This is a genomic window from Kitasatospora sp. NPDC001547, assembly GCF_042894165.1.
Lineage (GTDB): Bacteria > Actinomycetota > Actinomycetes > Streptomycetales > Streptomycetaceae > Kitasatospora.
The window spans coordinates 1-56,616 of the sequence record NZ_JBIAVL010000029.1; the positions used below are offsets into that span (position 1 = coordinate 1).

The following is a 56,616-nucleotide window of genomic DNA, read 5'->3' on the forward strand; positions in this document are numbered from 1 at the left end:
CCAACCTCGCCCCGGACTTGGTCCGGCGCGACTTCACCGCCGCCGCGCCGAACCGGCTGTGGGTCGCCGACATCTCGCTGATCCCCACCGGCGAGAGACCGTGGTGGCTGGCCACGATCCGCGACGCCTTCTCCCGCCGGATCGTGGGCTGGCACACCTCCGAGCGGGCAGACGCCGACCTCGTGCTCACCGCGCTGGAGTACGCCCTGCACGGCCGACCCGTCGAGCCCGGGAAACTGATCCATCACAGCGACCACGGGTGTCAATACACGTCCATCAAGCTCACAACTCGCCTGCTGAAGGCGGGAATCGAGCCGAGCATGGGAAGCGTGGGCGACTCGTTCGACAACGCCCTCGCGGAGAACTTCTGGAGCGTCCTGAAGACCGAGTGTGTCCGCCGCACGACCTTCGCGACCCGCACAGACGCCGACCTCGCACTGTTCGCCTATATCGACGGCTGGTACAACACCCGCCGCATCCAGAAGCGACTCGGCTGGCTCAGCCCCCACGAATACGAGGCCAAGTACTACGCCGACCAGGCGACGGCCGAACCAGTGGCCGTCGAACTACCCACACCCGCCCTGACCAGGTAATCAACACCTCCCGCGCAGCGGGGGAAGCTCAGTGGGCCATGAGCCATTGGTCCTGCTCGAGGTACTTGCCGCGGCGTTTCTGGCAGGGTGACCACTTGGCCGCAGGTCTGTGCGCCCAGGCCCTGGTAGCCGGCGTCGGCGAGGATCTCCGGGTGGACGGTGCCGGCGAGCAGGTCGACCAGGCCGGCATCGCGGGCCCGGGTGATGTCGGCGACCCTGCCCGTACCTCGCCGCGGAACAGGACGCGGCCGCGGTCGTCGGTGACCACCAGGGCCTTCATGACGTTCATCCGGGTCTTTCCCGGGACGTACCGGCTCCGGCCGGGCTGGTTGGCGGCCGGACGCCGCACCCGGATCTCGGTCGCGTCGATGATCCCGGTCTGCCCGGTCGCGCCCAGGTGTGCGATCACGTCGGCGGAGGCCCGTAGCCGAAGGCCGGGAGTGATGCGGCAGCCGCGCTCGGCGAGCAGGGCCGAATCTCACCGATGGCGCGAGTGATGGTGGAGCGGTCCACGCCGTGGCGCAGGTGGACGAGCGTGGCCAGGAGCCGGTCGACGAAGACGAGTTTGTACTTCGCTCCGGCGCGTCGACCGCCCGCCGCCGCGGCCGGTCGAGCGGCTCTGCGTCACGCCGGGCCGACCAGACCGGCCCCAACTGGGCCACCCGGTCAGCGATCACTGCCTGCGACAGGGCCGTGATCCCACGCTCCGAGACGATCAGTGTGCGTGTCGCGATCCCCACCACGGACGGCCCAACGAGCCGACCGCTCGCAGGCCACGGCCAACCATGCACGGGGGCGTTACTGCACCGGAGGAGCCGGGGCGTGGCGGTTGGGTGCACCGGGCGCTGGCGGGGCCCGGGGCGTCGGGGGCGTGCGTAGCCTTGCTGGACGACCGGCACCACGCGGGGCGGCGGGGCGGCGCAGGTGAGTGCGGCTCATGTGACGGCGCCGGCGGTGGGCCGCTGGGGGTTAGGCCACGAGGTGCACGGGGCGGTGTCGGGGGCTCGGGGGGCGCCGGGGCGTGCGTAGCGTTGCCGGATGACCGAGACCATGCGGGGCGGCGGGGCGGCGCAGGTGAGTGCGGCTCATGTGATGGCGCCGGCGGTGGTGTTCGCCGTTCCGGTGCTGAAGCTGGCGTGGACGCTCGGGGGCGGGGACGCGGCTCGGGACGCGTTGCTGGCGATGGGGCCGGCGAACTGGGTGGACGTCGTCATCGGGATGTTCTTCGCCGAGCCGGTGCTGGCGGTCGTACTGGCCGCGGTGCTCTCCTACATCGGCTACGCCTACCGGGCCGCCCACGGCGGGGCCGCCCGGCACCAGGGGCGGGCCCTGGCGGAGACGGCGGCGCGGGCGGCGATCGTGCCGGGGGCGCTGGGGGTGGTGGTCGGGGCGTTCAACGGGTTGTGGTGGGGTGTGGCGGCCGGGGTGCTGGGCTATCTGCTGCGGCTCGGCGTGGTGGCCGAGTACCGGACCGGCGCGCGTTCGACCGCCACCGGCCGCCGCACCGGGAAGCCGGCCGTGGCCTTGGGGGCCCGGGCCGTCGAGGCGGTCCGGGTCGCGGCGCTGCTGCTCTCCCTGGTGGTGCTTCCGGCGCTCTCGGTCGTCGCCGCCCTTGACGGCCGGTCGTGGACGAGCGTGCTGGTGTGCGACGTCGACACCGGCGGCGGACCGCAGCGGGCCCGGCTGGTCGAGCTGGACCGGCAGGCCGCGGGCGTCGTCGGCTGGGACGTGCCCGCCCGCGAGGTGGTCAGCGGCACCAACTGCGCCGTCGACCCGGACGACGTGCTGCGCGACCCCTGGTGGCGCCGTTAGGACCGCCCTGGCGGACGGAGAACGCCGCGGCGGCCACCAGAACCGTACGTCCGGCAGCCCGCACGAGCTGGAGTAACCGGCGCGGCACCGGTGGACTCAGTAGATCAGGTAATCCGGGCGTCGCCCTTCGTCGTCGATCTCCCCGGTGGCCTGGGTCCGCAGCTTGGCGGACAGCTCCTCCAGGGCCCGGGAGGCCGCGACCTCCTCGCCGATCCTGGCGAGCGGACGGTCGTCCGCGCTCTTCACGGACTCGCCGTGGGCGCTCAGGCCGGGCGCCCTGGCGCCGGTCAGCCTGGCCTCACACGTCGTGTGCACGCCGTCTTCCTCGAAGCTCAGCTCCACGTCCCACTGGTTGTGCATGCCACACCTCCTGGCGCAGGCCCCCGTCACGCCGGTCCGGACCGGCACGGACGGTGACCCGTGGCGGCCGCTCACACCAGCGTGCGCCTGTCCCGCCGGTGGCGGCAAGCGCTGCCGGACGGGGCGGTGCCGACCACGCCGCGCGCGTGTCGTGCGATCGGCCCGGGCACCGGCCCGGCGGTAGGCTGACGGGAGCGGCCGCGACGCCCGACCCACCTCTCGGACCCGTCGGCGCGGCGCGGGCAGCGACAACCGGGTGGTCCCTCCGTGGCGGTCTTCCTCCTCGCTCTCAGTGCGGCCTGCTGTCTGGGGCTCGGCTTCGTCCTCCAGCAGCACGCGGCACAGCAAGCCCCGCGCTCCGATCTGCTGCGCTGGCGGCTGCTGCTGGACCTGGTACGGATGCCGCAGTGGCTGCTCGGCACCGGGTTCATGGTCAGCGGGCTGATCCTCTCCGCGCTCGCGCTCAACCAGGGCGAGGTGTCGCTGGTCGAGCCGCTGCTGGCCACCAATCTGATCTTCGCCATGGCCCTGGCCCGGGTGTTGACCCGTCAGACCCTGGGCCGCTCCGGCTGGGCCGGGGTCCTGCTGCTGGCCCTCGGGGTGACGGCCTTCATCGTGGCCGGGCAGCCGACCGGCGGCGGGCCGCCCGCCGGGGAGCTTCGGCACTGGCTGGTGGTCGGCACCGTGATGGGGCTGGTCGTGCTGCTCGTCTCGCTGGCCCGGCGGCTGCCGCTGTTCGAGGAGGCGACCCTGCTGGCGCTCGCCGCCGGACTGCTCTACGGCCTCCAGGACGCGCTGACCCGGACCACCACCCAGCGGCTCGACCACGACGGTCTGGCGGCGGTGCTGCGCAGTTGGCAGCCGTACGCGGTGGTGGTGGCGGGTGTGGTCGGACTGCTGCTGGTGCAGAGCGCCTTCGAGGCCGCGCCGCTGCGGATGTCCCTGCCGGCGCTGACCGCCGCCCAGCCGCTGTCCGGGATCGCCTGCGCGGTGGGCTTCCTCGGCGACCGGTTGCGGGTGACCCCGGGGGCGTTGGTCTGGCAGTCCGTCGGGCTGGTGGCGATCGTGACCGGGGTGATCGTGATCGGACGCCATCCGGCGATGCCGGGGACCATCGGCGACACCCTGGAGAGCATCGGGGCGTCCCCGGAGGACGGGGCGGAGGAGAAGTCCGAGGACGGGGCGGAGGAGAAGCCGCCGGGCGGGTCCGCGGAGGACGACCGCCCCGGGAGCACCGGTTAGGCCGCGATGTGCTGGAGCGCGCAGGCGGACGCCGTGGCCGGTGGGCTGGTCGCGGGCGTCGGGGTGGCGTGCCTGGTCCGTGCGCGTCGGGCCGGCCGGCCCGAGCGCCTGCCGCTCGCCGCGCTCCCCGTGGTGCTGGGCACGCACCAGCTGATCGAGGCGCTGGTCTGGCTCGGTACGGACGGCGGGCTGCCGGACGGCCTCGCCGGAGCGGCCCGCACCGCCTGGGCGCTGGTCGCCCTGCCGCTGCTGCCCGTTCTGGTTCCGGCCGCCGTGTGGTGCGCGACCAGCGGGCCACGACGACGGGCGCTCGCCGCGCTCACCATGCTCGGGGCGGTGGTCGCCGTTCCGCTGGCCGTGGCCGTCGGCTCCCACCCGGTGACGGCCGCCGTGCGCGGCCACACCCTCCGCTACGCCCTCGGCATCCCGTACCCGGCGCTCCTGCTGGCCGGCTACCTCCTCGCCACTGTCGGCTCCCTCCTGGTGAGCGGCGACCACCTGCTCCGCCGTCTCGGTCTCCTCGTCGGCGCCGGCGCCGTCGCCTGCGCCCTGCTCTGGGGCCTGGCCTTCGTCTCCACCTGGTGCGCCCTCGCCGCCCTGGCCAGCCTGCTGCTGCTCCACTGGACGGGCCACCGGCCGGTGGACGTGCCCGCCCGCGCCGCCGGTCGGGCCCGCTGACCGCCCCGAGGGCCTGCCCTACCCGCCATGCTCCGGGTCCGGATCGACGGGCGTGCCGCCCGTGCCGCCCGCGCGCCCCCGGAGGCGGTCCATCTCGCGCCACTCGGGGCGCAGCCCGGCCAGGGTCGTGGTGGCGAAGTACAGGGCTCCGGCCGCGATCAGGCCGGGTATCAGCCCCACCATGGCGACCGCCGCGCCGGCGACCAGCCCGCCGAGCGGGATGCCGGCCCAGGCGAGGGAGTCGCTCAGGGCGTGGACGCGGCCCAGCAACTGGCGGGGCACCCGTTCGAAGAGCACCGCGCCGAGGATCGGGTTGAGGAAGCCGGAGCCGAAACCGCCGATCGCGAAGACCGTGAGCACCAGCCACATCGGCGCGCCCAGGGCGAGCACCAGGAAGCGCGGCGCGCCGCACAGCAGGAAGCCGGTGAAGAAGACCGTCCGCCGGGGCAGCCGGGATGCGACGGCCGCCGCTATCAGGCTGCCGACGACGGCGGTGGTGCCCATGACGGCGGCGGTCAGCCCGATGGCGGCCGGGCCGTTGCCGGACTCCCGTGCCCAGACCGGGACGAGGACGGTGACGAACCCGGCGTCGATCAGGTTGGTGATCCCGATCATCACGATCACGGTGAGCAGAAGCGGCTCCGAGCGCAGGAAGGTGAAGCCCTCCCGGAACATCCCCCAGTAGCCCGCGGGCCGCTCCCCCTCGGACGGACCGGCGGGAGCGGCGGGCACCGCCGAGCGCCCCATGCCGCGTGGGAGCGCGACCGCGATGATCAGCGACCCGAGCGCGAAGGTGCCCGCGTTGACCGCGAGGCCGGCCAGCGGGCCCGTCGCGGCGACCAGCCCGCCACCGACCGCCGGGCCGACCGTGGAGGCCAGCCGCTCGGTGACGCCGGACAGCCCGGTGGCGCGCTCCATCGGCACCCGCGCGTGGTCGGCCGCCTCCGGGACCATGACGGACTTGGCCAAGTCCCCCGGGCCGCGCATCGCCCCGATCACCGCGACCATCACCAGCAGCACCCAGAACGGGAGCAGCCCCCGTGCGTGCAGCAGCGGGACCAGCCCGGCCGTGACGGCGCTGACCGCGTCCGTCGTCCAGGACACCGCCCGCGGCCCGAGCCGGTCCACCACCGGCCCGGTCAGCGCCTTGACCGCCACGTACGGCGCCATCTCGGCGAAGGCGACCAGGCCCGTCATGGTGGCGCTGCCGGTGGTGGCCAGGACGAACCAGGGCAGGGCGACGGCCGAAACGCGGGTGCCGGTCACCGAGACGGCCGTGGCGGTCAGCACGCCGGCCAGCGGCCGGTAGCTTCATCCGGATTCGTCGACGGCGGTACCCGCGGCGGATCTCGTGGTGGTGGTCGTGCTTCCGGTCATGTGGCTCCCCCCTCGTCGGTGTCGTCGCGCAGGTCCGGCAGGACGTGGACGACGACGGACACCTGCTCCGACCCCTCCGGGACCGGCCCCTCGGCGCCCACCCAGCGGTAGCGCCGGATCACCTCGCTCAGCTCCTCGGACAGCCGCTCGGCCTCGCCGGGCGTCAGCTGGAGCACCAGGTCGCTCAGGTTCACGGCCTTGCGCCAGTCCCGCGGCATCGCCTCGAAGGCGTCCAGCGAGCGCTGGGCCGCCAGGGTGTGCGAGGCGAGGACGGACCGGAGGTAGCCGGCCGCCTCGCCCAGCTGGTCGTCCGCCATGTCGTCCACCGTCCAGACCGTGACCCGGTGGGCCGAACGCCACCAGCGCTCGCGGGCGTTGCCGCGCGCCTCGTCCTCCTCGACGAAGCCCGCGGCGGCGAGCTGGCGCAGGTGGTAGCTGGTCGCGCCGGAGTTGATCCCCAGCTCCGCGGCGAGCCGCGTCGCCGTGGAGGGGCCGTACTTGCGCAGCAGCCCCACCACCCGCAGGCGCACCGGGTGGGCCATCGCCCGCATGCTCTCGGCGGTGAGGGCGATGGCGCGCCGGTCGTCACTGTGCTTCCAGCCGTGCTCTTCGGTCATGGCACGAGGCTAGACCGCAAAGGCTTCTTTGCAAAGGGGTTTTTGCGAAGGAATCTTTGCGGTTCGTCGATCGGTACTACACCGCGGCTCCCCGGCCCCGCCGCTCGGCGGGTGCCCGACCGGCCGCTCGGCGGGGGCCCCGGAACGGACCGCGGCCCGGAGCGGGATTGTCACCCGGGCGGCCGAGGCGCAGGCTGTCAGGGAGGGCCCGCAAGTCGGCCCGTCCCGGTCGGCCGCGGATTCGGTGACGGCCGCCGGGGAGCACGAGGGGCAGGCGATGGCACACCGGAGGCTCTGGGGCTACGTCGCGTCGGGGGCCCGGGCGCTCGGCGCGTTCGGCGGCACCGTCGGCTCGGGCCTGGGCGCGGGCGCCGCCGGGCGCCGGGGCGGGTCCGGACGGGCGGGCGCGTCGGCGACCGCCGAGGCCGAGGACGGTCTCGGCCCCCTCCCGTCCGGCACGATGGCCGCGCCGCGGGCGCTCACCCGCACCGAGTTGGAGCGCCTGCGGTGGACCGGCCGGCAGGCCGGCTGCGAACCGACGGCCCGGCACGTCCAGGTGGCCGACGTGGTCCGCCGGGTGGTGCGCGGCGGCGGCCGGGCGGCGGCCGTCACCGTCCGGGTGGCGCCCGGGCTCCCGGTGGTGGCCGGGGACGCCCGACGGCTGGAGGCCGCCCTCGCCGGGCTGGTCGACCACGCGATCCGGCGCAGCCCGCTGGGCGGCCGAGTGCTGGTCCGGGCCGACGTGGCGGGCGGCGCGTCCGCACCGCGGGCGTCCGGCCGGGCACCCGGGCGGGCGGCGGCGACCCGCGGCCGGGTGGAGATCCGGGTCTCCGACCGGGGCGCCCACGAGCTGCCCGAGGCACGCGAGTGGCTGATCGCGGGCGCGCCGGCGGACGGCCCGGCGGGGCCCGCCCTGCAGAGCCTGGTGGTGGCCGCGGGCGGTCGGCTCGCGGTGGAGACCACCCCCGGCGGCGGGCTGACCGTGGTCCTGCTGCTGACCGTCGCGTACGACTGAACGCGTACGACGAAACACGTACGCCTGAACACACACGGGCTGACCACATACACCTGAACGCGTACGCCCGACCGCGCACGTCAACGCGCACGGCCGTACGCGTACGACCGCGGGAGTACCCCGGCACCGGGCGCAAACCCGGCGCCCCCGCCCCGCCGACCCTAGACTTGCCCCATGCCCCGGCTCAACGACCAGGTGAGGGAACTGCTCCAGGAGTACGCCGACCTGATCAACATCACCGGCGGGGACGCCTTCCGGGCCCGCGCCTACGAGAAGGCCGCCCGCGCGGTCGGCGGCCACCCCGAGGACCTGGCCGGCCTGGACGTCAAGGGTCTGCAGCAGATCCCCGGCGTCGGCAGGTCCACCGCCGAGAAGATCGCCGAGTACCTCGCCACCGGGACCGTTCCGGCCCTGGAGGCACTGCGCGCCCGGATCCCGTCCGGCGTACGGGAGATGATGGCCGTCCCCAGCGTCGGGCCCAAGCGCGCCCTGGCCCTCTACCGCGACCTCGGGATCTCCTCGGTGGACGAACTCGCCGCGGCCGCCCGCGCCGAGAAGCTCACCGACCTGCCCGGCTTCGGCGAGCGCAGCGGCGAGAAGATCCTGCACGGGATCGAGCTGATGCGGCAGTCCGGCGGCCGCACCCTGCTGGACACCGCCACCGAGCTGGCCGAGCAGCTGGTCGCCGTGCTCTCCGCCGTCCCCGGCTGCACCCGCTGCGCGTACGCGGGCTCGCTGCGCCGGATGCGCGAGACGGTGGGCGACATCGACGTGCTCGCGACCGCCGAGGACTCCGCCCCGCTGATGGCCGCGCTCACCGAACTCCCCTATGTTTCCGAGGTGATCGGCAGCGGGAGCACCAAGACCTCGGTCCGTACCACCCAGGGCGTACAGGTGGATCTGCGGGTCGTGCCGGAGGAGGACTGGGGAGCGGCGCTGGTCTACTTCACCGGTTCGAAGGCGCACAACATCAAGCTGCGCACGATGGCCGTCCGGGCCGGGCTGAAGCTCTCCGAGTACGGGCTGTTCGAGGTCGACGGCGGCGCCAAGGTGGTCTCGGAGACCGAGGAGGAGGTGTACGCGGCGCTCGGCCTGCCGTGGATCCCGCCGCCGCTGCGCGAGGACCGGGGCGAGATCGAGGCCGCGCTGGACGGCGGGCTCCCGGACCTGGTGCAGGAGTCCGACCTGCGCGGCGACCTGCACACCCACACCGACCTGACCGACGGGCTGGCCACCCTGGAGGAGATGATCGACACCGCCGCCGCCCGCGGCTACTCCTACTTCGCCGTCACCGACCACGCCCCGGACCTGGTGATGCAGCGGATGACGAACGAGAAGATGCTCGCCCAGCGCGAGCGGCTACGACAACTCGCCGACCGGCACAAGCGGTTGCGCCTGCTGCACGGCACCGAGCTGAACATCGGCCCGGACGGCGGGGTGGACTGGCCGCCCGAGTTCCTGGCCGGCTTCGACGTCTGCGTGGCCTCCGTGCACTCGCACTTCGCCCTGGACCGGGCCGCCCAGACCCGTCGGCTGATCCGCGCCTGCGAGAACCCGTACGTGCACGTCATCGGCCACCTCACCACCCGCCGGATCGGCCGGCGCGGGCCGATCGACGTCGACCTGGACGCGGTGTTCGAGGCCGCCGCGCGCACCGGCACCGCGATCGAGATCAACAGCTCCCCGCAGCGGCTCGACCTGCGCGACGAGGACGTCCTGCGGGCCAGGCGGCACGGCGTGCGCTTCACGATCGACAGCGACGCGCACGCCACCGGCCACCTCGCCTACCCGCGCTACGGCATCGGCACGGCGCAGCGCGGCTGGCTCACCGCCGAGGACGTGGTCAACGCCTGGACCTGGCAGAAGCTGAAGCGCTTCCTCCGCAAGGACGCGGTGCCGAAGTAGCCCTGCTCGCCCGGCCCGCCGGAGCCGCCCGCCCGCAGGAGCCGCCGCGCACCTCGAAACGTCACTCGGCGTCGCAGGACGCCCCGGGCGAGGCCAGCACCCGGGCCGCGCTGCGGTGCCCGAGCCCGGCCGCGTGCCGGAGGTCCCCGGTGTCCAGGAACCCGGCCAGGAACCCCGCCGCGAAGGCGTCCCCGGCCCCGGTGAGGTCGCGCACCTCGGCCACCGGCGGCACCGGCACCATGACCAGCGGCTCGCCGGGCACGTCGACGGCGGTCGCCTCGGCCCCCGCCTTGGTGACCACCGTGGTGGCCGCCAGCCGGGCCCGCTCCGGCCCGGGCAGGCCGGCCACCAGCAGCCCGAGGAACTCCGACTCGGAGCGGTTGGCGAACACGAAGGTCGGCGCCAATCCGGCCAGCAGGGCGAGGAAGCGCTCCCGGCCGAACCGCTCCAGCATGCCGGTCGAGGAGGCGTCCACCGAGGTGGTGCAGCCCGCCCGCCGCACCCTGGCGAGCGCGTCCACCGCCGTGCTGCCGACCGGCTCGCCGTCGAAGGAGTAGGCGGGGACGTGCAGATGGGTCAGTCCGGTCAGCCACGCGTCCGGGACCCGCTCCAGCAGCGTGGCGGCGCCCCGGTCGGGCAGCATGGTCCGCTCGCCGTCCTGGTCGATCAGCACCACCACGCTGCCGGTGCGGCCGCGCCGGGAGACCCGTACGTCGACGCCGTGGCCGGTCAGTTCGGCGACCACGCCGTCCCCCGCCGCGTCCTCGCCGACGCAGCCGAGGAAGCGGGCCGGGTGCTGCCCGGCGGCGAAGCAGGCGACGTTGGCCGCGCTGCCGCCGCGCCGCCGGAAGACCCGGGCGCCGGAGTCGGTGCCGTGCCGCAGCGGGCCGTCGGCCCAGACCACGATGTCCTCGACCAGGTCGCCGAGCACCCCCAGCACGACTCAGGCCCCGGTCTCGGCGGCGACGGCCGGGGCCGCGCCGGAGGCGTCCGACGGGGCGCCCGACGGGCCACCCGGCGCGGCCCCCGCGGCCCCCGACGACCTCACGGCCAGCGCGGTCGCGATCTCCCCGCCCAGCCGGACGTTCCCCCGGTACACCTCGACGTTGACCTCCAGGCTGCGCCCGCCGGTGTCCCGCTGGATGAAGTCGAGCAGGAACGGCGTGGAGGCGTTGCCGGTGACGCCCTGGCGCTCGGCCTCGGCCCAGGCGCGGGCCAGGATGCCGTCCAGCTCCTCCGGCGGCAACTGCTTGGCCGGGTCGACCGGGTTGGCGATCAGTACGGCCTGCGGCAGGGCGAGCCGGTCACGGGACTCGATGACCCTGGCGGCCTGCTCGGGCGACTCCACGCTGAAGTTGATCTCGTGGCCGGAGTCGGTGACGTAGAAGCCGGGGTACTTGCGGGTGCGGTAGCCGATGACCGGGACGTTGTACGTCTCGAAGCGCTCCAGGGTGGCCCGGATGTCGAGGATGGACTTCACGCCCGCGCTGATCACGGTGACCGGGGTGGCGGCCAGGGTGGTCATGTCGGCCGACTCGTCGAAGCTCTCCGAGGCGCCGAAGTGCACCCCGCCGAGGCCGCCGGTGGAGAAGACCCGGATGCCCGCGCGGTGGGCGAGGAAGGCGGTGGCGGCGACGGTGGTGCCGCCGTGCCGGCCGAACGCGGCGACCACCGGGAGGTCGCGCAGGCTCACCTTGTCCAGGCCGTCGGCGGCGGACAGTTCGGTGATCTGCCCGGTGCTGAGCCCGACCGTGGGCACCCCGGCGTGCACCCCGATCGTGGCCGGGACGACGCCCGCCGCCCGCAACCGCTGTTCCGCCTCCAGCGCGACCGCCAGGTTGCGGGGCCGCGGCAGCCCGTGGGTGAAGATGGTCGACTCCAGGGCGACCACCGGCCGGCCGTCGGCGACGGCCCGGGCGACCTCCTCGGAGACCTGGACGGCGGGAGCGGTGCTGGGCGGAAGTCCGGTCATGATGCGAACTCTCTGTGAGGGTGCCGCTGCGGAGGGGCAACGGGCTCAGCGTATGGACGGTTCACACCGGAATCCAGAGGCCGACGAGCTGGACCCGAAATCCTTGACGCCGACATGCCACCCCCGGAAGGATTCCCGGATCATCCGACCGACCCGCGGCACCCCCGCGGGCCGCCCGACCCCGGGAACCCGCCTTGGCCCTGCGCCCGTTGCTCCGCCGCGCCGCCGGTCTGATCGGCGCCGCCGTCCTCACCCTGGCCGGCACCCTCACCGCCGCCGGCCCGGCCCGTGCCGACTACGGCACCGACTACCACGACCCGGTCACCGCCACCAAGCCGCTCACCCGCCCCGACACCCGCTCCTGCACCGTCGAGGTGATGCACGAGCGCGCGTTCCGCAACGGGTACGGCAACCCGCCGGACACCCCGTACAACGCCGCCCTCACCCCGCCCGCCGACTGCGCCGGGCCGTGGTCGGCGGTGGTCCTGGACCTCCACGGACAGGTCGCCGGGCGGCAGTTCGACCGGATCTTCAGCGTCCGCGTCGGCGGCGTCCAGGTGCTGCTCTCCTCCACCCCGGAGCCGTCCAAGGACGGCATCGCCTGGAGCGTCGAGCGCGACGTGACCCGCTACGCCCCGCTGTTCGCGGACGGCCCGCAGGAGTTCTCCTTCGACCTCGCCAACGTCACCGACGCCACCTACACCGGTGTCTTCACGATCAGCGCGAGCCTGACCTTCTACACCGCGGACGACCGCCGGCCGGCCGCCCGCACCGCTGACCGGCTGCTCACCACCGGACCGTTCGGGCTCACCCAGGCCGCCCCCGCCGCCGGGCGCGACCTCACCTTCCCGCAGAACCTCGAACGCCTCACCGCCGAGGTCTACACCCGGGGCGGCGGCGCCTGCGAGGAGTTCGCGTACGCCTCCGCGCCGGACGCCTTCGCCGCCGCCAACCCGGGCACCGGCATCTGCGGCAAGGGCCCGTTCCGCGAGCTGCGGCTGACCGTGGACGGCCGGGTGGCCGGCGCGGTCTGGCCGTACCCGGTGATCTACACCGGCGGCTGGGACCCGCTGCTCTGGCGGCCCGTGCCCGGGGTCTTCGCCTTCGACCTGCCCGCCTACCGGCTCGACCTCACCCCGTACGTCGGGCTGCTGCTGGACGGCCGTCCGCACACCGTGGGCGTCGTGGTGAACACCGCCGAGGCGCAGAGCAACGACGTCTGGACCGGCCAGGTCAACCTGTTCGCCGAGACCGACCACGGCGCCGCCCGCACCACCGGACAGCTCACCGAGCACCGGGTCGCCCCGGAGGCCGCCGTCGCCACCGATCTCGCCGACCACGGCGGCGGCAGCGGCGACTGGACGGTCACCGCCGCCCGGAACGACCTCGCCCGGGGCTGGGTGCAGACCTCGCACGGCCGGATCACCACCGAGGTCCGCGACGAGCTCGCCTTCCGCTCCGCCCAGCGGCTGCGCGACGGCGGCAACGACATCACCCTGCACAACGGCACCGACCTCACCCGCACCACCGCCACCTGGGGCGGCGGCCCGCACCGCACCACCACCGTGCACGAGGGCGAACCGCTGGACGTCAGCTACCGGGTGAGCCGCGACGCGGCCGGCAACACCGACCAGACCACGGCCATGGTCCTCGGCTACCACCGCGACGCCACCGCGGCGACCGGCGGCCACGTCACCGGGAGCTCCACCGTCGACCACACCCTGCGCCCCACCGCGCGGCGGCACGACGGGGACCGCACCGTCCGGACCGGCAGCAGCACCGAGGAGTACCGCAGCACCGGTCCCGAGGGGCCGTACCAGCGGACGCTGAGCTTCGTGGACGGCTGGCCGAGCCCCTGACGGCGAGCACCACGGCCGGAGTTGCGAAAATTGTTCCGATTCGCGCCGTTCACCCCTGGTGCACAGCCCGTGGGAGGCGCATCATGGGAGATGGACCTGCGAGGTAGCTGAAGGAAGTTCGACCGCAGGAGGCAGTGGCGACGGATCGAGACGGATCAGGGTCTGCCGCTGGAACTACCTCGGTCGACGATCGAACTACCGGCCGGAGGACGTCACGTCCGGAGGCCACCCCCGCCTCGCAGGTTCCGCGCGTCCACGGAGCATCCCCTCGGCCCCGTGGACGCGCGCCCGTCCGCGCGCCCTGCGGTGCGCGCCCTTTTCCCGACCGGACGCCCCCTCCCGGCTCTCCCGTGCCGGCGTGCACGCCGCTCGGCTAGCGCGCGCCCGCCCAGCCCATCTCCCAGGCGTGCACCGCGATCCCGACCCGGTTCGCCACCCCGAGCTTGCGCTGGATGCTGGCGACGTGGGTCTTCACCGTCCCCGGTGAGATGAACAGCTCGGCGGCGATGTCCGCGTTGGTGCGGCCCGCCGCGACGTGCCCGGCGATCTCCACCTCCCGCTCGGTCAGCGGCACCACCGGCGCCGGCTGCCGGCGCTCCGGGCGGCGCGGCGCCGTCACGTGCCGCAGCAGCCGGACGGTGACCGACGGGCTGATCAGGCTCTCCCCGTCCGCCGCCGCCCGCACCGCCTCGGCCAGCAGGGACGGGCCGGAACGCTTCAGCAGAAAGCCGGACGCCCCGTGCCGCAGGGCCGGGTACACGTACTCGTCCAGGTCGAAGGTGGTCAGCACCACCACCCGCACCGGCTCCGTCGCCCCCGGCCCGGCCAGCCGCCGGGTCAGCTCCAGCCCGTCCATCCGCGGCATCCGGATGTCCACCAGGGCGACGTCCGGCCGCAGTCGGGCCGCCAGCTCCAGCGCGGCCAGCCCGTCCGCGGCCTCCCCCACCACCTCGATGTCCGGCTGGGCCGTCAGGATCCGCCGCACACCGCGCCGGACGGCCTCCTGGTCGTCCGCGATCAGGGTGCGGATCACCCGCGGGACCTCGCCGTTCGTACTCGTCACGTCCAGCAGTGTGGCGCACGGCCGCCGGACGGGAAAGTTCACGCGACGGAACCGGCGCGGTTCACCTTCGTCCGGTGGGCTGGCCGCCATGAACGATTCCAGTGGACGTCCCTCCGTCAGCCGGCGAGGCCTCCTGGCCGGTGCGACCGGCGTCGGCCTCGGCGGCGCCGTGTCCCTCTCCGGCATCCCGGCCACCCCCGCCGCCGCCTCCCCGGTGCTCTGGCAGCGGCCGGGCCGCTCCGGCGCGCCGCGGGTGGCCGGCCTGCACCTCCAGTTCGGCTCGGACGCCTCGCGCGAGGTGGTGGTCTCCTGGCACACCACCACGTCCGTCGGCAACCCGCGCGTGATGTACGGGACTTCGAACAGCGGCTTCGGCCGGACGGTCCGGGCCGCGACCCGCACCTACCGGGACGCCGCCTCCGGCACCGAGGTCCAGGTGCACCACGCCCGGCTGGCCGGACTGCACGCCGACACGGACTACGTCTACGCCGCCGTCCACGACGGCGCCACCCCCGAACTCGGCACCGTCCGCACCGCCCCGCGCGGCCGGTCCGCCTTCACCTTCACCAGCTTCGGCGACCAGGGCACCCCGACCCTCGGCCGGAAGACCGCCAACGGCTACGTCAACGACAACCTCGGCAGCCCCGCCGCCGGCGACACCACCGCCGGGGTCGAGCGGATCGCCCCGCTGTTCCACCTGCTCAACGGCGACCTCTGCTACGCGAACATCGCCACCGACCGGGTCCGCACCTGGTCCGACTGGTTCGAGAACAACAGCCGCTCGGCCCGCCACCGCCCCTGGATGCCCGCGGCCGGCAACCACGAGAACGAGAAGGGCAACGGCCCGATCGGCTTCGGCGCCTACCAGGCCTACTTCGAGCTGCCGGACGCCCGCTCGGACGCCGAGACGCGCGGCCTGTGGTACTCGTTCACGGCCGGCTCGGTGCGGGTGATCAGCCTCAACAACGACGACGTGGCCTACCAGGACGGCGGCAACAGCTACGTCCACGGCTACTCCGGCGGTGCCCAGCAGCGGTGGCTGGAACGGGAGTTGATCGCGGCCGACGCGGACCCGGGGATCGACTGGATCGTGGTCTGCATGCACCAGGTGGTGGTCTCCACCGCCGACAGGTTCAACGGCGCCGACCTCGGGATCCGCGAGACCTGGGTGCCGCTGTTCGACAAGTACGGCGTGGACCTGGTGGTCTGCGGCCACGAGCACCACTACGAGCGCTCCCACCCGATCCGCGGCCAGCAGCCGACCGACACCCGCACGCCGATCCCGGTCTCCACCGGCACCGAGACCATCGACACCACCAAGGGCACCGTCCACATGGTCATCGGCGGCGGCGGCACCTCGGCCCCGTCCAACCAGCTCTTCTTCAGCCCCGCCAAGGCCCGGGTGATCACCGGCGTCGGCGCCGCCGACCCGGCCACCGGCAAGCGCCCGCCGGTGTACGTGATCGAGGACGCCCCCTGGTCCGCCTTCCGGGACGCCGACAACCCCTACGGCTTCGCGTCCTTCGACGTCGACCCGGGCGGCCGCGACGGGCAGACCACCATCGGCGTCACCTACTACTCCGTCAGCGGACCGTACGGGGACCTCGTCCCGGTCGACCGCTTCACCCTGACCCGTCCGCGCGGCATCCGCGGCGGCGGCCGGGGGCACTGACGTCCCGACGTGCCCGGAAGCGGCGGCGGCCGGGCTCGGAGCGACGCCTCAGCGGCCCGGCGGTCCCGACGGTCCCGGCAGGGAGCAGTCGACCCGCCAGCCCGCGGGGGTGCCCGGGCCGGCGGTCAGCGAGCCCCCGTGGGCGGCGACGCGGGCGGCGAGTCCGGCCAGGCCGGTGCCGCCGGCGCCCGGGCGGCGCAGCAGCGGCCTGTGGGCGGGGCCGCCGCCGTCGGTGACGGTCAGCTCCACGGCGCCGTCCTCGCCGGGGGCCACCCGGACGGTGACCTCGGTGGCCCGCGGGGCGTGCCGGCGGATGTTGGTGAGGGCTTCCAGGACGACGGCGTAGGCGGTCGCCTCGGCCTCGGCGGAGAGCCGGCCGGCGGTGCCGGGCGCCAGCTCGGCCGTGGCACGCAGGGCGCCGGAGCCGCCGGTGGCGCCGAACCGGGCGACCAGCTCGGGGAGGTCGGCCAGGCCCAGGCGGCGCGTCGTCGCACCGTCGGCGCGCCCGGTCGGCCCGCCGTCCCGTCCGCCCTCGCCGCCCTGGCCTTCATCGCCGGCCTGTCCGCCCTCGCCTCCCTGGCCGCTCGGCTCGCGGAGGGCGCCGACCATCTCGTCCATCGAGTCCAGGGCCCGCAGCCCGGCCTCCTCCAGCCGGCGCAGCAGTGCGGCGGTCTCCTCCGCTTCCTGGCCCGGGAGTTGGCCGGCCTGGGCCTCCAGCACGATGCCGGTGATCTCGTGCGCGACGAAGTCGTGCAGCCCCCGGGCCACCTCCAGCCGCTGCTCGCACCGGGCCCGGGCGACCGCCCGCTCCCGCCGGGCGTCCAGGACGCGCAGGTAGAGGGCCGTGCCCGCGACGCCGAGCAGCGGCAGCAGCGAGATCAGCACCCCGCCCACCGGCCCGGCGGCGCCACCGTGCGGCACCCTCAGGGCGAACCGCAGCGGCAGCAGCAGGGCCGCGAGAGCGACCAACCCGCCGACCACCGCCACCGAGCGGTCGGGCAGCCGGCGGACGGCCCGGAAGAGCAGTCCGAGCAGGGCGAGCCACTCGAAGGGCAGCCAGAACGCGGGCAGCCGGTACGGCCCCGGGTAGACCAGGTCGACCAGCAGCGAGACCCCGGCCACCGCCCCGGCTGCCGCACCGAGCGCGATCCGCCCGGCGGGCCACGGCAGCAGCGCCACCACCGCGGCGAACACCGTCGTCAGCGCGAGCAGCACGGCCGCCCCCCGGGCGTCCGGCTGCGCCAGCACGACGGGCACCAGCAGCGCGAGCGCGGCCCCGGCGGCGAGGCGCCGACGGAGCCGGGCCGACCGCGGCCGCTGCCGCGGTCGGGCGGAGTCGGGGCTGACGAGGGGGAAGTCGGTACGCACCCGGTCGAGCCTACGGGGCGGCTCCCCCCGGCCGGGCCCCCGGCCGGGCCGACGGGCAGCTCTCCAGGGGGAGACGATCTCCTCCTCGGGAAGGAACGGCCCGCCCCTCAACTCCCCTCCGCAGCGGGAGGCCCGCGCGGCCGGGCCGGAGCATGCTCGGTGACGTCGGAACAACCGCGCCGAAGGAGACACGAACCACCATGAACCGCCGCCTTGCCACCGCCGCAGTCTCGCTCCTCCTGCTGGCCGCGACGGCCGCCACCACCGCACCGGCCGCCGTCGCCGAACCGGCGGGCACCGCACCGACGTCTGCCGCCGAACAGGCGTCCACGGCCGGCGACTTCGGACCGGTGAGCGTGCGCGGCACCGGCAACACCGTCCTCACCGCGGCCTTCCAGGGCTTCGACGGCGACCCGGTGAGGATCTCGGTGGACGCCCGCGCCACCACCAACACCGATCCGGCCAGCACGGCGGGCCACTTCCACGTCCGCCACGTGCACACCGACGGCCGGCTGGTCGCCGACTTCGAGGGCGACATCAGCTGCCTGGCCGTCGGCGGCCGGGAGGCGATCGCCACCGGGGTGATCACCAAGGGCGAGGCGCCCTGGTTCCCGGGCCTGGAGCTGGTCGGCCAGAAGGTCGCGCTCTCGATCGAGGACAACGGGCGGCACGGGGACCGGATGGGCTGGGTCTGGGGCGCGTTCGGCCAGCCGGTGTCGGACTGCCAGGGCACGGTACCGTTCATCCGCACGACCAGTGGTGACTTCTCCGTGCGCGGCTGACACCCGGCCGACCGGGCCGGCTCCTCTCCGGCAGCGGGCGAGGCGACGAGCGGGAGCCGCTCACCACCGCCCGAGTGCCCGCAGATCCGGAGGCCCCGTTGTCCCTCGACCGCCAGACCGCCCCACCACCGGCAGCGGGGTTCAACGACCGAACAGGGGACGGCCGTTGAACCCCGCACCGAACCGGCGACCGCCCGACTTCTCCCGACTCGCCGCCGTCGGACCGTACTTCGCGCTGGACACCTCCCCGGCCGGAGGGCCGCCCGAGGGCTTCCGACCGCTGACCGAGTTGTACGGCACCGGGCCGGACGCGCCGCTGGCGGCGCGACTGCGGGTGGTGGCGCAGCGGCTCGGCACCGCCGAACTCCGGGTCGCCGCCTCGATCCTGCATCTGGGGCTGGCGGCCCGCTTCTGGTCGGTGGGGCTGGGCTCGGCCGTCCTGCTGGGTACGGTCCCGACCCTGGAGCACGCCTGGGTCCGGATCCCGGACCAGGGCCCGCTCGACCTGTGGACCCCGGCCGAACCCGCCCACCCGGCCGCCGGGACGCTCGCCGACCAGCTCCACCAGTTCGTCCTGACGGGCCAGTTGGAGCCGCTGGCGGCTGCCGTCCGGGCCGCCGCCCCGCTCTCGCCGCGCCTGCTGCTCGGCAACGCCGCCTCCGCACTGGCCGGAACGCTGCGGGTACTGGACGCCCATGCGCCGGGTGCCGCCCGGACCTTGGTCGCGGAGCTGCTGGCCCGTCCGCCGCTGGCCGGATCGGGCACCCTGCGCACCGGGCCGCGCGGCACGGCGTTCCGGCGGACCAGCTGCTGCCTCTACTACCGGGTGGGCCCGGGGGCCGGGCTCTGCGGGGACTGCTGCTTCAGCACGCCGCCCGGCCACGGGAAGCGGAGGGACTAGGGTCCGTCCGGTCGATCATGTGACTACCACTCGCCCGGCTCGTTGTTCCGGGCATGGGGCGGGGAGATCTCACGGATGCCGAGTGGGAACGGCTGCGGCCGTTCCTGCCGGTCGGCAACAGGCGTTGTGGCCGGTGGCGGGACCACCGACAGGTGCTCGACGGGATCCTGCACCGGGTGCGGACTGGCGTGCACCGGCGCGACCTGCCCGAGCGGTTCGGACCGTGGAAGACGGCCTGGTGCTGCTGGCGGCCGTCGGCTTCGACGTCTACAACAGGCGCCGGGCCAGTTCCCGACCGGCTGCTCGACGGGGACGGGCACGGTGCCCCCGCACCGCGCCCGTCCTCTTCCAGGAGGGTGGGCGGCACGCCCGCCCTGGGACATGCGGAAGGGGTACCTCTCGGCGGAGAGGCACCCCTTCGCCGTTCGGACTCAGTGGGCCAGCAGCACCAGGGCGAGCACGACCAGGGCCGGCAGGGTCTGCACGAAGAGGATCTTGCGGGAGGACGTCGCGGCGCCGTACACGCCGGCGACGGCGACGCAGGTGGTGAAGAAGACCCGCACCTGGAACCCGACCGGGTCGGCGGCGAAGGCGCCCCACAGCAGACCGGCCGCCAGGAAGCCGTTGTACAGGCCCTGGTTGGCGGCCATCGACTTGGTCGAGACCGCGAACTCCGGGGACGTGCCGAAGGCGGCCCAGGCCCGGGGGGTCGTCCACAGGAACATCTCCAGGACCAGGATGTAGACGTGCAGGAGGGCGAGCGCGACGACGGCGATCACGGCAGCTGTGGACATGCCGGGCATACTACGCCGCGACCGGCGTCCGACCGGCATTTTGTTCAGGCCCTTGCCGATCCCGTCGGGCCCTGTGGCTCGCTCGGACGCCTCGCACGGACCGGCCGAAAACTCTTTCGAACGGGCGGCAGCCTCCTCCGCGTCGGCACCTGACGGGTGACCCCGAGGGCGGACGCGCCCACGGGCCGCCCGATCCCACCAGGGCGCCGTCACCGAGCAGCAGACGGACCGGTCCAGCAGCGGCGGATCGGCGGACGGACCTTGCAAAATGGCTGCTCCTCGATGCCGGAACGTGTCAGGATCCTCGAATGGAGATCCGTCGTGCCACTCAGGTCGAGGCGGTCGACGCCGCTGGACATCTCTTCGACACCGTCCCAGGGCGGGAGGCCACTGAACGGTTCCTGGCGGACGACCGTCATCACCTCCTGATCGCCTCTGTGGACGACGTCCCGGTGGGAATGGTCACCGGTGTCGAGATGACCCACCCGGACAAGGGAACCGAGATGTTCCTGTACGAGCTGGGCGTGGACGAGTCGTTCCGTGGGCGTGGCGTCGGCCGGGCTCTGGTGTCGGCACTTGTGGACCTGTCACGTGAACGGGGCTGCTACGGCGTGTGGACGATCACCGACGAGGAGAATGCGGCGGCACTGGCGACGTACCGCCGCGCCGGCGGCGTCCCGGAAACGGGACAGGTGGCCCTCACCTGGACATTCGATCGGTCGTAGACCGACACAACGGATCTCCTTCCCACACCGGATGATTGGCGACCCGGCGTTCGGTTGACTGCCGGGGATGTGCGGCTTCCGCCAATCCACCGTCACGGGGGGCGGAAGAAGTAATACCTTCACAATCGAAGGTCATGTCGGCATGCCGTCGCATTCTCGGCCGCGTACCCCGGTCCAGTCCACCGCCGCCGACGGCACCGCGACCCGTCCGGCCACCGGGCCGCCACCCCGGCGAAGCCCGCGCCCGGCACGCCCGCCGGCCGGGCGCAGACCCGGACCGCAGCGGGCGCACCGACGGCTCCGGCGGCGCGGGAGTGTTCCAGGGACGGGACGGGACGGCGCAGAGCGGGACGGGGCGGCGGTACGGCCCCGGGTCAGCCGCCGTCCGCCAACTCCAGGTGCCGCCGGACGAGATGGTGCACGCAGGCCACCGTGTGCGCCTCGGCGGCGGTCCGGGCGCCGGCCGCGTCTCCGGCCAGCACCGCGACCAGGATCTCCCGGTGCTGCTCGGCGAGGCCCGACTGGTCCGGCCCGTACGGGGCGGGCAGCCAGAGCAGCGGGCCGAGTTCGGCCTGGAGCCCGACGGCGAGCTGGGTGAGCCGCACCGACTGGGCGGCGGCGGCGAGTTCGATGTGGAAGCGCGCGTCGGCGCGGCGCTGTTCGGCGGGGCCGGCGGCGTCGCGCAGGTCGTGTACCAGCCGGGTGAGCCTGGGGCCGAGGTCAGCCGGGGCGCGTTCGGCGGCGAGCCGGGCGGCGGTGCCGAAGACGGCCAGTTCCTCGTCGCCGAGGTCGCGCAGGTCCGCGGTGGCGAGGTCGCGCAGCCGGGCGAGCTGGAGGTCTTCGGAGCCCCCGGCGGGGGTGCGGACGAAGCTGCCGCCGTTGCGGCCTCGCCGGGTCTCGATCAGACCGGCCTCGCGGAGCAGCGCGAGGGCCTCGCGGACGGTGCCGTTGGCGACGCCGAGCTGGTCGGCCAGGTCGTTCTCGCTGGGCAGTTGGTCCCCGTCGGCGACCAGCCCGAGGGCGATCGCCTGGGTGATCCGGCGGGCCACCGCGTCGGCGCGCCCGAGGTCGGCGAGCGGCGCGAGGACGGCGCTGAGCAGTGGTGTCGCACTGCCGATGGTCGTCACGCGCACCTCTCCTCGATCGCCGTCGCCGGATCGAACTCGCCGAATCACCTGCGCCGGCAAGCCAGTTCGCCGTCGCCGGCGCGCCGGAACACCGGATCGCCGTCACCGTCGCCGGATCGCCGGCCGCCCGGATGTTTCCCGCAGGGTACCCCGATCGAGTACGCGCTCTTGCCGCTAGAAACTCGATCTCCTATGTTTTCCCGCAGCCTTCGCCCGAGCACCACCCGTAGCGCTCCCACGCATCACGACACGTTCCCAGGAGCTGGTCATGACCGATGCCCGTGCACGTGCCACCGTCCACTCCCCCGACCCGGACGCCGAACGGCTCGCCGCCCTCGGCTACACCTCCGAGTTCAAACGCGACATGAGCCTCTGGGCGAACTTCTCGCTCGGCTTCACCTATCTGTCCCCCGTCGTCGGCGTGTACACACTCTTCGCTTCCTCGCTCCGGACCGCCGGGCCGCCGATGCTCTGGAGCTTCGTGATCGCGGGCCTCGGCCAGCTGCTGGTGGCCCTGGTGTTCAGCGAGGTGGTCGCCCAGTTCCCGGTGGCCGGCGGGGTGTACCCCTGGGCGCGCCGGCTCTGGGGCCGCACCTGGGGCTGGCTGACCGGCTGGGTCTACCTGCTGGCGCTGATGTCCACCATCGCGGCGGTCTCCTACGGCGCCGGCCCGTACGTGGCCGCCCTGCTGGGCGTCGAGCCGAGCACCGCGGCGACCGTCTGGTGCGCGCTCGGCCTGCTGGCCCTCGCCACCGTGATCAACCTCGGCGGCACCCGGGTGCTGTCGGCGGCGGCCGTGTTCGGCTTCGCCGCCGAGTTGGTCGGCGCCTTGGCGGTCGGCGCCTGGCTGCTGCTGACGCACCGCTACCACGGGCTCGGCGTGGTCCTCGACCGCTTCGGCGCGGGCGGCGACGGCGACTACACCGACGCCTTCCTGGCCGCCGGGCTGATCGCGGTCTTCCTGTTCTTCGGCTTCGAGGCCTGCGGCGACGTCGCCGAGGAGGTGCCCGACCCGGGTCGACAGATCCCCAAGTCGATGCGGCGCACCATCTACGTCGGCGGCGCGGCGGCGATCGGCGTCAGCCTGGCCCTGGTGATGTCGATCCGGGACATCGGCGCGGTGGTCTCCGGCGACGACACGGACCCGGTGGCCAAGGTGCTGCACGACGCCTTCGGCGCGACCGGCGCCCGGGTGGTGATCGCCGTGGTGCTGATCTCGTTCCTCTCCTGCGTGCTGAGCCTCCAGGCGGCGGCCAGTCGGCTCACGTACTCCTTCGCCCGGGACCGGATGATCGCGGGCAGCCGTCTGCTGGCCACCGTCTCGGACCGGCTGCGGGTGCCGCCGTACGCGCTGCTGCTCGCCGCGGCACTGCCCGGTGTGATCATCGTCGGCGCCTCGGCGCTCTCCGAGGGCGCCCTCACGAAGATCATCTCCTTCTCCAGCATCGGCATCTACCTGGCCTTCCAGATGGTGGTGCTGGCCGCCCTGCGGGCCCGGCTGCGCGGCTGGCGCCCGAGCGGGGACTTCCGGCTCGGCCGCTGGGGCCTGGCGGTGAACACCGGCGCGCTGGTCTACGGCGTCGCCGCGATCGTCAACATCTGCTGGGGCCGGACCCCGGACGCCGTCTGGTACGACAACTACCTGGTGCTGCTCTCGGCGGTGGTGGTGCTCGCGGCCGGCGGCCTCTACCTCCTGCTGGCCCGCCCGCACCTGCGCGGCGACGCCCCCTCGGGCGACGCCACGGCCGCGGCCGGAACGACGGCGGCCCTGACGGCCCCAGCCGGCCCGACCGGCCCGACCAGGGATCGGGCATGACCGGGGAGCGGGCATGACCGGCCTCCCGCTGGACGGCGTCCTGGTCGCCGACTTCGGCCGGGTCCTGGCCGCGCCCTACCTCACCATGCTGCTCGCCGACCTCGGCGCCGACGTCATCAAGGTCGAGCAGCCCGGCACCGGCGACGACACCCGCGCCTGGGGCCCGCCGCACGCCCAGGGCGAGGCCACCTACTTCCTCTCCGTCAACCGCAACAAGCGCTCCCTCACCCTCGACCTGCGCGACCCCGCCGACCACGCCCGCGCCGTCGAACTCGTCCGCCGCGCCGACGTGCTGGTGGAGAACTTCCGACCCGGCACGATGGCCCGCCACGGCCTCGGCCCGGACCGCGCCCAGGCCCTCAACCCGAGGCTGGTCTACTGCTCGATCACCGGCTTCGGCTCCGGCGAGGGGGCCGGACTGCCCGGCTACGACCTGCTGGTGCAGGCCGTCGGCGGACTGATGTCGGTGACCGGCCCGAGCCCGGGCGAGCCGGTGAAGACCGGCGTCGCGCTGGTGGACGTGCTGACCGGGCTGCACGCGGCGGTCGGCGTACTGGCCGCACTGCGCGAGCGCGAGAGCACCGGCCGGGGCCAGCTGGTGGAGCTGAACCTGCTCTCCACCCTGCTCTCCGGCCTGGTCAACCAGTCCGCCGGCTACACCCTGGCCGGCGCCGTGCCGGGCATCCTCGGCAACCGCCACCCGTCCGTCGCCCCGTACGAGGTGTTCACCGCCGCCGACCGTCCGCTGGTCGTCGCGGTCGGCAACGACCGGCAGTTCGGGGCGCTCTGCCGGGGCGTCGGCGCTCCCGAACTGGCCACCGACCCGCGCTTCGCCACCAACTCCGACCGGGTCGCCCACGTGGCCGTACTGGCCCGCGAGCTCACCGCCCGGCTCGAACTCCGCACCGCCGCCGAGTGGTTCGCGGTGCTCACGCCGCTCGGGGTGCCCTGTGGCCCGGTCAACGACCTGGCGGAGGCCTTCAGCCTCGCCGACTCGCTCGGCCTGCACCCCCGGGCGCCGCTGCCGGGCCCCGAGGGCCGCCCACTGGACCTGGTCGCCAACCCGATCGGCCTCTCCCGCACCCCGCCCCGCTACCAGCTGCCGCCGCCCCGGCTCGGCGAGCACACCGCCGAACTGACCGCCTGGCTGGACACCCCGACCGACCGGCCCACGTGCGACCAACCCACGTGCGACAGGCCCACGTGCGACAGGACCGCGCCCGACCAGAACCTGCACGACAAGGGGCCGCGACAAGAACCCTGAGCGCCGCCAGGTCCGCCCCGGCACGCGCCCCGGCACGCGCCGCGGCCCGCGTCCGGCTTGTCCAGAGCCGGCCGCGGGCCGCCGTTCCCCACCCGGTGCCGATGCCCGTGGCGCCGGGTGGAGCCCTTCCGAGGGACGCGGTCAGACCGCGACCGCCTCCTCCATCTCCTCCTCGGCCTCCTCCGGCGTCTCCACCGGACGGCGCCCGCGGCCCTCGTACACCGCGGCGGCCACCAGGGCGGCCCCGCCGAGCAGCAGCCAGACCAGCAGGGTCACGACGTGCCCGCCGAGGCCCGCACCACCGTCGAAGTACATGACGCTGCGCGCGCCCTCCATGAACCCGGCGCCCGTCCAGAAGCCGTGCAGGCCGCCGAAGAACCCGTTCTGCAGCTCGGGCCGGTAGATGCCGCCGGAGGAGGTGAAGTTCAGCATCACGAACAGCACCATCAGGGCCAGCGTGGTCCACTTCTTCAGGAAGCTGTGCAGGCCGATGCCGATCAGCACGATGCCCGCCGAGTAGAGCCAGCCGAGCGCCCAGATCGCGGCGTAGTCGTGGTCGACGACGTGGAAGACCGGCCCGGCGGTGACGATCCCGATCACGCTGACCACCAGCGAGACCGCCACTCCGACCAGCGCCCGGACCCTCATGGCCAGCCCCGCGCCGGCCGCGCCGATCACCGCGACGCTGGCGTAGGAGCCGATGCTCAGCGCGACCAGCAGGAAGAACAGGCCCTGTCCGGTCGGGTCGCCCTTCGCCGGGGTGGTCAGGTCGGTGACGTGCAGCGGCACGCCCTGCTGGTCGGTGACGTTGGTGAACACGGCCGTGGCGGCCACCACCGAGGTGTCCGAGTTCCCCTTGGCGACGATCAGCTCGGGGCTCCTGGCGTCCGGGACGAAGGCGCCCACCAGGTCCCGGTCGCGCAGCTGCTGCTCGGCGGCCGCCCGGTCGTCCACCGTGCGGACGTCGAGCGCGTCCCCGGCCTTGCCCTGGATCGCCTGGGCCAGGCCCTGCGCCTGCGGCGTGGTGCCGACCACGGCCACCTTGAGGTGGTGCGGCTCGGGCTGGTGGAAGGCGCCCTGGTAGGCGAGCGCCATGCCGAGGCACATCAGCAGCGGGGTGATCAGGTGGACGGCGAGGTGTTTGAGCGAGTGCCCCAGGGTGGGCGCTGCGGCGGGGTTCCGGGGTGTGCTCATGGGGTTCGTACCGTCCTCCGGTGGTGTCTCTCAGTCTGGTGATGAAGGTGGCAAATACAACCAATCAGGATGGTAAATGCAACCAACTCGATGTAGCTTACAACCATCTGGCATCGAGCGGAAGCCGGGCCCCACCGACCGGGGCCCGGCTTCGACCGGATCGCCCGTCAGTCCAGCTCGAACACCCCGTACGAGAACCCGTCCGCCCGTAGCTCCCCGTCCACCACCCGGACGCCCTGCACCTGCAGCGGCCGCACGCCCGGCACCCGCCGGGCGCCCTCCGGCAGGCCCGCCGACGGCACGGACGCCAGCGGTACGGACGCCAGCGATTCGGACGCCAGCGGTACGGACGCCGGCTCGCGGCGCGGGTTGACCGCCACCAGGTACCGCCCGGCCCGGGTGTACACCAGCGGGTATCCGGCGTGCCGGACCTCCACCCCGCCGCCCGCGCCCAGTCCCGGGTGCGCCCGGCGCAGCGCGATCAGCCGCCGGACGGTGTGCAGCAGTGAGGTCGGGTCGGCCCGCTGGGAGAGCACGTCCGGGCGGTGCGGGTCCGGGTCGACCGGCAGGTACAGCCGCTCGGGCGGCGCGCTGGAGAAGCCGGCGGTGGGCCCCGGCGTCCACTGCATCGGGGTGCGCGAGCCGGCCCGGTTGAAGCGCGGGCCGAGCACGCTGCCCTCGGTGTCAGGCAGGCCGGGCAGGTAGCGCATGCCGATCTCGTCGCCGTAGTAGACCGCCGGGAGGGTGGGCCAGGTGAGCAGGAGGGCGAAGGCGGGGGCGAGTTGCTCGGCGGTGCGCGGGCCGGCGGCCAGGCGGGAGAAGTCGTGGTTGGAGGTGGGCAGCACGATGTGCCCGCTGCCCTCGGCGAGTTCGGCGGCGGAGCGCCAGGCGTCCAGGAAGGGCTGCGCGGTGCCCCGGCCGCCGGCGTCGAAGTAGCAGGAGTCCTGGCACCAGAACTCCTCGACCGTCCCGCCGTTGTTGTTCCAGAGGGAGCGCAGCGGCAGGCCGTGGTCCTCGCCGCCGAAGTGCAGGAAGAAGTCGGCGTGGAAGCCGGCCGCGACGGCGGCGGCCGGGTCGCCCCACTCGGCGAGCAGGGCGGCGTCGGGGTGGTCGCGGTCCAGCCAGTCGCGCACCTCGGTCCAGAGCTTGGCGGTCTCCACCTTGCCCGGGTCGTCCTTGACCAGCGAGTACGCCATGTCCACCCGGAAGCCGGACACCCCGAGGCCGAGCCAGTAGGCCATGATCGCGCGCAGCTCCGCCCGATTGGCTCGGGGGCCGTCCGCGTCCACCGCCTGCCGCCAGGGCTCCTCCGAACTGGTCCGGGCGTAGCCGAAGTTGAGCGCCGGCTGACAGTCGAAGAAGTTCGGCCGGTACCAGCCGGGGCGGCTTCCGGGCGAGGCGACGAAGCCGTCCACCGGGCGGTCGGCCCAGATGTACCGGTGGTCGGACGGGTCCTCGGCGGAGGCCAGGAACCAGGGGTGGCGGTCGGAGGTGTGCCCGGCCACCAGGTCCAGCAGGACCCGGACGCCCCTGCGGCGGGCGGCCTCGACCAGGGCCACCAGGTCCTCGGTGCTGCCGTAGCGCGGGGCGGGCGTGAGGTAGTCGGAGACGTCGTACCCGGCGTCGCGGAACGGGGAGGCGAAGCAGGGGTTGAGCCAGACGGTGTCGATGCCGAGCCAGGCGAGGTGGTCCAGGTGTTCGGTGATGCCGGCGAAGTCGCCGATGCCGTCGCCGTTGGAGTCGGCGAAGCTCTGCGGGTAGATCTGGTACAGCACGGCGTCGGCGAGCCAGTCGGGGCCGGGGCGGGTCGAGGTCATGGGCGGTTCCTCCTGCCGGGGTCCGGGTGTCCCCGATTCTCGTCCAATCCCGGCCGTCCCGACAGCCCGCCTCGCCCCGCCGACGCCTCCTTCACGCGGCCCGCACCGCCGCGACGCACCCCCTACGAGGCCACAGCGCCGCAACGCACCCGCCGGCGGGCCACCGCCTATGCGCCCGCCCCCGCGCAGGCCGCCGTGAACGCCCGGGCCCGCCGGGTGATCTCCGCCCAGTCCCCCGCCGCGACCACGTCCGGCGGCACCACGTCCGTCCCCGCGCAGACCGCGAGCGCGCCGTGCGCCAGGAATTCGGCGGCGTTGCCCGCGTTCACCCCGCCGGAGGCCACCAGTGGCACACCGGGGTACGGGCCCCGCAGGTCCTTGAAGTAGCCGGGGCCGAACGCCCGGGCCGGGAAGATCTTGACGGCGGCGGCGCCGAGGTCCACCGCGTGCGCCACCTCGGTCGGGGTGAGCGCCCCGAGCACCACCGGCACCCCGGCGACGGCCGCCGCCTCGGCGACCTCGGCCCGGCAGCCGGGGGTGACCAGGAAGGACGCCCCCGCCGCGACGCCCCGCCGGGCCTGCTCGGCGGTCAGCACCGTCCCCACCCCGACCCGCCAGCCCGCCTTCGAGGCCCTCAGCAGGTGTGCCGTCACATCCGGTGTGGTGTACGTGAATTCGGTCAGGTTGATGCCGCCCTCGGCGAGGGCCGCGCAGAGCGCGGCGGCGTCCGGGATCCGGGGTGCGCGGACCACCGCGATCACCTGTTCGTCACGCAGGACGGCGAGATCCGCCGGCGCGGGAAGGACGGCAGGGGCGGGCAGATCGGCAGGGGCGGGCAGGTCGTTCGGTGCGGAGAGCTCGGTCATATGGCCACGGTTCCTCGGTCGGTGCGACGCAGGGCGCGCCCGGGCCGGGCGCCGGTGGTGCGACCCTGCCGGACGACGGCGGTGCCGTTGACGTACACGTACTCGATGCCCTCGGCGGGCAGCCGGGGGTGCTCGAAGGTGGCGGCGTCCCGGACCCTCCCGGGGTCGAGGAGCACCAGGTCGGCGTGGTGGCCGGGGGCGATCAGGCCGCGCCGGTGCAGTCCCAGCCGGGCGGCGGGGCGGCCGGTCATCCGGGCGATCGTCTCCTCCAGCGTCAGCACGCCCAACTCCCGGCTGTAGTGGCCGAGGTAGCGCGGAAAGGTGCCCCAGGCACGCGGGTGCGGCCGGGCGCCGACCAGCAGTCCGTCACTGCCGACGGTGTGCGCCCGGTGGCGCATGATCGCCCGGACGTTCTCCTCGTGCCCGACGTGCTGGAGGATCGTGGTGCCCAGCTCGTCCTGGCGCAGCAGGTCCAGGAACACCTCGGTGCCGGTCCGCCGTTCCTCGGCGGCCAGTTCGGCGACGGTACGGCCGACGGTGCCGGCGAGCGAGGCCGAGCGGACTCCGGAGATCTGGATCGTCGCCCAGTCGGTGACCACGCCGTGGCAGCCGTCGCTGCCCTTCTCCTCCACCTCGTACCGGATCCTCGCGCACTGCGCGGGGTCGACGAGCCGCGCCAGCGTCGCGGCGGGGCCGCCCTCGGTGGCCCAACTCGGCAGCAGGGCGGCCAGGGTGGTGGAGCCGGGCAGGTAGGGGTAGCTGTCCAGGGTGAGGTCGACGCCGTCGGCGAGCGCCCGGTCGAGGAGGTCCAGCAGCTCGCCGGCCCGGCCCCGGTTGACCCCGAAGTTCATCGTGGCGTGGGTCAGGTGCAGCGCGCAGCCGCTCCGCCGGGCGATCTCCACCATCTCCGCGTAGCCCTCCAACGCCCCTTGCCCGTAGGAGCGTTGGTGTGGGGCGTGGAAGCCGCCGTAGGCCGCGACGACGGTGCACAGCTCGACCAGCTCGGCGGTGTCCGCGTACGTCCCGGGGGTGTAGCTGAGGCCGCTGGACATGCCGACCGCACCGTCCAGCAGGCTCTTCGCCAGCGTCTGCCGCATCCGGTCCAGTTCCCCGGGGGTGGGCGGACGGTTGGCCCAGCCCATGGCGAGCATCCGCAGCGTGCCGTGCGGGACGAGGTAGCAGGCGTTGACGGCGACACCGGTGCGGTCGATCCGGTCCAGGTAGCCGGCGACGTCCCGCCAGTCCCAGTCGAAGCCGTCCGGATCGCCGTTCCAGCCCGCGAGTTGGCGGCGCAGCGCGGGCAGCGTGGCGTCGTCCACCGGGGCGTAGGAGAGGCCGTCCTGGCCGAGGACCTCGCAGGTGACGCCCTGGGTGACCTTGGCCGGGTGCTCGGGTTCGAGCAGCAGGGCCAGGTCGGAGTGGGCGTGCATGTCGATGAAGCCGGGGGCCAGGACCAGCCCGTCGGCGTCCACCGTCGCGGGCGCGTCGAGGCCCTCGCCGATCTCGGCGATCAGGCCGTCGGCGATCCGGACGTCCGCCCGGTAGCGCTCCGCGCCGGTGCCGTCCACGACGGTGGCGCCCCGGAAGACCGTCGCGTCCCCGCCGCGCCCGGCTGCCGCTCTCTCCCCGGGCATCAGAAGAACGTCCTGACCAGGCCGGTGACCTGCGGCTCGGCCGCGTCCGCGGAGTCCAGCACCGGGATCGCCGTCCACTTGTCGAAGGCCGTGCACGGGTGCGAGACGCCCAGCCGCAGCACCGCGCCGATCGGCGCGAGGTCGCCCGCGTCGCGCAGGAAGGCGTGCTGGTCGTTGAGCGCGGTGATCCGGGCCGCCGTACCCGTCAGCTCGGCGCCGCCCCGAACCCGTTGCGGCTCGGGCAGGCCCTCGTCGAAGGGCAGGTCGCGCTTGCCGGCGTCCAGCAGCGCGAGCTGCGGCTCGGGCCGGGAGACCACCCGGGCCCAGCCGTGCAGCGCGCTGCGGAACGGCGCCTGCCCGCCGTCCCGGGCGAGCGGCGAGATACCCCGGTAGAAGCCGTCGTCGTGGGCGATGTACGCGCCCGAGCGCAGCACCACGAACGCCTCCGGCAGGTTCGCCAACTCCTCGACCACCAGGTCGAAGTAGGCGCTGCCGCCGGCCGAGACCACCGGCGGGGCGCCGTCCGGGTAGGCCCTCGCCAGTCGGCCGTGCAGGTCGCCGAGCTCCCGCAGGTAGCCGCGGACGGCCGCTAGCGCCTCGGCCGAGGCGTCGTGGGCGAGCGCGCCCTCGTACCCGCCGACGCCCGCCAGGCGCAGGGTGGGTGCGCGCAGCACGGCGGCGGCGACCTCGACGGCCGCGTCCACCCCGCGGGTGCCGGTCCGCCCGCCGGGGCCGCCGAGTTCGACCAGCACCTCGACCGGCCGCTCGGCCCCGGCGGCGCGCAGCGCCTCGTCCATCAGCCGCACGCTCTCGACGTCGTCGACCCAGGAGACGAACGCGAAGTCCGGGTCGGTGGCGAGTTCGTCGGCGAGCCAGGCCAGTCCGGCCGGTTCGAGCAGGGTGTTGGCGAGCAGTACGCGCTGGACTCCGAAGGCCCGGGCGATCCGCACCTGGGGCAGGTTGGCGAGGGTGATGCCGTGGCCGCCGGCGTCGAGCTGCGCCTGCCAGAGGGCGGGCGCCATGGTGGTCTTGCCGTGCGGGGCGAGCGCGACGCCCGCCTTGGCGCACCAGTCGGCCATGGTGCGGACGTTGTGGTCGAGGGCGGCGGCGTCGAGGGTGAGCAGCGGGGTGCCGAGCGAGGAGAGGGTGGGGCCGGTGGCGAGCCACTCCGGGGTGGTGCGGCCCCACGACTGCGGCGGGGCGGCCTTGAACCGCCAGTCGAGCGGCTCGTCGCCCAGGGCGGCCACCGCGTCACGGGCGATGCCCGGCCCGGTGGCACTGCTTGCGAAGGTCTGCTGCACCGTCTTCCTCCATCCGCACAGGTTGCAACATGCGCAACGAGGGTTGCACATGCTGGCAGCACGGTTCTAGCATCGGCGCCGGATCACGGTCAACGGACCTGACTCCCGGTCAACGGGGTCGGCTCGCGTGCGGCGCCCACGGACAACGCGGCGCTCCGCACCACGGAGCCGACCCGGTGGGCCCGCTCTCGACGGAACGGCCGCAGACGAGGAGCCCCGCACATGCCGCGACAGGACACCCAGGGCCCGACCCGCCCCGGTCCTCCCCCGACGGCCGTGTGCGTGGGCGAGTCGATGGCCGTCCTGCTGCCGGACCGCCCGGGCCCGCTGGAGTCGGTGGAGAACTTCCGGCTCTCGGTCGGCGGCGCCGAGTCCAACGTGGCGGGCGCACTGGCCGCACACGGCGTGCCGACGGCCTGGATCAGCCGGGTCGGCGACGACGGCTTCGGCCGGAGGCTGCTCACCGAGGTCGCCGCCCGCGGCGTGGACGTCTCGGCGGTCGCGGTCGACCCGCACCGCCCGACCGGCGTCTACCTGAAGGAGGTCGGCGGCACCACCGGCCACCGCCACGACCTCGGACCGGGCCGCAGCCGGCTGCACTACCACCGGCGCGGCTCCGCGGCCGCCGCGCTCTCCCCCGAGCTGCTCGCCGAGCCGGCCGCCGCCGCGCTGCTGGCCGGTGCCCGGCTGCTGCACCTGTCCGGCATCACCGCCGCGCTCTCCGACGGCTGCCTGGCCCTGCTCCGCGCCCTGCTGGCCGACCGCCGCCCGGGCCGCCTGGTCAGCTTCGACCTCAACTGGCGCCCCTCGCTCTGGCGCGACCGCGACCCGGCCGTGCTGCCGCCCCTGCTGGACGCCGCCGACCTGCTGCTGCTCGGCGCCGACGAGGCCGAGGCCGCCTTCGGAACCGGCGATCCGGCCGCCCTGCGCCGCCGCTTCCCCGCCCCGGCCACCGTCGTGGTCAAGGACGCCGCGCGGCAGGCGAGCGCCCTGGAGCGGGACGGGACGGCGGCCACCGAGCCGGCCCTCGCGGTCGAGGTGGTCGAGGCCACCGGCGCGGGCGACGCCTTCGCGGCCGGCTACCTGGCCGGCACCGTCCGGGGCCTGGACCAGCGCCGTCGGCTGCGGCTCGGCCACCTGAGCGCCGCCTGCGCGCTGACCGCCCACGGCGACCAGGCCGAGCTGCCGGACGCCGCCGTGGTCGCCGCGCTGCTCGACGCCTCCCCCGCCGCCTGGGCCGCCACCCGGGTCACCGCGGCGGGCATCACCGGCCCGGCCCTGCCCACCGGCCGCGGACGCCCGGCCGACCCGCCCCGGACCCGGCCCACCGACCGCGCAACGGCCCCCGACCAGGCCCGGGCACAATGAGCGGTAACCCCAGCCCTCGAAGCGGAGCACGATGAGCCAGACCGTCACCCGCGCCCTGCGCATCCTCGCCGAGCTCGGTGAGGGCGAGCGCTCCCTCGACCAGCTCGCCGAGGTGCTCGGCGTCCACAAGACGACCGTGCTCCGACTGCTCCAGAGCCTCGAAGAGGAACGATTCGTCTATCGCGACGCGAGCTACCGCTACCACCTGGGCGCCGGCCTCTTCGCACTCTCCGGCCTGGCCCTGGAGCAGCGCGGCGTACGCCGGATCGCCGCCCCGCACCTGGCCGAACTGAACGCCGCCACCGGCCAGACCGTGCACCTGGCCGCGTACGAGGGCGGCGAGGTGGTCTACATCGACAAGTTCGACTCCCGCCACCCGGTGCGGATGTACTCCCGGATCGGCCTGCGCGCCGCCCTGCACAGCGCCGCCGTCTCCAAGGTGCTGCTGGCCGACCTGCCGCTGCCCGAGCGGCGCCGGGTGGTGGCCGGGATCGACTTCACCCCCCACACCGGGCGCACCCTGACCACCCCCGAGGCCCTGCTCGCCGAGCTGGAGAGGGTCGCCGCCCAGGGCTGGGCGCAGGACCACGCCGAGCACGAGGCCTTCATCAACTGCGTGGCCGCGCCCGTCCGGGACGCCAGCGGCCGGGTGGTCGCCGCCGCCTCGATCTCCGTCCCGGACGTGGTCCTGCCGTACGAGCAGGTGCTGGAGCTGCTCCCCCAACTGCTCGCCGCCACGCGCGCGATCTCGGCCGACTGCGGCCGCCCCGACCACAACTGACACTCCGTCAATCTAAGGAAGCCCATGACCTCCGAGCACTCCCGGACCGGCGAGAAGACCGAGATCCGCACCGACGGCGCCCCCGCCCCCGCCTGGATGTTCTCCCAGGGCGTCCGCAAGGGCCCGATCCTCCAGGTCTCCGGCCAGGGCCCGCAGGACCCGGCCACCGGCGAGTACCTGCACCACGGCGACGTGAAGGCGCAGACCCGCCGGACCCTGGAGAACGTCAAGGCCATCGTCGAGGCCGGCGGCGCCACCATCGAGGACGTGGTGATGTTCCGCGTCTACCTCACCAAGCGCGCGGACTTCCCGCTGATGAACGAGGTCTACGCCGAGTTCATCGACGAGAACGTCAGGCCCGGCGGCGTGAAGCCGTGCCGCACCACCGTCTTCGTCGAGCTGCCGCAGGAGCCGATGCTGGTCGAGATCGACGCCCAGGCCGTCATCGGCTGACCCGCCACTGCGCCGAAGGGCCCGGACGCGCGGGCGGCGTCCGGGCCCTTCGGCGCCTCCGGGACCCCTCCCGGCGCCCCGGACGCCTGCTTGCCACACCCCCATTCGAATATTAGGTTAGGCTCACCTAACTACCTGGAGGTCCGTCCATGAGCCTGCCCACCGGCGACCCCGAGGTCCCCGAGCCCACCACCGCCGAACGGATCCACAGCCTGCTCGGCACGACCTCCTCGCTCACCGTCCGCGCCCTGGGCGAGCACCACCACCTGGACACCCCGGTCTCCGTGCACGGCTCCCGGCTGCGGCTGCGCACCGCCCTGGACGACCCGCTCACCGCGGCCGCCGCCGGCGCCACCGACGGCCTCGCCGTCGTCCTCGACGTCACCGACGTCGCCCCCGTCGCCGTCCGCGACCGGGTCCGCGCCCGCCTCACCCTGGCCGGCCGGCTGCACCTGGCCCACCTCGCCGACGACGGCCTCAGCGTGCACCTGCGGGTGGACGTCGCCCACGCCGTCCTCGCCACCCCGTACGGCACCGGCGCGATCACCGCCGCCGACCTCGCCCTCGCCGCCCCGGACCCGCTGGCCCGCCACGAGGCCGCGCTGCTCACCCACTTCGCCGACGACCACGCCGAGGCGCTCGACGTCCTCACCCGGCTGCTCGACCCGGCCGTGCTCGCCCGGCACCCGGAGGTCCGCCCGCTCGCCCTGGACCGCTACGGCCTGGTGCTGCGCCTGGACCACCCGCACGGCCACCGCGACGTCCGGCTGGTCTTTCCCGAACCCGCCCGTGACGCCGAGGACTTCGGCCACCGGATGCACGAGCTGCTGGCCGCCGCCCAGTACGGCCTGCCGGTGCACCGCGGCTGAGCGCCCGTCGACGGGCCGTCACCGCTCGACCGCGTCCTCCAGCACCACCCGTCCGATCCGCGCGTACAGCCGCGGCCGCCACCGGCGCACCGCGAGCGCCAACCCCACCCCGCCCGCGAACACCCCGATCACCAGGTACGGGATCAGCCGGAACACCAGCGTGTGCGCCGCCGACCCGGCCGCGGTGTCCTTGTTGAGCACCAGCAGCACCACCACCCCGGCCATCGCCACCCCGCCCACCAGCGGCGCGACCAGCGTCCGGAACCAGTGCGCGGTCTCCGGGTGCCGCCCCCGCACGTGGAAGTACCCGACCACGGCGAAGGAGCAGAGCGTCTGCACGACCAGGATCGCCATCGTCCCGAGCAGCGCCAGCAGGGTGTACAGGTGCGCGTACGGGTCCATCCCGGCCGCCAGGAACCCCGCCACCAGCCCCACCGCGATCACCGACTGCACCACCGAGGCGACGTGCGGAGAGCCGTGCCGCGGATGGGTGCGGCCGAGCGCCGGGTGCAGCAGGCCCTCCCGCCCGATCGCGTACAGGTACCGGGCCGCGCACTGGTGGAAGGCCATCGCGCAGGCGAACGAGCCGGTGACGACCAACCATTGGAACACCTTCACCGCCCAGGCCCCCAGGTGCACGCCGAGCGGGTCGAAGAACAGGCTGTTGCCGTCCTTGCCCGGCACCCCGCCGCTCGCCACCGCGACCGCCTGCTCGACCCCGTTGCCGGACACGATCATCCAGGACACGAAGACGTAGAGCAGTCCGACCCCGATCACCGACACCAGCGTCGCCCGCGGCACCACCCGCTTCGGATCGCGGGACTCCTCGCCGTACATCGCGGTGGACTCGAACCCCACCCAGGACCAGAACGCGAAGAACAGGCCGAGCCCGGCCGCCGCCGCGCCCGAACTCCCCACTCCCTTCAGCGCGTTCAGCGGGTTCACGGCCCCGAGCACGATCCCGTCCGGGCCACCGCCGGAGAACAGCACCGCGAACGAGACCGCCCCCAGCACCCCGATCTCCAGCACCAGCGCGACCCCGAGCACCCTGGCCGTCAGATGGAGGTCGAACCAGGCCGTCACCCCGATCGCCGCCGCCCCGAACAGCGCGTACCAGCCCCAGCCCAGCTCCACCCCCAGCTGCGAACGGACCAGCCCGCGCAGCGAGTACGCGAAGAAGCCGAGCGCCGAGGCCTCGGTGACGACGTACGCGAGCACCGCGAGCAGCCCCGAGGCCATCCCGACCACCCGGCCCAGCCCGTGCGAGACGTAGCCGTAGAACGCGCCGGCCGCGGTGATGTGCCGGGCCATCGCCACGTACCCGACCGAGAACACCGTCAGCACCACGGTCGCCACGACGTACGCGGCGGGCGCGCCGACTCCGTTGCCCTGTCCGACGATGATCGGCAGGTTGCCGGTCATCGCGGTGATCGGGGCGGCGGTCGCGAGTGCCATGAACACCACGCCGACCAGGCCGACCGAGTCCGCCTTCAGCCGGTCGACCCGGCCCGCCCCGGGCCGCTCCCGCCCGACCGCCTCCCCCGCCACGTCCCCGCTCCGGACCGCCATCCGGCTTCCTCGCCTCCCGGACCCGCCCGACCGACCGGACCGGCCGGGCGCTGACCGTCCGCCAGCATGGCGCGCGGAGGGCGTCCGCGTGACGACGACCAGCGGGCGGCACAGCGGAGTTGACGCCGCGTTCGACCGCTCGAACGGCACGGCGGGGCCGGACGGCCCGGAAAACGGCCCCGAGCCCGGAGGCGGACCCGGCCTCGGAGGCGGGCCCGGCCCGGAAGCGGACCCGGCCGCGGAAAGCGGGCCCACCCCCGGAAGACAGGCCCGGCCCCGGAAACGACAGCGGCCGGCCCGGCCGCACGAGGAGGTCCCCTCGTGCGGCCGGGCCGGCCTGGGCGTGTCCCGCGCCCATGTCCACTGTGCGGCGATCACCCGGTCGAGCGGTCACCCGACATGACCATCCCGGAGGATCGATTCGCCCCGCAGCAGCGGTGGTTCCTGAAACCCTGGAGGCTCAGCGGCCCCTGGTCAGAGCGCGACGCCGTGCGCGCGCAGGTAGGTGACCGGGTTGATGTCCGAGCCGTACTCCGAGCCGTTGCGGATCTCGAAGTGCAGGTGCGGGCCGGTCACGTTGCCGGTGGCGCCGGAGAGGCCGATCTGCTGGCCGACGGTGACGGTCTGACCGATCTTCACACCGATCGAGGAGAGGTGCGCGTACTCGGCGTAGTGGCCGTCGGCGAGCTTGATCTCGACCTCGTTGCCGTAGGCACCGCCGTTGCCGGCCTTGACCACGACACCGTTGGCGACGGCGCGCAGCGGGGTGCCGGTGGCGGCGACGAAGTCCTGGCCGGTGTGGTGCCCGGAGGCCCACATCGAGCCGGCCACGCCGTAGGCGGTGCCCAGCTTCGGGTTGGCCAGCGGGGCGACGTAGCCGGAGGTGGCGGCGGCGACCGGAGTGGCGGTCACGGTCGCGGCCGGAGCGGCGACCTGCACCTGGGTCTGGAGCTGCGCGGACGGCTTGGCCGCCTCGGTCTTCACCTGGACCTGGGCCTGCGGCTTGGCGGCCTGGGTCGCCGGAGCGGCCGGCTTGGCCGGGGCGGCGGGCTTCGCCGGAGCGGCGTCGGCGGACGGCGCGGCGGCGTGACCCGGCAGCGCGAGCTGCTGGCCCGGGAAGATCAGGTTCGGGTTGGCGCCGACGACCGAGCGGTTCTGCTCGTACAGGGCGTGCCAGCCGCCGTCGACGTTCTTGGCGTCGGCGATCTTGGACAGGGTGTCGCCGCTGACGACGCGGTAGCTCTCCTGTGCGGCCGGGGCAGCGGCCCGGGCGGCGGGGGCGGCGGCCTGCGCGGCCGGCTTGGCCTCGGTGGAGGCGGCGGCCGGGGCGGCCGGAGCGGTGTGCGCCTGGGCGCTCACCGCGGTGACGAGCGGGAGGACGAACGACACGCCGGTGACGGCGGTGGCGATGCCGATGCGGGCGGCGCGGGGCAGGGCGATACGACGAGCCTGAGCAGGCATGGAATTTTCCTCTCCGACGCCTGCGAGGTGAGCTGTCGGGTTCGGGCTGGAGTTGCCCGGCCGCATGCGCGGCTTCACCCCTAGCCGGTCCTGGACGCCCGCGCCCTGAGGCGCGAACTCCGGTCCGGCGACTTACCTGTGGGTCCCCCGCTCCTGCCGTACAGAGTTCGTTTCGAACCACCGGGCGGCGGCAGGACTCGGCGTTCCACCCGGTGGATCCGTCCGGACTGGCCGGGCGGTCGCTGAACTAAAACCCATCCGTTCGGGTGAAGCAATGTCGATCTCTTGAAACCGCAACGATCCCCCCTGCCCCGGTGACCCTCCGCAGGCCCGGCCGTACGGTGCGTACACAATCCATTTACCCCCTGCCACTGATCCACGACCCTGCGCCGAGATCGGCGACACTGCGCACCCGCCCGCTCACCCACCGCCCAAACCCAACACACCCACCGGTGACCCTTGTCACGTGCGCCTCAGCAGCGCAGGATTCGCCCGTGGCCACCTCCGAGGCCGGCACCCTGCGCCTGGGCACCGCGCAGGGACGCTGGGTACTACTGGCGACGGTGCTCGGCTCCAGCATGGCGATGCTCGACGGCACCGTGGTGAACGTCGCCCTGCCCCGCATCGGCGCCGACCTCGGCGCCTCCCTGGCGTCCCTGCAGTGGACGCTGAACGCCTATCTGCTCACCCTGGCGGGCCTGATCCTGCTCGGCGGCGCGCTCGGCGACCGGTACGGGCGGCGCAAGGTCTTCCTGATCGGCGTGGTCTGGTTCGCCATCGCCTCCGCGGCCTGCGCCGCCGCGCCGAACATCCACGTGCTGATCGCCGCCCGCGCCGTCCAGGGCATCGGCGGCGCGCTGCTCACCCCCGGCTCGCTCGCCATGCTCCAGGCGGTCTTCCACCCTGACGACCGCTCGGCGGCGGTCGGCCTCTGGTCAGGCCTCGGCGGGGTGTCGGCCGCGGTCGGCCCCTTCCTCGGCGGCTGGCTGGTGGACGGCCCCGGCTGGCGCTGGATCTTCCTGCTGAACCTGCCGCTCGCCGCCGCCGTGATCGCGGTCACCACCCGCTCGGTGCCGGAGAGCCGGGACGAGGGCGCCGCCGGGCGCTTCGACGTGCTCGGCGCCGTGCTCGCCGCACTCGCCCTCGGCGCGATCACCTACGCGCTGACCGCGGCCGGCGAGGGCCTGTCCCCCACGGTCTGGACCAGCGGGGCGATCGGGCTGGTGCTCGGCGTCGTCTTCGTGGCCGTCGAGCGCCGCGCGCCCGACCCGATGCTGCCGCTCGGGTTGTTCTCCTCCCGGCTGTTCACCGCGGTGAACCTGGTCACCCTGTGCGTGTACGCGGCGTTCAGCGGCGTCTTCTTCCTGCTGGTGGTGCAGCTCCAGATCGTGTCCGGGTTCTCGCCCCTGGTCTCGGGCTTCGCCCTGGTGCCGATCACCGTCCTGATGCTGGCGCTGTCCGCCCGGGCCGGCCGCCTCGGCAAGCGGATCGGCCCGCGCGTCCCGCTGACCGTCGGCCCGATGCTGTGCGCCGCCGGGGTGCTGCTGATGCTGCGCACCGGGCCGGACTCCTCGTACTGGGTGGACGTGCTGCCCGCCGTCACGGTGATGGGCTGCGGGATGACGCTCCTGGTCGCGCCGCTCACGGCGACCGTGCTGGCGGCGGTCGAGGTCCGGCACGCGGGCATCGCCAGCGGGGTCAACAACGCCGCCGCCCGCGCGGCCGGCCTGCTCGCGGTGGCCGCCCTGCCGGCGCTGGCCGGGCTGAGCGGCGACGCCTACCGGGTGCCCGCCTCGGTCGACTCCGCCTTCCACACCGCGATGCTGATCTGCGCGGGCCTGCTGGCCGCCGGCGGGCTGATCGCCTTCGCGACCGTACGGGGCAACGTGCTGGCCCCCGAGGAGCAGCCGGTGGCCGAGCCGAACTGCGACTGGCCGTGCGGGACCACCACTCCGCCGTTCGACCCGGGCCACGTCCCCACGGCGCGCGAGAGCCCCGCCACCGGTCCGGCGGCGGGGCCCTCGCGGGAGAGCTGACGCTACGTCAGGATGTGCTGTCCGGTCAGAGGATGTCGCCCGGCGCGTACTTGGCGGCCTCCGGGTGGGCGGCCGCGACGGCCTCCACCTGGCGGACCACCTCGGCGACCTGGGCGCCGGCCGCGCCGGTGAAGGACAGCCGGTCGGCCAGCAGCGCGTCCAGCGCGGCCCGGTCCAGCGGGATCCGCTCGTCGGCGGCCAGCCGGTCCAGCAGCTCGTTCTCCCGGGCACCCGCGCGCATCGCCAGCGCGGAGGCGACGGCGTGCTCCTTGATGACCTCGTGCCCGGTCTCCCGGCCGACGCCCGCGCGCACCGCGCCCATCAGCACCTTGGTGGTGGCGAGGAACGGCAGGTAGCGGTCCAGCTCGGCCTCGACCACGGCGGGGAAGGCGCCGAACTCGTCCAGGACGGTCAGGAAGGTCTCCAGCAGGCCGTCGAAGGCGAAGAAGGCGTCCGGCAGCGCGACCCGGCGCACCACCGAGCAGGAGACGTCGCCCTCGTTCCACTGGTCGCCGGCCAGCTCGCCGGTCATCGAGGCGTAGCCGCGCAGGATGACGGCCAGGCCGTTGACGCGCTCGCAGGAGCGGGTGTTCATCTTGTGGGGCATCGCGGAGGAGCCGACCTGGCCCTCCTTGAAGCCCTCCGTGACCAGCTCGTGGCCGGCCATCAGCCGGATGGTCTTGGCCAGGCTGGACGGCGCGGCGGCCAGCTGGACGAGGGCGGTGAGCACCTCGAAGTCCAGCGAGCGCGGGTAGACCTGGCCGACGCTGGTCAGCACGTGGTCGAAGCCGAGGTGCCCGGCGACCCGGCGCTCCAGCTCGGCCAGCTTCCCGGTGTCGCCGCCGAGCAGGTCCAGCATGTCCTGGGCGGTGCCGACCGGGCCCTTGATCCCGCGCAGCGGGTAGCGGGCGATCAGCTCCTCCAGCCGGCGGAAGGCGACCAGCAGCTCGTCGGCGATCGACGCGAACCGCTTGCCCAGGGTGGTGGCCTGCGCGGCCACGTTGTGCGAGCGACCGGCCATGACCAGCTCGGAGTGCTGGGCGGCCAGCTTGGCCAGGCGCACCAGCACGGCCACCGTACGGTCGCGCACGTGCTCCAGCGACTGGCGGATCTGGAGCTGCTCGACGTTCTCGGTCAGGTCCCGGGACGTCATGCCCTTGTGGATCTGCTCGTGCCCGGCGAGGTCGCTGAACTCCTCGATGCGGGCCTTCACGTCGTGGCGGGTGACCCGCTCACGGGCGGCGATCGAGCCGAGGTCGACCTGGTCGATCACCCGCTCGTAGTCGGCGACGGCGTTCGCCGGCACCTCGACGCCGAGGTCCTGCTGGGCCTTCAGGACGGCGAGCCACAGGTGGCGCTCGAGGACCACCTTGTGCTCGGGGGACCACAGCTGGGCCAGGGTCGCCGAGGCGTACCGGGAGGCCAGGACATTGGGGATCTGGGGCTTCGCGCTCACGCTTCGCAAGCCTAACAGCCGAGGTCACGCCCCTCGCAGCCGCCAGGACGCTACGCCCGTAGAGCCCTGGCGCTACTGCGCGCCGCCCGTACGGCCGGCCAGCACCGGCAGCACCTGGGCGCAGATCGAGTGCAGGGCGATCCGCTGCTCGTCGGTCATCGCCTCGAAGGCCTGGTGGGTCCTGGCCATCTCGCCGCGGATCAGGTTCAGGATCTCCCGGCCCTCGGCCGTGATCACCACGATCTTCACCCGGCGGTCACCGGCCGCGGCCTCCCGGTTGGCCAGGCCCAGCGTCTCCAGCCGGTCCACGATCCCGGTGACGTTCGACGCGTCGCAGCCCAGCCGCCCGGCCAGCGCCCGCATCGGCACCGGCTCCTGCACCGCGCCCAGCGCCTTGGCCTGCGAGGAGGAGAGCCCGTGCCGGGCCGCGGCCGCCGCGAAGTCCTGGAAGTACGCGGCACCGACGGCGGCCAACGCCTCCATCAACTCGGCGTTGGTCGGTACGGTCGTCGTCGCTGTCGAACCCATGGGGCCAGGGTACGGCCAGGTGCTTCAGCAACTCAAGATTTGACCACGGCAACCGTCGGCGAGCCGTTCCGCGGCCGCCCGGAGTCAGAGCACCAGTTGGTCGAACAGCCGCCGCAGCTCCGTGTCCGGGTCCGCGGTCAGCCCGGTGTGCACCGGCCCCGGCTGGACGATCGCGCTGCGCGGCGCGGTCAGCCAGCGGAACCGCTGCCCGGGGCTGTCCCCCGCCGCCGGACCGGCCTGCGGGCCGCCGTGGCAGACCGCCTCGATCCCGTGCAGCGCCCGCCGCACGCCCTGCACGTCCGCCACCGGGTCCAGCGCCAGCAGCCGGGCCTGGTCCAGGTGGGTACGGGCGGCGAGGTGCGAACTCTGCCGGCAGTACAGCAGCACCCCGACGTTGACGCACTCGCCGCGCTCGACCCTCGGCACCGCGCGGATCACGGCGTACTCGTAGTCGTGCAGCTCGACGGTGGCCGGCAGCGAGGACGGCACGGACCCGGTCATGCGGACACCTCCGGCAGCCAGTCGCGCGGACCGGCCAGTCGCTCGGTCAGCTGGGCGCGGTACGCGGCGCGCACCTCGTCGGGCGAGTCGAAGCCGAACTCGTCCACCAGCCAGACCTCGGGGATCTGCGCCACCGCGCCCTCGATCGCCGCCTCGGCGAGCGGCGCGAGCGCCTTGTCGGCCGCCGCCAGGTCCGGCCGGGCCCCCAGCAGCGCGTGGTCGGAGGCGTCGTACGGACGGCGGATCCAGGAGGCGGCACCCGACCAGTTGTGGTGGAAGATCAGGCTCGCGCCGTGGTCGATCAGCCGCAGCCCGCCGGTCGCCACCAGCAGGTTCGGATTGCGCCAGGAGCGGTCGACGTTCCCGATCAGCGCGTCGAACCAGAGCACCTGCCCGGCGAGCTCCGGGTCCACCTCGAAGCAGAGCGGGTCGAAGTTGAGCGCGCCGCTGACGAAGGCCATCCCCAGGTTGGTCCCGCCGCTGGCCCGCATCTGGTCCTGGACCTGGTGGTCCGGCTCGCTGCGCGCGAGCACCGGGTCCAGGTCGATCGTCACCAGCTCCGGCACCGGCAGCCCGAGCCGCCGGCCGAGCTCCCCGGCCAGCACCTCCGCGACCAGCGCCTTGCGGCCCTGCGCCGCGCCGACCCATTTCAGCGCGTACAGCCGCCGATCGTCGGCCTCGACCAGGCCCGGCATCGAGCCGCCTTCTCGCAGTGGCGTCACGTACCGGATCGCCGTCACCTCGGGTAGCACGGCCGACAGCTTATCGGTGTCCCCGCCGCTTCCTCTCCTTCCTCCCACCGCCACCCCGGCACAACCCGGCTCACGCACCCCACTCCCCACCTCCGCACTCACATCCGCCACACCTCCATGGCCCCGCCCATGTCGTTACGCCCCAGTGGCAACGCCCGTCACTCCGACCTCCCACCACACTCCCTTCCTCCCCCACCCCCACGGCCCCGCCCCGGTGGCAGCCCCCGCTGCTCCGTGCGAGTGTGGCGGACAGTAATGGGGACCTTCACGGCAAAGGGATGAGCGATGGAACGACCTCGGATCCTGATCGTGGGCGGTGGCTTCGCCGGCCTGGAGTGCGCCCGCCGCCTCGAACGAAAGCTGTCACCGTCGGAGGCCGAGATCTCGCTGGTCACGCCGTTCAGCTACCAGCTCTACCTCCCCCTCCTCCCCCACGTCGCGGCCGGCGTGCTCACCCCGCAGTCCGTGGCCGTCTCCCTGCGCCGCTCGCTGCGCCGCACCCACATCGTCCCCGGCGGCGCCATCGGCGTGGACCCGGCGTCCAAGGTGTGCGTCGTCCGCAAGATCACCGACGAGGTGGTCGCGCAGCGGTACGACGTCCTGGTGCTCGCCCCGGGCAGCGTCACCCGCACCTTCGACATCCCCGGCCTCACCGACTACGCCCGCGGCATGAAGACGCTCGCCGAGGCCGCCTACGTCCGCGACCACGTGATCGCCCAACTCGACCTCGCCTCCGCCACCGTGGACCAGAAGGAGCGCGAGTCCCGGCTCCAGTTCGTGGTGGTCGGCGGCGGCTACGCGGGCACCGAGACCGCCGCCTGCCTCCAGCGGCTGACCACCGCAGCCGCCCACCGCTACCCGCGCCTGGACGCCCGGCAGATCAAGTGGCACCTGATCGACATCGCCCCGAAGCTGATGCCGGAGCTCGGCGACCCGCTCGGCGAGGCCGCCCTGGAGGTGCTGCGCGACCGCGGCATCGAGGTGTCGCTGGGCGTCTCGGTGGCCGAAGTCGGCGCCGAGACCGTCAAGTTCACCGACGGCCGGGTGCTTCCCTGCCGCACCCTGATCTGGACCGCCGGGGTGGCCGCGAGCCCGCTGATCGGCACCCTGGACGCCGAGACGGTCCGCGGCCGGCTGGCCGTGACGGCGGAGATGCGGGTGCCGCAGTTCGAGGGCGTGTTCGCGATCGGCGACGCCGCCGCCGTCCCCGACCTCGCCAAGGGTGACGGCGCGGTCTGCCCGCCGACCGCCCAGCACTCCGCCCGCCAGGGCCGCGCGGTCGCGAACAACGTGATCGCCTCGCTCCACAACCAGCCCCTGGAGCCGTACTACCACAAGGACTTGGGCCTGGTGGTCGACCTCGGCGGCAAGGACGCGGTGTCCAAGCCGCTCGGCGTGGAACTGCGCGGGGTGCCCGCCCAGGTGGTGGCGCGCGGCTACCACCTGATGGCGATGCGCACCAACGCGGCCAAGTTCCGGGTGGGCGCCAACTGGCTGCTCAACGCGACCGCCGGCGACGACTTCGTCCGCACCGGCTTCCTCGCCCGCCAGCCCGCCCGGCTGCAGGACTTCGAGTACACCGACGCGTACTTGACGAAGGATCAGGTCCGCGCGCACGCCCAGTCGCTGCTCGCGAAGGGCTGAGCTCCGAGCGCCGAGCACCGCGCGCCGACCGGAACACGGAGCGAAAGCGGGACGGCGAGCCGAACGGCGCCCCCGCGGCCGGAGCCGCGGGGGCGCCGGACCGTGCGGTCACCGTGCGGTCAGGTACATCCCGCTCGCGTCCTGCCCGGCCGTGTTGCGGCACGCGTAGTCACCGCTCGGACGCGCCCACAGCAGCGTCAGGCAGCGCCCGACCGCCTGCTGGCCGTAGTAGTTGGGGTGCATCGACTCCTGCAGCACGCCCTGCGTGGAGTTGAGCCCGCCGTCCAGGAAGCGCGCCCACTCGCTGGTGGTCGCGGACGGACCCGAGGTCGCGGTCGGCTGCCTGGTGGCCGTCGAGCAGACCTCGCGGCCCTGCAGCATGTCCGACAGGTCCAGGAACTGCGCGCCCTTGGCGGCGGCGACGCCCGCCAGCGACCGGGAGATCTGCGGCACCATCGAGTCGCGCGCCCAGTCGGCGTCCCCGTCCCAGAACGGGCAGCCGCCGGTGTCGGAGCGGGTCCAGCCGCTCTCCGGGTAGCGCATCTCGGCGCTGCGCGGGACCGGCGACGGGTAGGACTGCAGCACCAGGCGGTAGTCCGACCGCGCGTAGCCGGCGTCGGCCATCACCGCGCGGACCTCGTCGATCGCCTTGCCGACCCCGGCCATCGCCGCGGGCATCTTGGCGTCGATCTGGGACTGCGCGGAGCCGTGGCAGTACGAGTACCAGATCAGGTAGTCCTGCACGCAGGTGGAGATGACGTCGGCGAAGCCCAGGTCGTTGCCGCCGATCGACAGGGTGATCAGCTTGACGTTGTTCTGCCGTGCCACGGCGGCGAGTTGGTCGGCCTGCGGGGCCTCGCCCTTGTACGACTGGCCGCCGTTGGAGGCGCGGAAGACGTTCGCGGTGACGGCGCCGGAGCAGGCCAGGTTGATCTCGTTCTGGGCGCCGGTGGAGGCGCTGAGCACCTCGGCGACGTCCGAGCGGTCGCACCCGCTCGTGGCGGTGGCGCCGTAGATCCGCGAGGGGTCGTACGAACTGCCGGTCCAGGCGCGGTCGGTGCCGTTGCGGCTGCCGCTGGTGCCCGCCGAGTTGCCCTTCCAGCGGCCGGCCTCGCCGGAGATGTAGCTGTCGCCGAGCGTGACGCTGGCGGTGGGCCCGGACGGCACGGCGGCCGTCGCGGACGGGGCGGCGGAGGCCGGCGAGGCGGCGGCCAGGCCCGCGACGGCGAGCGGGAGGGCGAGCGCTGCGGTGAGCAGCCGTCGGGCGGGTCGAGGGGCGCTGCGGGTGTTGTTCGAACAGTTCTCGGGCACTGCGGAACTCCTGCGGCTCGGTCTTCCCGCGGCATGGGGAACGGGAGGACGCCTGGGTGAGGGTGGGCCGCCGGCCGGTGGCGCGATGAAGATGACATGCCCGCGCCGGTTACCGCTAGGTAGCTGCAGGAGGTTTCCGCTTTTGTTACCGCCGGGTTCAGACCAAGCCCGCGGCCGACGACCGGATGCCGCCCGCGGTTCACACCCGCAACACCTGCCCCACCCACCCCACAGGCCCCGAGCCGCGAGGCCCCGGGCCCGAGCCCCCAGACCCCGGGACCCGGGGGCTCACACCAGCCGCGATCCACCCCCACCCGTCCCCAGCACCGCCGCCAGGTCCTCCGCCAGTTCCCGCGCCTGCGCCGCCTCCAGCCGCGCCGTGGTGAACCGCAGCCCGGGCGGCGACTGGATCCGGTACCGCGCGCCGGGCGCCGCGACCCAGCCGCGCTGCACCAGCGCCGCCAGCACCGAGGTCTCGTCCGGCACCGGCACCCAGACGTTCAGCCCGCTCCGCCCGTGCGCGGCGATCCCCCGGGCCGCCAGCTCGCCCAGCAGCGCGTCCCGCCGGGCCCGGTACGCGGCGGCCACCCGGTCCGCCGGCGCGGCGTCGCCGCGCCACAGCTCCGCGACGGTGCGCTGCAGCAGGTGGCTGACCCAGCCGGCGCCCAGCCGCAGCCGGCCGACCACCCGCCCGATCGTCTCCTCGTCGCCGACCGCCACCGAGACCCGCAGGTCGGGCCCGTACGCCTTGGCCGCCGAGCGCACCACCGCCCAGTGCCGGGTCTCGGCGCCGACGAGCGAGTGGTAGGGCTGGTCGACCATGCCGTGCCCGTGGTCGTCCTCGACCAGCAGTACCCCGGGGTGCTCGGCCAGGACGGCCTTCAGCGCCTCGGCCCGCCGCGCGGTGAGCGCCGCCCCGGTCGGGTTCTGCGCCCGACTGGTGACCACCACGGCGCGGACGCCCTCGGTCAGCGCCTCGGCCAGCGCGTCCGGCAGCGGGCCCTCGTCGTCCAGCCGGACGGGCACCTGCCGCAGCCCCAGCGCGGGCAGCAGGTCGAGCAGGCTGCCCCAGCCCGGGTCCTCGACGGCCACCGCGTCGCCGGGGCGCAGCCGGGCGCCGAGGATCCGTTCGATGGTGTCCAGCGAGCCGGAGGCGACGGCGATCGGGCCGCCGGGCAGCCCGTCGGCCTCGAAGGAGGCGCGGGCGAGCGCGAGCAGCAGCGGGTCGACGGCGGCGTGCCCGTACAGCACCGGGTCGGTGCGCGCGGCCTCGGCGGCGGCCGCCAGCGCCGGGGTGAGGTCGGGCAGCAGGGCCGGGTCGGGGTTGCCGGTGGAGAGGTCGCGGGCGTGCGGCGGGACGGGGATGCGGATCTGGTCGCGGGGGGTGAGGGCGGGCCTGGGCAGGATGCGGCTGCCCTTGCGCCCGGCGGTCTCGATCACCCCGCGGTCGCGCAGCAGCCGGTAGGCGGCGGCGACGGTGTTGGGGTTGACGCCCAGTTCGGCGGCGAGGTCGCGCAGCGGGGGCAGCGCGGTTCCGGGGGCGAGCCGTCCGCTGCTCACGCCCTGTTCGATGTGGGCGGCGATTTCGCTGGCGCGTCGCCCTTTCAGCGGATAGTCTCCTAGCACAAAGCAAATTATGCACTAGTACATAGAGGATGTCATGTCAGCCAACCCGGAAGGCTCGCCCAGCTACTCCCGCACACCCAGGACCACCCCCACCCGCTACCGGGACCGGGCCACCTGGGAGCAGGAGGCGATCCACGCCATCCTCGACAGCGCCTACATCTGCCACCTCGGCTTCGTCGTCGACGGCGCCCCCGTGGTCCTGCCGACGATCTACGCCCGGGTCGGCAGCCGGCTCTACGTCCACGGTTCCACCGGCAGCCGCCCGCTGCGCAACGCCGCCGGCGAGCAGGGCATGCCGGTCTGTGTCACCGTCACCCAGGTCGACGCGCTGGTGCTGACCAAGTCCGCGTTCAACCACTCGGTGAACTTCCGCTCGGTGGTCGCCCACGGCACGGCGTACCAGGTCACCGACCCCGAGGAGCTGGACGTCGCGCTCGCCGCGCTGGTCGACCACGCGGTGCCGGGGCGTTCCGCCGAGGTCCGTCCGGCCAACGCCAAGGAGCTCGCCGCCACCGCCGTCATCCGGCTGGAGCTGGACGAGGTCTCGGCCAAGACCCGCGAGGACGGCGCCGACGACGATCCGGAGGACGTCGGCCTGCCGCACTGGTCCGGCCTGATCCCGGTCACCACCGTGCACGGCACCCCCGAGCCGCACCCCGGCACCACCGTCCCGCTCCCCGCGCACCTGCGCGGCTACCCCCGCTGACGGGAGGCCCACCCGTGCTGATCCGATCCTGGGACCGCGGTGACGAGGCCGAGTGGCGCGCCTGGCTGGCCGAGGGGCGGGACTTCGGCCTGCTCGCCGCCAACGGCCGCCCCGGCGAGGGGCCGGTGCTCGTCCCCACCCACTTCCTGCTGGACGTCGACCGCGGCGAGGTCCTGCTCCACCTCGCCGCGCCCAACCCGCTGCTCGCCGCCGTCCGGGCCGATCCGCAGGTCACCCTCGCGGTCACCGACGGCTACGCCTTCGCCCCGGGCCACTGGCGCGGCGCCCCGGGCACGCCCACCAGCTACTACGCCTCGGTCCACTTCCACTGCACCGCCGAGGTGGTGGAGTCGGCGGCCGGCAAGGCGGAGATCCTCAACCGTCAGCTGGCGCACTTCCAGCCCGAGACGCCGGAGGTCCGGGTGGTGCCCGGCGAGGGCGAGCTGGCCCGGCAGCTGCCCGGGCTGCGCGCGCTCCGGTTGACGGTGAACGAGGTGCGGGCCAAGTTCAAGTACGACGACAAGAAGCCCGCCGAGGCGCAGTACGCGATCGCCGACCGGCTCGCCGAGCGGGCCGACGGCAGCGGGCGCGGCCGCGACCAGTACGCCGCGGCCCGTACCCAGTTGCTCCGCCGTCACCGACGGCGCACCGCCTAGGCGTGTCTGCCACACCCTGGCCGCGCACCGAGCGGCCGCGCACCACCGGCTGACCCCGGATCACCCGATCGGCCGCCAACTCGGGCAGGTCGGCGGCGGCGCTGCTCGAATGTGAGACGAGCCCTGCCCACTCGGCGTCAGAGCGGGCCCGTCCACCCCGGGAGCGCGCGTGTCCTCAGTCAACAGCCAACCGGCGGCCGGCGAGTCCCACCTCGGTCACGTGGTGTTCATCTCGGCGGCCGCCGCCATGGGCGGTTTCCTGTTCGGCTACGACAGCGCGGTGATCAACGGCGCCGTGACGGGCATCCAGAAGCACTTCGCGGTGGGCCACGGCACGACCGCCTTCGTGGTGGCGATCGCGCTGCTGGGTTCGGCGGCCGGCGCGGTGATGGCCGGCCGGCTCGCCGACCACCTCGGCCGGGTGCGCACGATGCTGCTGGCCGCCGCACTGTTCGCGGCCAGCGGCATCGGCTCGATGTTCCCGCCGAACATCGAGGTTCTCGCCACCTGGCGCGTGGTCGGCGGCGTCGCGATCGGCATCGCCTCGGTGATCGCGCCGACCTACATCGCCGAGGTCGCCCCGACGGCGTACCGCGGCCGGCTCGCTTCCTTCCAGCAGATGGCGATCGTGCTCGGCATCACCGTCTCCCAGCTCGCCAACTGGGCGCTCAACCAGGCCGCCGGCGGCGAGTCCACCAACCACCTCGGCGGCGTCCAGGCCTGGCAGTGGATGCTCGGCGTCGAGGCCATCCCGGCCTTGGTCTACGGGTTGATGGCGCTCGCCATCCCGGAGTCGCCGCGCTTCCTGATCGCCGACCACCGCGAGGCGCAGGCCCGCAAGGTGCTGGTCGAGGTCGAGGGCGAGGGGGTGGACCTGGACGCCCGCGTGGCGGAGATCCGCGCGGTGCTGGAGTCCGCCCGCAAGCCCCGGCTCGGCGACCTGCTCGGCGGCCGCTTCGGCCTGCTGCCGATCGTCTGGGTCGGCATCGGCGCCTCGGTGTTCCAGCAGTTCGTCGGCATCAACGTGATCTTCTACTACTCGTCCTTCCTGTGGCAGTCGGTCGGCATCAACGAGTCCAACTCCCTGCTGATCAGCCTCTCCACCTCGATCATCAACGTGATCGGCACGGTGATCGCGATGGCCCTGGTGGACCGGATCGGGCGAAAGCCGCTCGCCCTGGCCGGCTCGATCGGGATGGCGGCCGCGCTGGGCACCGCCGCCTGGGCGTTCTCCTACCGGCACGGCACCGGCGACACCGCCACCCTGGACGACACCCACGCCACCGTCGCCCTGGTCGCCGCGCACGTCTTCGTGCTCTGCTTCGCGTTCTCCTGGGGCGTGGTGGTCTGGGTGCTGCTCGGCGAGATGTTCCCCAACCGGATCCGCGCCCTGGCGCTGTCCGTCGCCGCCTCGGCGCAGTGGATCGCCAACTGGGCGATCACCGTCAGCTTCCCGGACCTCGCCGACTGGAACCTGTCCGCGACGTACGTCATCTACGCGGCCTTCGCGCTGCTCTCCATCCCGTTCGTGGCCTTCTGCATCAAGGAGACCAAGGGCCGTGCCCTGGAGGAGATGGGCTAGCACCCCCGGCGCAGCACCCCCGGGGCCCGCCCCACCGATCCCCCGCCGTACCCGGCCCGAACCACCGAGAGGAAGCCATGCCTGAACAGGGCGGCTCCCGGCAGAACGTCACCTTCCCGAGCAACGGCCGCACCGCGCACGGCTACCTGGCCCGCCCGCCGCAGGGCGTCGGGCCGGGCCTGGTGGTGGTCCAGGAGTGGTGGGGCCTCACCTCGCACATCGCCGACGTGGCCGACCGCTTCGCCGCCGAGGGCTTCACCGTCCTGGCCCCCGACCTGTTCGGCGGCGCCACCACCCACGACGGCGCCGAGGCGGCCCGCTTCGAGCGCGACCTCCCGGTCGACCGGGCGGTGGAGGACCTGGCCGGGGCGGTCGACCACCTGCTCGCACTGGACGGCGTGGTCGGCGACGCGGTCGGCGCGGTCGGCTTCTGCATGGGCGGCGGCTTCGCCCTGCTGCTGGCCGCCCGGGCCGGCGACAAGGTGGCCGCCGTGGTCCCGTTCTACGGCCTGCCACCCGACCCGGACTTCGACTACCGCGGCCTGACCGCCCACGTGCTGGGCCACTTCGGCGAGTTGGACGGCTCGATCCCGATGGACGCGGTGGACGAGGCGGCGATCCGGATCGGCGAGGCCACCGATGTCCGCCCGGAGGTCCACTTCTACCCGGCCGGGCACGCCTTCATGAACGACGAGAACCTGCTCGGCACCTACGACCCGCTCCAGGCCCGGATCGCCTGGCGCCGGACCCTCACCTTCCTCTGGGGCCACCTCGGCTGACTCCGGCGCCGCCCCGCCCGGCTCCCGGGCCACCTCCGCCCACGCCGGCGCCACCCCGGCTGAAACCCCACCCTCCGGGCGTCCCGGTGGGAAAAGCGGATGGACACCCGTACGGCCCCACGGCATAGTCGCCGGGTGCCGACCCCACCCCCGCCCCCACGCCGCTTCGCCTGGGCGAGCCGCAACTTCCGCATCCAGACCGCCGCCACCGTGATCAGCGGCCTCGGCAACGCCGGAGCCCCCATCGCGACCGCCTTCGCCGTGCTCGGCACCGGCGGCAGCACCACCGAGGTCGGCTACGTCACCGCCGCCCGGCTGGTCCCCACCGTGCTGCTCATGATCGTGGGCGGCACCCTCGCCGACCGGCTGCCGCGCCACCTGATCATGGTCGCCGCCAACGTGTTCAGCGGCGTCTCCCAGGCCGTCCTGGCCGCCCTGGTGCTGACCGGGGACGTCCGGCTCTGGCAGATGCTGGCCCTCTCCGCGGCCGGCGGGGCCGGCTACGCCCTCTACTCCCCCGCCTCCGGCGGCATGATCATGCAGGCCGTCCCCCAGGAGCACGCCGCCCGCGCCTTCGCGGTCTTCCGGATGGGTCTCAACGCCTCCCAGATCGGCGGCGCCGCCCTCGGCGGCGCGCTCACCGCCGCCGTCGGCCCTGGCTGGGTGCTCGCCCTGGACGCCCTGTGCTTCCTGGCCGCCGCCGCCCTCCGCTTCTTCCTGGAGCCGGAGAAGGCCCCCGCCCCCTCCGGCTCCAGCATGCTGCGCGACCTTCGCGAGGGCTGGCGGGAGTTCGCCTCCCGCCGCTGGCTCTGGGTGATCGTGCTCCAGTTCTCCGTCCTGGTCGCCTGCGTCAACGCGGTCGAGTCGGTGTACGGGCCGACGGCCGCCAAGGAGCGGCTCGGCGGGGCGGGCGCCTGGGGTCTGGCGATGTCCGCCTACGGTGTCGGCCTGGTGGCCGCCAGCCTGCTGATGACGCGCTGGCGGCCCCGCCGGATCCTGCTGGTCGGCAACTGGGGGGTCTTCCTGTTCGGCGTGCCCGCCCTCGCCCTCGCCGCCGAGGTGCCGCTGCCGCTGCTGGTCGCAGCGATGTTCCTGTCCGGCGTCGGCGTCACCGTCTTCAGCGTCAACTGGATGGTCGCGCTCCAGCAGGAGATACCCGAGGAGATGTTCTCCCGGGTCACCGCGTACGACGAGCTCGGCTCCTACTCGCTCGCCCCGGTCGGCACCGCGCTGGCCGGCCCCGCCGCCGTGGCGCTCGGGCTGGCCGGCGCGCTCTGGGCCTGCGCCGTCGCCTGCCTGGTGCTCAGCGCGGTCGTCCTGCTGGACCCGCAGGTGCGTCGGCTGAGCCGTCGGAGCACGGCGGACGCACCGGTGCGCGTCGACGAGCCCGCGCCCGCCCCCTGAGCGCCCGCGCGCCCCGCGTGCGCCCGCCCGTGGGCAACCGGAGGTACGCGCGGGGCGTCCGACCAGTCAGGAAACACCACCGTCCCTGGGGGCCCACCGGTGCCGAAGCCACTGCTGTTCCTGGACGTCGACGGCGTCCAGAACCCGGTCTGCCCGCACCCGGACGCCGGGTTCGACGCCCACACCCTGTTCGGCTACACCGTCCTGCTGTCCGCCCGGCACGGCGCCTGGCTGCGCGAACTCACCGGAACGTACGACCTGGTCTGGGCCACGACCTGGGAGGAGCACGCCAACACCCACATCGCCCCGGCGATCGGACTGGACCCGCTCCCGGTGGTCACCTTCACCGGCTACGTCCCGCAGCCCGGCGACCCGCGCGTCCCCCTGATGGAGCTGTTCTCTGCCGCCAAGTGGGCGCCGCTGCTGCGCTACGCCGGGAGCCGGCCGTTCGCCTGGGTGGACGACGTCATCCCGCCGCGGCTGGTCCGCCGCTCCCACTGGCGCCAGGACCGCCTGCTGCTGCCCGTCGACCCCGGCCAGGGCCTGGAGCGCCGGCACGTCGACCGGCTGCTCGCCCGGCCGCCGCGCGGCCGGGCGCAGGCGCTCAGGGGGTCGGCAGCCAGCTGACGTGCCCGGCCAGCAGCGCGTACCCGACGAAGGCCACCGTGTCGATCAGCGCGTGCGCCGCCACCAGCGGCATCACCCGCCCCCAGCGCCGGTACAGCAGGCAGAACACCGCGCCCATCACCATGTTGCCGACCATCCCGCCGACCCCCTGGTACAGGTGGTACGAGCCGCGCAGCACCGAACTCGCCACCACCGCCGCCGGCCAGGACCACCCCAACTGCCCGGCCCTGCGCAGCAGGTAGCCGAGGACGACGACCTCCTCCAGGATCGCGTTCTGCCAGGCCGACAGCACCAGCACCGGCACCCGCCACCACACGTCCGGCAGCCCGGACGGCGCCACCGTCAGGTTGTACCCGGCCGCCTGCGAGGCCAGGTAGAGCGCCAGCCCCGACCCGCCGATCGCGGCCGCGACGGCGGCGCCCCGCCCCAGGTCCCGCAGCTTCTGCCCGAGGTCGAAGCCCAGCACCCGCAGCGCGACCCCCTCGCGCACCAGCAGGTAGCCGACCAGCACCACCGGCATCAGCCCGCGCCCGACGTAGTACAGCTGCCACACCAGGTCCAGCCAGGGCCGCCCGGGCGCCCGCGAGCCGTTCAGCGTGGCGACCTGCTGGCCGAGCTTGAGCGGTTCGGTGAGCGAGCCGGCGAAGCTGATCAGCGCACTGATCCCGCTGGCCCCGAGGGAGAGGCCGAGGACGATCAGCAGCTCCACGCCGAACAGCCGACGGGTGGGCTTCGCGGTCTCCGGCGCGGTCGGGACGGTGGTCACGGGGGCTCCAGCGGACGGGCGGTCGCTCCGGCCGTCGGCCGACCGCCGGAGCGATCATCCTGACACAGCCGCCGGACCGCCCCGGCGGCGAGGTCTCAGCCCACCGGCCAGGTGTGCACCGGCTCGCCGCCGCGCATGTGCTCGGCGTAGCGCCTGGTCATCGCCGCGAGCGCGGCCGGCCGGTCCATCCCGTACTGCTCGCGCAGCCGGTGGAAGGTCGCGGCCTGCCAGGACGCGCCGTTGGTGCGGCGCAGGCAGCGCTGCTCGATGATGCCCAGGTAGCGGTCCCGGTCGGCGGGCTCCACACCCCACTCGTCGAGGCCCTGGTAGGCCATCGGCAGCAGCTCGTTCAGCACCAGGTCGACGGCGGACACGGTCTGCAGCCCGCCGCCGCGCCCGGCCCGGCCGGGGCGCGGCCACTGGAACACCGCGTCGATGCCGTACCGGGCGCCCTGCTGGAAGTTCTCGTCCGCCCGCTCGAACGGCAGCCGGGTCCAGATCGGCCGGGGCTGCTCGGCGAGCACCCGCACCAGCCCGTAGTAGAAGGCGGCGTTGGCCAGCGTGTCGGCGACCGTCGGCCCGGCCGGCAGCGCCCGGTTCTCCACCCGCAGGTGCGCCACCCCGCCCGCGACGTCGTACACCGGGCGGTTCCAGCGGTAGATGGTGCCGTTGTGCAGCCGCATCTCGGCGAGCCTGGGCGCGCCGCCGGAGGCCAGCACCTTCAGCGGGTCCTCGTCGTCGCAGATCGGCAGCAGTGCGGGGAAGTACTTCAGGTTCTCCTCGAACAGGTCGTACGCCGAGTCCACCCAGCGCTCGCCGAACCAGGTGATCGGGCGCACGCCCTGCGCCTTGAGCTCCGCCGTACGGGTGTCGCAGGCCTGCTGGAAGAGCACCGGACGGGTCTCCCGCCACAGCTCCCGGCCGAACAGGAAGGGCGAGTTGGCGCCGAGCGCGAGTTGCGGCCCGCAGATCGCCTGGGCCGCGTTCCAGACCGAGGAGAACCGCTCCGGCGTCACCTGGAGGTGCAGTTGGAGCGAGGTGGCGGCGGCCTCGGCCACCATGGTGATCGACTCCAGCTGGAGGTGCTCGACCCCCTCGATGTCCAGTGCGATGTCCTCCCCGCGGGCGGCCAGGATCTGGTCGCTGAGCAGGCTGTACCGCTGGTTGTGGCTCATCGCGTCCAGCCCGGTGTGGGCGTGCTCCAGAGTCGGCAGGATGCCCACCATCACGATCCGGGCGCCCACCTCGGCCGCCCGCCGGTCGGCGTAGCGCAGCCCGGTGTCGATCTCCTCGCGCAGGTCCTCGAAGACGTGCCCGCAGAGCCGGTGCGGCGTGATGTTGACCTCGATGTTGAACCGGCCCAGCTCGGTCTGGAAGTCGCTGGAGGCGATCGAGCTCAGCACCTGCGCGTTGTTCATGGCCGGCAGGCCCTGCTCGTCGGCCAGGTTGAGCTCGATCTCCAGGCCCACCACGGCTCGCGGCCGGTCGAACCGGTCCTCCTGGAGCATCCGTCCGAGCGCTTCGAGACAGGCGTGGAGCTTGCGCCGGTACTGCTGCCGGTCCGCCAGTTCCGCCCGAGTCGCCACGACCTTCTCGCCCACGGTCCCCTCCTCCAGAGCCACCCCGTCGAGCACCCGGTCGACCGACCGTGCAAGCATCATGCCCACCTCGAAGATCGATACCCGAATGCGCGTACTGGCTTGCATTGCAAGGCATCTGACGGAAAATCAGAGGAACTGTGGACTTGCCCGGCACCACTGCCTGTGATAAACAGATCACCCTGCGCACCTGTTCGAATTCGCACAGCGCCCTGGCCGGCCCGCCCCGCTCCGAACCCCACGTCGACGGCGGCGACCGTGCCGGGCACCGCGATCCTGCACAACCGGACACGGCCGGGCCCCGTCATCGAGGACGCGTCGCCCGCCACGCCGGTATGCCGCACTCGCACGCCGATCTCGCTAGGAGAGGCGGACCCGCCATGACTCTG

51 protein-coding genes, 1 pseudogene and 1 riboswitch (1 of these 53 only partly in view) are annotated in these 56,616 nt (G+C 74.1%); of the genes and pseudogenes, 27 read left to right on the top strand and 25 right to left on the bottom strand.

Annotated elements, in window-relative coordinates; genetic code table 11:
- Positions 1-593: IS3 family transposase (locus ACFY0X_RS32735; RefSeq protein ID WP_387760048.1), on the top strand; the 593-nt coding region annotated here is incomplete at its 5' end.
- 28 nt (positions 594-621) lie between these two features.
- Here ACFY0X_RS32735 and ACFY0X_RS32740 read toward each other — a convergent pair.
- The gene (locus ACFY0X_RS32740) at positions 622-1,002 is read right to left on the bottom strand and encodes a hypothetical protein (RefSeq protein WP_387760050.1); all 381 of its coding nucleotides are present in this window, start codon (positions 1,000-1,002) and stop codon (positions 622-624) included.
- A gap of 629 nt (positions 1,003-1,631) precedes the next feature.
- On the opposite strand from ACFY0X_RS32740, the gene ACFY0X_RS32745 reads away from it, so the two are divergent.
- Complete coding sequence (locus tag ACFY0X_RS32745; protein WP_387760052.1) at positions 1,632-2,405, top strand: hypothetical protein; 774 nt, start codon at positions 1,632-1,634, stop codon at positions 2,403-2,405.
- Positions 2,406-2,501: 96 nt separating this feature from the next.
- Here ACFY0X_RS32745 and ACFY0X_RS32750 read toward each other — a convergent pair whose 3' ends face one another.
- On the bottom strand, positions 2,502-2,765 hold the full coding sequence (locus ACFY0X_RS32750; RefSeq protein ID WP_387760053.1) for a dsRBD fold-containing protein: 264 nt from the start codon (positions 2,763-2,765) through the stop codon (positions 2,502-2,504).
- Between the two features lie 267 nt (positions 2,766-3,032).
- Between ACFY0X_RS32750 and ACFY0X_RS32755 the strand changes: the two genes are divergently transcribed.
- Together ACFY0X_RS32755 and ACFY0X_RS32760 are read left to right on the top strand one after the other, a co-directional pair.
- Positions 3,033-4,007, top strand: a complete 975-nt coding sequence (locus ACFY0X_RS32755; protein ID WP_387760054.1) for a DMT family transporter — start codon at positions 3,033-3,035, stop codon at positions 4,005-4,007.
- A gap of 6 nt (positions 4,008-4,013) precedes the next feature.
- Entirely contained in the window at positions 4,014-4,685 is a 672-nt protein-coding gene (locus ACFY0X_RS32760) for a DUF6629 family protein (RefSeq protein WP_387760056.1), read from the top strand.
- Between the two features lie 18 nt (positions 4,686-4,703).
- Here ACFY0X_RS32760 and ACFY0X_RS32765 read toward each other — a convergent pair whose 3' ends face one another.
- Positions 4,704-5,975, bottom strand: coding sequence for an MFS transporter (locus ACFY0X_RS32765; protein ID WP_387760057.1), 1,272 nt, complete (start codon positions 5,973-5,975; stop codon positions 4,704-4,706).
- Between the two features lie 83 nt (positions 5,976-6,058).
- On the bottom strand, positions 6,059-6,679 hold the full coding sequence (locus ACFY0X_RS32770; protein WP_387760058.1) for a helix-turn-helix domain-containing protein: 621 nt from the start codon (positions 6,677-6,679) through the stop codon (positions 6,059-6,061).
- Between the two features lie 277 nt (positions 6,680-6,956).
- Here ACFY0X_RS32770 and ACFY0X_RS32775 point away from each other — a divergent pair, with 277 nt between their 5' ends.
- The gene (locus ACFY0X_RS32775) at positions 6,957-7,694 is read left to right on the top strand and encodes a hypothetical protein (RefSeq protein ID WP_387760060.1); all 738 of its coding nucleotides are present in this window, start codon (positions 6,957-6,959) and stop codon (positions 7,692-7,694) included.
- 174 nt (positions 7,695-7,868) lie between these two features.
- Positions 7,869-9,599, top strand: a complete 1,731-nt coding sequence (gene polX, locus ACFY0X_RS32780; RefSeq protein WP_387760062.1) for a DNA polymerase/3'-5' exonuclease PolX — start codon at positions 7,869-7,871, stop codon at positions 9,597-9,599.
- A 61-nt stretch (positions 9,600-9,660) separates the two neighbouring features.
- On the opposite strand, the gene ACFY0X_RS32785 is transcribed toward polX, so the two are convergent.
- Both ACFY0X_RS32785 and ACFY0X_RS32790 read right to left on the bottom strand, forming a co-directional pair.
- Complete coding sequence (locus ACFY0X_RS32785) at positions 9,661-10,539, bottom strand: carbohydrate kinase family protein (protein ID WP_387760064.1); 879 nt, start codon at positions 10,537-10,539, stop codon at positions 9,661-9,663.
- A gap of 3 nt (positions 10,540-10,542) precedes the next feature.
- A complete protein-coding gene (locus ACFY0X_RS32790; protein ID WP_387760066.1) occupies positions 10,543-11,571 on the bottom strand; it encodes a pseudouridine-5'-phosphate glycosidase in 1,029 nt (342 codons plus the stop codon).
- Positions 11,572-11,765: 194 nt separating this feature from the next.
- Between ACFY0X_RS32790 and ACFY0X_RS32795 the strand changes: the two genes are divergently transcribed.
- A complete protein-coding gene (locus ACFY0X_RS32795; RefSeq protein ID WP_387760067.1) occupies positions 11,766-13,430 on the top strand; it encodes a peptide-N4-asparagine amidase in 1,665 nt (554 codons plus the stop codon).
- A 373-nt stretch (positions 13,431-13,803) separates the two neighbouring features.
- Here ACFY0X_RS32795 and ACFY0X_RS32800 read toward each other — a convergent pair whose 3' ends face one another.
- Positions 13,804-14,493, bottom strand: a complete 690-nt coding sequence (locus ACFY0X_RS32800) for a response regulator (RefSeq protein ID WP_387760069.1) — start codon at positions 14,491-14,493, stop codon at positions 13,804-13,806.
- Positions 14,494-14,581: 88 nt separating this feature from the next.
- Here ACFY0X_RS32800 and ACFY0X_RS32805 point away from each other — a divergent pair, with 88 nt between their 5' ends.
- A complete protein-coding gene (locus ACFY0X_RS32805) occupies positions 14,582-16,165 on the top strand; it encodes a purple acid phosphatase family protein (protein ID WP_387760071.1) in 1,584 nt (527 codons plus the stop codon).
- Positions 16,166-16,213: 48 nt separating this feature from the next.
- On the opposite strand, the gene ACFY0X_RS32810 is transcribed toward ACFY0X_RS32805, so the two are convergent.
- Complete coding sequence (locus ACFY0X_RS32810) at positions 16,214-17,533, bottom strand: sensor histidine kinase (protein ID WP_387760072.1); 1,320 nt, start codon at positions 17,531-17,533, stop codon at positions 16,214-16,216.
- Between the two features lie 200 nt (positions 17,534-17,733).
- Between ACFY0X_RS32810 and ACFY0X_RS32815 the strand changes: the two genes are divergently transcribed.
- The 3 genes and pseudogenes from ACFY0X_RS32815 to ACFY0X_RS32825 all read left to right on the top strand — a co-directional run.
- Positions 17,734-18,315 carry a hypothetical protein gene (locus tag ACFY0X_RS32815; RefSeq protein ID WP_387760074.1) on the top strand — a complete coding sequence of 194 codons (582 nt, stop codon included), beginning with the start codon at positions 17,734-17,736 and terminating at the stop codon, positions 18,313-18,315.
- Positions 18,316-18,481: 166 nt separating this feature from the next.
- Complete coding sequence (locus tag ACFY0X_RS32820; protein ID WP_387760075.1) at positions 18,482-19,216, top strand: (2Fe-2S)-binding protein; 735 nt, start codon at positions 18,482-18,484, stop codon at positions 19,214-19,216.
- Positions 19,217-19,269: 53 nt separating this feature from the next.
- A pseudogene (locus ACFY0X_RS32825) lies at positions 19,270-19,455 on the top strand (transposase); the annotation flags it as partial.
- 192 nt (positions 19,456-19,647) lie between these two features.
- Here ACFY0X_RS32825 and ACFY0X_RS32830 read toward each other — a convergent pair.
- Positions 19,648-20,010, bottom strand: a complete 363-nt coding sequence (locus tag ACFY0X_RS32830; protein ID WP_387760077.1) for a DUF1304 domain-containing protein — start codon at positions 20,008-20,010, stop codon at positions 19,648-19,650.
- Between the two features lie 308 nt (positions 20,011-20,318).
- On the opposite strand from ACFY0X_RS32830, the gene ACFY0X_RS32835 reads away from it, so the two are divergent.
- On the top strand, positions 20,319-20,735 hold the full coding sequence (locus ACFY0X_RS32835; protein WP_387760078.1) for a GNAT family N-acetyltransferase: 417 nt from the start codon (positions 20,319-20,321) through the stop codon (positions 20,733-20,735).
- 374 nt (positions 20,736-21,109) lie between these two features.
- Here the strand turns inward: ACFY0X_RS32835 and ACFY0X_RS32840 are convergent, their stop codons facing one another.
- Positions 21,110-21,862: a FadR/GntR family transcriptional regulator gene (locus ACFY0X_RS32840; RefSeq protein ID WP_387760080.1), complete on the bottom strand. Its 753-nt coding sequence runs from the start codon at positions 21,860-21,862 to the stop codon at positions 21,110-21,112.
- Positions 21,863-22,130: 268 nt separating this feature from the next.
- Here ACFY0X_RS32840 and ACFY0X_RS32845 point away from each other — a divergent pair, with 268 nt between their 5' ends.
- Both ACFY0X_RS32845 and ACFY0X_RS32850 read left to right on the top strand, forming a co-directional pair.
- Entirely contained in the window at positions 22,131-23,678 is a 1,548-nt protein-coding gene (locus ACFY0X_RS32845) for an APC family permease (protein ID WP_387760081.1), read from the top strand.
- Between the two features lie 13 nt (positions 23,679-23,691).
- Complete coding sequence (locus ACFY0X_RS32850) at positions 23,692-24,942, top strand: CaiB/BaiF CoA transferase family protein (RefSeq protein WP_387760082.1); 1,251 nt, start codon at positions 23,692-23,694, stop codon at positions 24,940-24,942.
- 141 nt (positions 24,943-25,083) lie between these two features.
- Here the strand turns inward: ACFY0X_RS32850 and ACFY0X_RS32855 are convergent, their stop codons facing one another.
- The 5 genes from ACFY0X_RS32855 to ACFY0X_RS32875 all read right to left on the bottom strand — a co-directional run bounded on the left by ACFY0X_RS32855 (position 25,084) and on the right by ACFY0X_RS32875 (position 31,754).
- Positions 25,084-26,136, bottom strand: a complete 1,053-nt coding sequence (locus tag ACFY0X_RS32855; RefSeq protein ID WP_387760083.1) for a hypothetical protein — start codon at positions 26,134-26,136, stop codon at positions 25,084-25,086.
- Between the two features lie 167 nt (positions 26,137-26,303).
- Positions 26,304-27,953 carry an alpha-amylase family glycosyl hydrolase gene (locus ACFY0X_RS32860; RefSeq protein WP_387760085.1) on the bottom strand — a complete coding sequence of 550 codons (1,650 nt, stop codon included), beginning with the start codon at positions 27,951-27,953 and terminating at the stop codon, positions 26,304-26,306.
- Between the two features lie 167 nt (positions 27,954-28,120).
- Positions 28,121-28,819: a bifunctional 4-hydroxy-2-oxoglutarate aldolase/2-dehydro-3-deoxy-phosphogluconate aldolase gene (locus tag ACFY0X_RS32865; RefSeq protein ID WP_387760086.1), complete on the bottom strand. Its 699-nt coding sequence runs from the start codon at positions 28,817-28,819 to the stop codon at positions 28,121-28,123.
- Positions 28,816-30,453: an amidohydrolase family protein gene (locus tag ACFY0X_RS32870; RefSeq protein ID WP_387760088.1), complete on the bottom strand. Its 1,638-nt coding sequence runs from the start codon at positions 30,451-30,453 to the stop codon at positions 28,816-28,818. The genes ACFY0X_RS32865 and ACFY0X_RS32870 overlap by 4 nt, the downstream gene beginning before the upstream one ends.
- Positions 30,453-31,754: an alanine racemase gene (locus ACFY0X_RS32875; RefSeq protein ID WP_387760089.1), complete on the bottom strand. Its 1,302-nt coding sequence runs from the start codon at positions 31,752-31,754 to the stop codon at positions 30,453-30,455. The genes ACFY0X_RS32870 and ACFY0X_RS32875 overlap by 1 nt, the downstream gene beginning before the upstream one ends.
- Positions 31,755-31,976: 222 nt before the next feature.
- On the opposite strand from ACFY0X_RS32875, the gene ACFY0X_RS32880 reads away from it, so the two are divergent.
- From ACFY0X_RS32880 to ACFY0X_RS32895, 4 genes are all read left to right on the top strand, one after another.
- Complete coding sequence (locus tag ACFY0X_RS32880; RefSeq protein WP_387760091.1) at positions 31,977-33,122, top strand: sugar kinase; 1,146 nt, start codon at positions 31,977-31,979, stop codon at positions 33,120-33,122.
- A gap of 31 nt (positions 33,123-33,153) precedes the next feature.
- Positions 33,154-33,903, top strand: a complete 750-nt coding sequence (locus tag ACFY0X_RS32885; protein ID WP_387760092.1) for an IclR family transcriptional regulator — start codon at positions 33,154-33,156, stop codon at positions 33,901-33,903.
- 24 nt (positions 33,904-33,927) lie between these two features.
- The gene (locus ACFY0X_RS32890; RefSeq protein ID WP_387760093.1) at positions 33,928-34,356 is read left to right on the top strand and encodes a RidA family protein; all 429 of its coding nucleotides are present in this window, start codon (positions 33,928-33,930) and stop codon (positions 34,354-34,356) included.
- Positions 34,357-34,505: 149 nt separating this feature from the next.
- Positions 34,506-35,225, top strand: a complete 720-nt coding sequence (locus ACFY0X_RS32895; RefSeq protein WP_387760095.1) for a DUF2470 domain-containing protein — start codon at positions 34,506-34,508, stop codon at positions 35,223-35,225.
- 18 nt (positions 35,226-35,243) lie between these two features.
- On the opposite strand, the gene ACFY0X_RS32900 is transcribed toward ACFY0X_RS32895, so the two are convergent.
- The gene (locus ACFY0X_RS32900; RefSeq protein ID WP_387760096.1) at positions 35,244-36,794 is read right to left on the bottom strand and encodes an APC family permease; all 1,551 of its coding nucleotides are present in this window, start codon (positions 36,792-36,794) and stop codon (positions 35,244-35,246) included.
- 474 nt (positions 36,795-37,268) lie between these two features.
- Positions 37,269-38,255 (bottom strand): peptidoglycan DD-metalloendopeptidase family protein, encoded by a 987-nt coding sequence (locus tag ACFY0X_RS32905; protein WP_387760098.1) that lies wholly within the window; start codon positions 38,253-38,255, stop codon positions 37,269-37,271.
- A 2-nt stretch (positions 38,256-38,257) separates the two neighbouring features.
- Positions 38,258-38,395: riboswitch (cyclic di-AMP (ydaO/yuaA leader) on the bottom strand.
- Between the two features lie 354 nt (positions 38,396-38,749).
- Here ACFY0X_RS32905 and ACFY0X_RS32910 point away from each other — a divergent pair.
- A complete protein-coding gene (locus ACFY0X_RS32910) occupies positions 38,750-40,291 on the top strand; it encodes an MFS transporter (protein ID WP_387760099.1) in 1,542 nt (513 codons plus the stop codon).
- Between the two features lie 25 nt (positions 40,292-40,316).
- On the opposite strand, the gene purB is transcribed toward ACFY0X_RS32910, so the two are convergent.
- From purB to ACFY0X_RS32930, 4 genes are all read right to left on the bottom strand, one after another.
- Positions 40,317-41,756: an adenylosuccinate lyase gene (purB, locus tag ACFY0X_RS32915; RefSeq protein WP_387760100.1), complete on the bottom strand. Its 1,440-nt coding sequence runs from the start codon at positions 41,754-41,756 to the stop codon at positions 40,317-40,319.
- A gap of 63 nt (positions 41,757-41,819) precedes the next feature.
- Positions 41,820-42,275 carry a MarR family winged helix-turn-helix transcriptional regulator gene (locus tag ACFY0X_RS32920; RefSeq protein WP_387760102.1) on the bottom strand — a complete coding sequence of 152 codons (456 nt, stop codon included), beginning with the start codon at positions 42,273-42,275 and terminating at the stop codon, positions 41,820-41,822.
- An 84-nt stretch (positions 42,276-42,359) separates the two neighbouring features.
- A complete protein-coding gene (locus ACFY0X_RS32925) occupies positions 42,360-42,776 on the bottom strand; it encodes a DUF3037 domain-containing protein (protein ID WP_387760103.1) in 417 nt (138 codons plus the stop codon).
- Positions 42,773-43,528: a HipA family kinase gene (locus ACFY0X_RS32930; RefSeq protein ID WP_387760105.1), complete on the bottom strand. Its 756-nt coding sequence runs from the start codon at positions 43,526-43,528 to the stop codon at positions 42,773-42,775. The genes ACFY0X_RS32925 and ACFY0X_RS32930 overlap by 4 nt, the downstream gene beginning before the upstream one ends.
- A gap of 285 nt (positions 43,529-43,813) precedes the next feature.
- Between ACFY0X_RS32930 and ACFY0X_RS32935 the strand changes: the two genes are divergently transcribed.
- Positions 43,814-45,172, top strand: coding sequence for an NAD(P)/FAD-dependent oxidoreductase (locus ACFY0X_RS32935; RefSeq protein ID WP_387760106.1), 1,359 nt, complete (start codon positions 43,814-43,816; stop codon positions 45,170-45,172).
- A gap of 108 nt (positions 45,173-45,280) precedes the next feature.
- Here the strand turns inward: ACFY0X_RS32935 and ACFY0X_RS32940 are convergent, their stop codons facing one another.
- Positions 45,281-46,483: a GDSL-type esterase/lipase family protein gene (locus ACFY0X_RS32940; protein ID WP_387760107.1), complete on the bottom strand. Its 1,203-nt coding sequence runs from the start codon at positions 46,481-46,483 to the stop codon at positions 45,281-45,283.
- Between the two features lie 288 nt (positions 46,484-46,771).
- The gene (locus tag ACFY0X_RS32945; RefSeq protein WP_387760108.1) at positions 46,772-48,109 is read right to left on the bottom strand and encodes an aminotransferase class I/II-fold pyridoxal phosphate-dependent enzyme; all 1,338 of its coding nucleotides are present in this window, start codon (positions 48,107-48,109) and stop codon (positions 46,772-46,774) included.
- Positions 48,110-48,143: 34 nt separating this feature from the next.
- Between ACFY0X_RS32945 and ACFY0X_RS32950 the strand changes: the two genes are divergently transcribed.
- The 6 genes from ACFY0X_RS32950 (at position 48,144) to ACFY0X_RS32975 (ending at position 53,863) form a co-directional block, all read left to right on the top strand.
- Positions 48,144-48,815 (top strand): pyridoxamine 5'-phosphate oxidase family protein, encoded by a 672-nt coding sequence (locus ACFY0X_RS32950; protein WP_387760110.1) that lies wholly within the window; start codon positions 48,144-48,146, stop codon positions 48,813-48,815.
- A 14-nt stretch (positions 48,816-48,829) separates the two neighbouring features.
- Positions 48,830-49,471, top strand: coding sequence for an FMN-binding negative transcriptional regulator (locus tag ACFY0X_RS32955; protein ID WP_387760112.1), 642 nt, complete (start codon positions 48,830-48,832; stop codon positions 49,469-49,471).
- 169 nt (positions 49,472-49,640) lie between these two features.
- Positions 49,641-51,053, top strand: a complete 1,413-nt coding sequence (locus ACFY0X_RS32960; RefSeq protein WP_387760113.1) for a sugar porter family MFS transporter — start codon at positions 49,641-49,643, stop codon at positions 51,051-51,053.
- A gap of 77 nt (positions 51,054-51,130) precedes the next feature.
- Positions 51,131-51,832, top strand: a complete 702-nt coding sequence (locus tag ACFY0X_RS32965; RefSeq protein WP_387760115.1) for a dienelactone hydrolase family protein — start codon at positions 51,131-51,133, stop codon at positions 51,830-51,832.
- A gap of 135 nt (positions 51,833-51,967) precedes the next feature.
- Positions 51,968-53,236: an MFS transporter gene (locus tag ACFY0X_RS32970; RefSeq protein ID WP_387760117.1), complete on the top strand. Its 1,269-nt coding sequence runs from the start codon at positions 51,968-51,970 to the stop codon at positions 53,234-53,236.
- Between the two features lie 99 nt (positions 53,237-53,335).
- Positions 53,336-53,863, top strand: coding sequence for an HAD domain-containing protein (locus tag ACFY0X_RS32975; protein ID WP_387760119.1), 528 nt, complete (start codon positions 53,336-53,338; stop codon positions 53,861-53,863).
- Here the strand turns inward: ACFY0X_RS32975 and ACFY0X_RS32980 are convergent.
- Both ACFY0X_RS32980 and ACFY0X_RS32985 read right to left on the bottom strand, forming a co-directional pair.
- Complete coding sequence (locus ACFY0X_RS32980; RefSeq protein WP_387760120.1) at positions 53,841-54,629, bottom strand: CPBP family intramembrane glutamic endopeptidase; 789 nt, start codon at positions 54,627-54,629, stop codon at positions 53,841-53,843. The two genes, ACFY0X_RS32975 and ACFY0X_RS32980, sit on opposite strands and share 23 nt — an antisense overlap.
- A gap of 95 nt (positions 54,630-54,724) precedes the next feature.
- On the bottom strand, positions 54,725-56,230 hold the full coding sequence (locus tag ACFY0X_RS32985; RefSeq protein WP_387760138.1) for a glutamate--cysteine ligase: 1,506 nt from the start codon (positions 56,228-56,230) through the stop codon (positions 54,725-54,727).
- A gap of 377 nt (positions 56,231-56,607) precedes the next feature.
- Between ACFY0X_RS32985 and ACFY0X_RS32990 the strand changes: the two genes are divergently transcribed.
- A protein-coding gene (locus ACFY0X_RS32990) for a hypothetical protein (protein WP_387760122.1) crosses the window boundary here: on the top strand, positions 56,608-56,616 show its 5' portion. 564 nt of this gene lie beyond the right edge of the window; 9 of the gene's 573 nt are visible here — the first part of the coding sequence; its start codon is at positions 56,608-56,610; its stop codon lies beyond the right edge, outside the window.

Coding starts and splice junctions, on each gene's coding strand:
- ACFY0X_RS32870 (WP_387760088.1), bottom strand. CDS start 30,453: ATGCCCGGGGAGAGAGCGGCAGCCGGGCGCGGCGGGGACGCGACGGTC.
- ACFY0X_RS32835 (WP_387760078.1), top strand. CDS start 20,319: ATGGAGATCCGTCGTGCCACTCAGGTCGAGGCGGTCGACGCCGCTGGA.
- ACFY0X_RS32775 (WP_387760060.1), top strand. CDS start 6,957: ATGGCACACCGGAGGCTCTGGGGCTACGTCGCGTCGGGGGCCCGGGCG.
- ACFY0X_RS32745 (WP_387760052.1), top strand. CDS start 1,632: ATGACCGAGACCATGCGGGGCGGCGGGGCGGCGCAGGTGAGTGCGGCT.
- ACFY0X_RS32790 (WP_387760066.1), bottom strand. CDS start 11,571: ATGACCGGACTTCCGCCCAGCACCGCTCCCGCCGTCCAGGTCTCCGAG.
- polX (WP_387760062.1), top strand. CDS start 7,869: ATGCCCCGGCTCAACGACCAGGTGAGGGAACTGCTCCAGGAGTACGCC.
- ACFY0X_RS32830 (WP_387760077.1), bottom strand. CDS start 20,010: ATGTCCACAGCTGCCGTGATCGCCGTCGTCGCGCTCGCCCTCCTGCAC.
- ACFY0X_RS32880 (WP_387760091.1), top strand. CDS start 31,977: ATGCCGCGACAGGACACCCAGGGCCCGACCCGCCCCGGTCCTCCCCCG.
- ACFY0X_RS32845 (WP_387760081.1), top strand. CDS start 22,131: ATGACCGATGCCCGTGCACGTGCCACCGTCCACTCCCCCGACCCGGAC.
- ACFY0X_RS32920 (WP_387760102.1), bottom strand. CDS start 42,275: ATGGGTTCGACAGCGACGACGACCGTACCGACCAACGCCGAGTTGATG.
- ACFY0X_RS32950 (WP_387760110.1), top strand. CDS start 48,144: ATGTCAGCCAACCCGGAAGGCTCGCCCAGCTACTCCCGCACACCCAGG.
- ACFY0X_RS32900 (WP_387760096.1), bottom strand. CDS start 36,794: ATGGCGGTCCGGAGCGGGGACGTGGCGGGGGAGGCGGTCGGGCGGGAG.
- ACFY0X_RS32865 (WP_387760086.1), bottom strand. CDS start 28,819: ATGACCGAGCTCTCCGCACCGAACGACCTGCCCGCCCCTGCCGATCTG.
- ACFY0X_RS32935 (WP_387760106.1), top strand. CDS start 43,814: ATGGAACGACCTCGGATCCTGATCGTGGGCGGTGGCTTCGCCGGCCTG.
- ACFY0X_RS32770 (WP_387760058.1), bottom strand. CDS start 6,679: ATGACCGAAGAGCACGGCTGGAAGCACAGTGACGACCGGCGCGCCATC.
- ACFY0X_RS32860 (WP_387760085.1), bottom strand. CDS start 27,953: ATGACCTCGACCCGCCCCGGCCCCGACTGGCTCGCCGACGCCGTGCTG.
- ACFY0X_RS32905 (WP_387760098.1), bottom strand. CDS start 38,255: ATGCCTGCTCAGGCTCGTCGTATCGCCCTGCCCCGCGCCGCCCGCATC.
- ACFY0X_RS32815 (WP_387760074.1), top strand. CDS start 17,734: ATGAACCGCCGCCTTGCCACCGCCGCAGTCTCGCTCCTCCTGCTGGCC.
- ACFY0X_RS32890 (WP_387760093.1), top strand. CDS start 33,928: ATGACCTCCGAGCACTCCCGGACCGGCGAGAAGACCGAGATCCGCACC.
- ACFY0X_RS32855 (WP_387760083.1), bottom strand. CDS start 26,136: ATGAGCACACCCCGGAACCCCGCCGCAGCGCCCACCCTGGGGCACTCG.
- ACFY0X_RS32760 (WP_387760056.1), top strand. CDS start 4,014: ATGTGCTGGAGCGCGCAGGCGGACGCCGTGGCCGGTGGGCTGGTCGCG.
- ACFY0X_RS32750 (WP_387760053.1), bottom strand. CDS start 2,765: ATGCACAACCAGTGGGACGTGGAGCTGAGCTTCGAGGAAGACGGCGTG.
- ACFY0X_RS32895 (WP_387760095.1), top strand. CDS start 34,506: ATGAGCCTGCCCACCGGCGACCCCGAGGTCCCCGAGCCCACCACCGCC.
- ACFY0X_RS32965 (WP_387760115.1), top strand. CDS start 51,131: ATGCCTGAACAGGGCGGCTCCCGGCAGAACGTCACCTTCCCGAGCAAC.
- ACFY0X_RS32850 (WP_387760082.1), top strand. CDS start 23,692: ATGACCGGCCTCCCGCTGGACGGCGTCCTGGTCGCCGACTTCGGCCGG.
- ACFY0X_RS32925 (WP_387760103.1), bottom strand. CDS start 42,776: ATGACCGGGTCCGTGCCGTCCTCGCTGCCGGCCACCGTCGAGCTGCAC.
- ACFY0X_RS32885 (WP_387760092.1), top strand. CDS start 33,154: ATGAGCCAGACCGTCACCCGCGCCCTGCGCATCCTCGCCGAGCTCGGT.
- ACFY0X_RS32805 (WP_387760071.1), top strand. CDS start 14,582: ATGAACGATTCCAGTGGACGTCCCTCCGTCAGCCGGCGAGGCCTCCTG.